The organism is Pseudomonas kielensis (assembly GCF_030505375.1).
In the GTDB taxonomy this organism is placed as follows: domain Bacteria; phylum Pseudomonadota; class Gammaproteobacteria; order Pseudomonadales; family Pseudomonadaceae; genus Aquipseudomonas; species Aquipseudomonas kielensis.
The window spans coordinates 3100883-3158127 of the sequence record NZ_CP130043.1 but is presented as its reverse complement, the minus strand read 5'-3'; the positions used below and the strand labels follow the sequence as shown (position 1 = coordinate 3158127).

The following is a 57245-nucleotide window of genomic DNA, read 5'->3' as shown; positions in this document are numbered from 1 at the left end:
AGTCGAATTGCCTGCCGCGCGCTGAAATGAGTTCATGGGAACCCTGAGGCCAGTAGGTAACGTCTGTCGAAGTTGCGATAAATTGCGAAGATTCGGACATGGCGATCCTGGCCATGGGTGACCTGGGGCTCTACAGAGCATGCCCCGTAACTCCTGGCAGCTATGCCGACAATTTGGTGCTGCAGATTTTGGAGACGCGTTAAATGGCGCATAACGAAGCAGTCGACGTAGTACTGGTTGGGGCCGGCATCATGAGTGCCACCCTCGCTGTACTGCTCAAAGAGCTCGACCCCGCGATCAAGCTGGAAGTCGTCGAGCTGATGGATTCCGGGGCCGCGGAGAGTTCCAACCCGTGGAACAACGCCGGTACCGGTCACGCCGGCCTGTGTGAGCTGAACTACACGCCACAGGCCGCGGACGGCAGCGTCGACATCAAGAAAGCCGTGCACATCAACACCCAGTTCGAGGTGTCGAAGCAGTTCTGGTCCTACCTGACCCGCAAAGGCACCTTCGGCTCGTCGAAATCCTTTATCAGCCCGGTCCCGCACCTGAGCTTCGTACAGGGTGACGCTGGCGTGTCGTTCCTCAAGGAACGCTTCAACGTGCTGAAAAAGCACCACGCCTTCGCCGACATGGAATACACCGAAGACAAGGCCAAGATGGCCGAGTGGATGCCCTTGATGATGCCCGGGCGTGACGCTGGCGAAACGCTCGCCGCGACCCGCGTGCTCAACGGCACCGACGTCAACTTCGGCAACCTGACCAATCAACTGCTCAAGCACCTGACCAGCGCCGGCGATGCCCAGGTCAAGTACTGCAAGCGCGTGACCGGTCTCAAGCGCAGTGCCAACGGCTGGACCGTCAGCATCAAGGACGTCAACAGCGGCAGCAGCCGTGAAGTCGACGCCAAGTTCGTGTTCCTCGGCGCCGGTGGCGCGGCCCTGCCGTTGCTGCAGGCCTCGGGTATCGAGGAAAGTAAAGGCTTCGGCGGTTTCCCGATCAGTGGCCAGTGGCTGCGTTGCGACAACCCGGAAGTGGTCAAGCATCACCAGGCCAAGGTCTACAGCCAGGCCGCGGTCGGTTCGCCGCCAATGTCGGTTCCGCACCTGGACACCCGTGTGGTCGATGGCAAGACGTCCCTGCTGTTCGGGCCATACGCCGGCTTCACCACCAAGTTCCTCAAGCACGGCTCCTTCATGGACCTGCCGCTGTCGGTACGTGCCGGTAACATCGGGCCGATGCTGGCCGTGGCCAAGAACAACATGGACCTGACCAAGTACCTGGTCAGCGAAGTGATGCAATCGATGGAGCAACGCCTGGAGTCGCTGCGTCGTTTCTACCCTGAAGCGAAAGCCGAAGACTGGCGCCTGGAAGTGGCCGGCCAACGGGTGCAGATCATCAAGAAAGACCCGAAGAAAGGCGGCGTGCTGCAGTTCGGCACCGAACTGGTCGCCGCCAAGGACGGTTCGCTGGCCGCCCTGCTCGGCGCTTCGCCAGGTGCTTCGGTGACTGTTTCGATCATGCTGGAGCTGATCGAGAAATGCTTCCCGGGCAAAGCCAAGGGCGAGTGGGCTGGCAAACTGGCGGAAATTTTCCCCGCGCGTGAAAAAGTCCTGGAAACCGACGCTGCGCTGTATCGCAAGATCAACGCGCAGAACAACGTCGCCCTGGAGCTGGTGGAAGCCAGCAGCGAGACGCCAAGCTTCGCTTGATCCTCGCCCATAAAAAACGCCCCGTTCTCATCGAGAGCGGGGCGTTTTTTATGGCGCTGACAATCTCAGCCGCGGGCTTTTTCGATCAGCTCGATGTACTCGGCGCTGTTGCGCTGATCCTTGATCACATCGACGAAAGTCTGGCCATGCTCATCCTTGCCGTCCAGGTCGTAGCCGGCTTCGACAAAGAACGTCAGGAAACGCTCGAAATCATCGATGCGCAGGCCGCGATAAGCCTTGATCAACTTGTGCTGGGACGGTGAAGTGGCGTCAACCGGTTCGAAATCGAGGAACAACTTGATCTGCTCATCGCCGATCTCGTCACCAATCACTTGCTTCTTATCTTTACGCATTGCCGACTCCAGCTCGCAGACATTTCACGGGGCAGGCAGTTTACCCCCGCCCCGCCCGATGCCTCAACGACCACGCTTCACTGCACCTGTGTGCAGGTCAGCCCAGATGTGCCCGTTGGCGTAGCTGAGGAACTGGCAATAGACCGTGTCATTGCGCAACAGGTCCAGCACCACCCGGTATTGGGCCATGGGATAAAACAGGGTGAGGGTGCGGGTAGTGGCGTCGTAGATCGGCTTTTTCAGGCTTTTGCTTTCGCCGTCGAAATTCACCAGCACCTGGCTGATGGTGGCCCCCTTGTTCAAGGGTTTGCCCTTGAGGCGAATCAGCACCGGTGAAGTCACCGGGATCGGCTGCTGATTGGACTGGCGCTGGCTACCCACCACGACCGAATACTCGGTGACCTGTAACAGTTGCTGCTGCTCGGGCGAGGTGTCACGCAGGGTCAGGTCATCGGGCGGCAGAAATTGCCCGTGCATCACCGCAGGCGCGGCCGCCAGGGGCAGGCTGAAGCTCAGCAACAGAACGGCGCAACTGCGGATCAAAAGGCTCATGACGGGCTCCGGAATGGGGCCCAGCACTGTAGCAGCTGGCGTCCGGCGACGCAGCCAGACGCAGCCTTCTCGACCCATTGAGCAACGAGTGCCTGATCAAGAAAGCTGGAGGCGCTCTGGCTTACATACCTTTAACGGCAAAAATCCCGTTGGCGTTGCGCCAGTAGCCTTTGTAGTCCATGCCGTAGCCGAAGATGTAACGGTCTACGCAAGGCAGCCCGACGAAATCGGCCTTCAGGTCCGGACGGGCCTTGCGGTCGTGATCCTTGTCGATCAGCACGGCGGTGTGCACTTTGCGGGCACCGGCGTGTTTGCAGAAGTCGATGATCGCGCCCAGGGTGTGCCCTTCATCGAGGATGTCGTCGATGATCAGCACGTCACGGTCGATGAACGAGACTTCGGGCTTGGCTTTCCAGAACAGGTCGCCGCCGCTGGTTTCGTTGCGATAGCGCGTGGCGTGCAGGTAAGAAGCTTCCAGCGGGAAGTGCAGATGGGTGAGCAACTTGCCAGAGAAGATCAGACCGCCGTTCATCACGCAGAACACCACCGGATTGCTGTCAGCCAGTTGTTCGTTGATGAGCGCACCGACACGGGCGATGGCCGCCTCGACTTCAGCTTCGGTGTACAGGCAGTCAGCCTCTCGCATGATTTGACGGATATGCTCGAGATCAGCGGACATGGTGCTCTCCAAGGGGTGGCGGATTCGGAAAAGCGAGCAAAGGTACGCATCCCGACCGGTCGAATCAAGCGTTTCTGGACTAACGTACTGAATGTCTATAGGACAACAACCCCGGATAGATTAATCTAGGCCGGTTTTTTTGCCCGCCGCCGGAGCCTTTCCCTATGCCCATCCGTGAGATCCGCCATCCGCTGATCCGACACAAACTTGGCCTTATGCGCCGCGCCGACATTAGCACGAAGAATTTCCGTGAGCTCGCTCAGGAAGTGGGTGCCCTGTTGACCTACGAGGCCACCAAGGACCTGCCCTTGGAAACCTATGACATCGAGGGCTGGTGCGGTACCGTTTCGGTCGAGAAAATCGCCGGTAAGAAAATTACCGTGGTTCCTATCCTGCGCGCCGGCATCGGCATGCTCGAAGGTGTCCTGAGCCTGATCCCAGGCGCCAAGGTCAGCGCCGTGGGCGTGGCCCGCAACGAGGAAACCCTCGAAGCGCACACCTACCTGGAGAAACTGGTTCCAGAAATCGACGAACGGCTGGCCATGATCATCGACCCGATGCTCGCCACCGGTAGCTCCATGGTTGCCACCATCGACCTGCTGAAAAAAGCCGGCTGCAAGGACATCTGCGCCATGGTCCTGGTCGCGGCCCCCGAAGGGATCGCGGCTGTCGAGAAGGCTCACCCGGACGTGACCATCTACACCGCCTCGATCGACGAAAAACTCAACGAGCACGGCTACATCATTCCTGGCCTGGGCGATGCTGGCGACAAGATCTTCGGCACCAAGCAGAAGGACGCGTGAGCATGCAGGACGAGTTCAACGACCCGCTCTGGCGCCAGATCCTGTCGGGTGCCCAGATGCTGTTCGTGGCGTTTGGCGCGCTGGTGTTGATGCCGCTGATTACCGGCCTCGACCCCAACGTCGCGCTGTTCACGGCGGGCCTGGGGACTCTGCTGTTCCAGCTCGTGACCGGGCGGCAAGTGCCGGTGTTCCTGGCGTCGAGCTTTGCCTTCATCACCCCGATCATTCTTGCCAAGGGCCAGTTCGGCCTCGCGGCAACCATGGGCGGCGTGATGGCGGCAGGTTTTGTCTACACCTTCCTGGGCCTGGCCGTGAAGATCAAGGGCACCGGTTTCATCGACCGTCTGCTGCCGCCGGTGGTGATTGGCCCGGTGATCATTTCGATCGGCCTGGCCATGGCGCCGATTGCCGCGAACATGGCCATGGGCAAGGCCGGTGACGGCAGTGAGCTGATTCCCTACCAGACGGCGATGATGATCTCGATGCCGGCGTTGCTGACCACCCTGATCGTGGCCGTGTTCGGCAAAGGCATCTTCCGCCTGGTGCCGATCATTTCCGGGGTGCTGGTGGGCTTTGGCATGGCGTTCTACTTTGGCGTCGTCGACACCGCGAAGATCGCTGCAGCGCCTTGGTTTGCCTTGCCGCACTTCACGGCACCGGAGTTCAACTGGCAGGCGATCCTGTTCATTGTCCCGGTGGCGCTGGCCCCGGCCATCGAACACATCGGCGGGGTCATCGCTGTCGGCAGCGTGACCGGTCGCGACTACCTGAAAAAACCGGGCCTGCATCGCACCCTGTTTGGCGACGGTATCGCTACCACGGCAGCCGGCATGCTCGGCGGCCCACCCAACACCACCTACGCCGAAGTGACCGGCGCGGTGATGCTGACCAAGAACTACAATCCGAAAATCATGACCTGGGCGGCGATCTTCGCCATCAGCCTGGCCTTTATCGGCAAGTTCGGTGCGCTGCTGCAAAGCATTCCAGTACCGGTGATGGGCGGGATCCTGTGCCTGTTGTTCGGCTCGATTGCCGCGGTGGGCATGAACACCATGATCCGCCACAAGATCGACCTGGGCGAAGCACGCAACCTGGTGATTGTCTCGGTCACCCTGGTGTTTGGTATCGGCGGTGTGCTGATCGGCACCGGCACCGGCCCGGATGACTTCGGCCTCAAGGGCATCGCCCTGTGCGCCATTGTCGCGATCGGGTTGAACCTGCTGTTGCCGGGCAATGACGGCTGGAAGAACAAGCAGCCGGACGAGCCGCTGCTCTAAGGGTCTTGCTGCCTGAAAGAAAGTTATTGCGGGCACCCCTTGCGCCAACAGGAACAAGGCGTGCCCGCGATGCTTTCCGGCCCTCTACAAAACCACCGGCGCCCTTTCACACAGGGTGTTCAACGCCTGCGCCCACTGCGGCTCATCGTTGAGGCACGGCACTAGCACCAACTCCTCGCCCCCCGCTTCGCGGAACTGTTCCAGGCCACGGTCACCGATCTCTTCCAGGGTTTCGATGCAGTCGGCGACAAACGCCGGGCACATCACCAAGAGTTTCTTCGCGCCACTTTTGGCCAGCTCATCGAGGCGGGCTTCGGTGTAGGGTTCGATCCACTTGGCACGCCCCAGGCGCGACTGGAATGACACCGACCACTTGCCATCCGGCAAGCCCAGGCGCTTGGCAAAGTCTGCCGCCGTGCGCAGGCATTGGGCGCGATAACAGGTGGCAATCACCTCTGCCGGCGCTGCGGCGCAGCAATCGCCACTGTTACTGCATTCAAAGCAATGACCCGGATTGAGCTTCTTCAGGTGCCGCTCCGGCAAACCGTGAAAACTCAGCAGCAGGTGGTCGTAATCCTGCTCCAGATAAGGCCGGGCGCTGGCCACCAGGGCGTCGAGGTATTCCGGCTGGTCGTAGAACGGCTGGAGAATCGCGAACTGCACCTCGAGTTTTTTCTCGCGCACCACTCGCTTGGCTTCCTCGATCACCGTGGTCACGGTGCTGTCGGCAAACTGTGGATACAACGGCGCCAGGGTGATTTTCTTGATGCCTTGGGCGGCCAGTCGAGTCAGCACCGTCTCGATCGACGGCTCGCCGTAACGCATCGCCAATTCGACCGGACCCCGGGTCCACTGCGCCGTCATGGCCTGCTGCAAACGCCGGCTGAGGACCACCAGCGGCGAGCCTTCGTCCCACCAGATCGAGGCGTAGGCATGGGCCGACTGCTCAGGGCGCTTGATCAGGATCAACGACACCAGCAGGCGCCGCACCGGCCACGGCAGGTCAATGACGTAAGGGTCCATCAGGAATTGATTGAGGTAGCTGCGCACATCCGCCACCTGAGTGGAAGCGGGCGAACCCAGGTTGACCAGGAGCAACGCGTGATCGGTCATGCAACGTCCTATTTCAAAGGCGGCTGGACAGGTCGTCCAGAGCCGCACGCAAATCAGTGAAGCGAAAGGTGAAACCTGCCGCCAGTAAACGCATCGGGGTCACCCGCTGGCCGCCCAACAGCAGCAGCGACAACTCACCAAGCCCCACCTTCAGCACGAACGATGGCAGGGGCATGAATGCTGGCCGGTGCAGGACATCGGCCAGGGTCTTGGCAAACTCGCGATTGCGCACCGGTTTTGGCGCGCAGGCATTATAAGGACCGCTGGCCATATTCTGATGCAGAAGAAAATCAATCAGCGCGATTTGATCGTCGATATGAATCCATGACATCCACTGCCGGCCATTGCCGATAGGCCCGCCCAGCCCCGCTTTGAAGGGCAGGCGCAGGCGCGACAAAAAGCCGCCCTCAGCCGACAGCACCAGCCCGGTCCGCACCAGCACTACACGCATGCCCAAGGCCTCGGCGCGTTGTGCGGTTTCTTCCCAGGCGATGCACAGCTGGCTGGCGAAGTCCTCGCTGACAGGGGGAGAATCTTCGGTCAGTTCACGCTCGCCACCATCGCCGTACCAGCCCACCGCGGACCCGGAAATCATCAACCGGGGTTTTTGCTCAAGGCTCTCCAGCCAGGCCAACAGGGTTTCGGTCAGGCTGATCCGGCTGCTCCACAGCAGCGCCTTGCGCCGATGGGTCCAGAGCCGATCGGCAATCGGCGCCCCCGCAAGGTTGATCAAAACATCCACCGGCGCCTGGCCGATCTCCTCCAGACGCGCGATGCCTCGCACCTGAGCGCCGCACAGAGTCGGCACTTTTTCCGGCTTGCGACTCCATACCGTCAGGCTGTGGCCCTGGCTCAACCAGAGTCGGCAAAGCTGGCGTCCTATCAATCCAGTACCGCCGGTCAGCAATATGTGCATGACATGTTCCTCGCGTGGCGTTTTACCTCGATCACTAGTCTATTTTTATAAGCAGGGATGTTTCGGATCGGGCAGGCTCTGTGATTAACCATAGGCCAAGCTATCAGAACGAGAACGCTGAAAGTTATACCAAAAAATATAATTGTACAGGTTTAACCCTAAGCGTAGCCTGTAGAGAAAGGTAAACGAGGCCCCTATGACTCTACCCATCGCAATTATCGGCACCGGCATCGCCGGACTTTCCGCCGCCCAGGCTCTGCAAGAGACCGGCTACGTCGTGCAACTGTTCGATAAAAGCCGTGGCAGCGGTGGGCGCATGTCGAGCAAACGCAGCGACGCCGGCGCACTCGACTTGGGGGCGCAGTATTTCACCGCCCGTGATCGGCGCTTTGTCACTGAAGTGCAGCGCTGGCAGGCCAATGGCTGGGTCGCCGAGTGGACGCCACAGCTCTACAACTTCCAGGGCGGCCAGCTCAGCCCCTCGCCGGACGAGCAGACCCGCTGGGTCGGCACGCCGCGCATGAGCGCCATTACCCGCGCCCTGATTGGCGACCTGGAGGTGCACTTCGCCTGCCGCATCACCGAGGTCTATCGAGGTGAACAGCACTGGCACCTGCAGGATGCCGAAGGCTTCACCCACGGCCCCTTCAGCCATGTGGTAATCGCCACGCCCGCGCCGCAGGCAACCGCCCTGCTGGCCTCCGCACCGAAACTCGCCGGGGTCGCCGCCGGGGTGAAAATGGACCCGACCTGGGCCGTCGCCCTGGCATTCGATATACCGCTGGATACCGCGATGGAAGGCTGCTTCGTGCAGGACAGCCCGCTCGACTGGCTGGCCCGCAACCGCAGCAAACCGGGACGCGATAACAACCTGGACACCTGGGTGCTGCACGCCACCAGCAGTTGGAGCCGGCAACACATCGACCTGTCCAAGGAGGCGGTGATCGAACAACTGCACGGCGCCTTTGCCGAACTGCTGCACAGCGCCATGCCTGCCCCGACCTTCAGCCTGGCGCATCGCTGGCTGTATGCGCGCCCTGCCAGCAGTCACGAATGGGGGGTGCTGGCGGATGCCGACCTGGGCTTGTATGTGTGCGGCGACTGGTGCCTGTCGGGCCGGGTCGAAGGCGCCTGGTTGAGTGGCCAGGAAGCCGCCCGCCGCTTGCACGAACACCTGCAGTAGCCGCCTCCTTGTAGCCGCTGGCGAAGCCTGCGTTAGGTTGCGCAGCGCCCCCGGCATTGCCAAGTCCAATGAACGTCCTGCGGCCGTTAACGCAGCCTCGTGGGCTCGACAGCTGCTACCGGAACAATCGACGTGAAAACCTATACAAAATAATTGACTTGTACACCTTACGACCTATGATCAAAACATGTTGTACAGCGAGTGACGCTTGTACAGGTTTTAATCCGAGGTCTGCCGATGTCCAGCGAATCCCCGCACAAACCGAAAATCGCCATCAGTGCCTGCCTGCTGGGCGACGAAGTGCGCTACAACGGTGGGCATAAACAATCCCAGCTCTGCAGTCGCACCCTCAGCCAATATTTCGAGTTTGTCCCGGTGTGCCCCGAAGTCGCCATCGGCCTGGGCATCCCACGCGAGCCCATTCGCCTGGTCGGCGACCTGCGACACCCTCGCGCCGTCGGCACCGTCAACCCGCAACTTGACGCAACCCAACCGCTGGCCGACTACGGCCAGCGCATGGCCGCTGAACTGACGGACCTGTGCGGTTACATCTTCATGCAAAAATCCCCCTCCTGCGGCCTGGAGCGGGTCAAGGTCTATCACGCCAACGGCAGCCCACAGGACGGTGGCGGCCGGGGTATCTATGCCGAGGCGTTTTGTGCCCGCCACCCGGACCTGCCAGTGGAAGAAGATGGTCGGCTCAACGATCCGGTGCTGCGCGAGAACTTCCTGACCCGCGTTTTCGCCTATGCCGCCTGGCAGGATTTGCTGCAACAGGGCCTCAGTCGCCGCGGCCTGACCGACTTCCACGCACGCTACAAGTACCTGCTGATGGCCCACAACCCACTGCAATACAAGGCCCTGGGCAAGCTGCTGGGCAACATGGGCCAAAGCGACCCCGCAGAACTCGGCCCGCGTTATTTCAGCCAATTGATGGCGGCCCTCAAGCAATGCGCCACCCGCGGGACCCACAGCAATGTACTGCAACACCTGAGCGGCTATTTCAAGCAGACCCTGAGCGTCGAGGACAAACAGGAAGTCCAGCACGTGATCGGCCAATACCGCCTCGGCGTCGTGCCGCTGGTGGTCCCGCTGACCTTGCTCAAGCATCACCTGCGTCACCATCCCGATCCGTACATCGCGCAACAGGTCTACCTGCAGCCGCACCCGGAAAACCTCAGCCTCAGAAATGCGATTTGAATGAACATGCCCAGTGCCAATCACGCCCATGAACCAGACACCGACTACCAGCAGGCGCTGGAGGAAGGCTGGCTGCCGATCCGTGAAGTCGCCCGCGTGACCGGCGTCAACGCCGTCACCCTGCGCGCCTGGGAGCGTCGTTACGGGCTGATCGTGCCGCAGCGCACCCCCAAGGGCCATCGGCTGTTCTCGGCCGAGCATGTGCAGCGCATCCACGACATCCTGACCTGGCTCAATCGCGGTGTGGCGGTGAGTCAGGTCAAGCAACTGCTGGACACGCCCCAGGCCTTCAGCTCGCCGGTGGAAAATGACTGGCAGGTCCTGCGGCAGAACCTGACCCAGGCCATCTGCAGCCTGGCCGAGCGCCAGGTTGATGACCTGTTCAACCAGGCCATGGCCCTGTATCCGCCACGGACCTTGTGTGAGCAACTGCTGATGCCGTTGCTGGCAGAGCTCGAACAACGCTGGCAAGGACAATTCGGCGCCCAGATGGAGCGCTCGTTTTTCTACAGCTGGCTGCGCAGCAAATTCGGTGCGCGGATCTACCACAACAACCGCCAGCTGCGTGGCGCCCCGTTGCTCCTGGTCAATCACTCCGACCTGCCGCTCGAACCCCACCTGTGGCTCTGTGCCTGGCTGATCAGCAGCGTCGATTGCCCGGTGGAAGTGTTCGACTGGCCTCTGCCGGTCGGTGAACTGGCCCTGGCGGTCGAACACCTGCAAGCGCGTGCGGTGCTGCTGTATTCGAGCAAAACCAGCAATCTGAAACAGTTGATGAAGCTGCTGAACAATGTCAGTTGCCCAACACTCATTGCCGGTCCAACGGTATCTATCCACCACGCCGAGTTGTCCGAAATCACCACCGAGATCGCTGACCTATTGCTGGCCGATGACCCCCTGTCGGCTCACCAGGTGTTGATTCAGCGAGGACTGATCTGATGCCCAGCGTGCAAGCGAACCTGCAATTGATCTGGCTGCGCAGCGACCTGCGTGTGCATGACAACACGGCCCTGAGCGCCGCCGCCAACCGCGGCCCGAGCGTCGCGGTGTATCTCTTGAGCCCCGGGCAATGGCTGGCCCATGACGACGCCCCCTGCAAAGTGGATTTCTGGCTGCGCAACCTGCGCGAACTGAGCCAGGCACTGGCCGCGCTGAACATCCCACTGCTGATCCGCAGCGCCCCGGATTGGGACGATGCACCCCGAGTGCTGGCACACCTGTGCAACGAACTGAACATCGAAGCGGTTCACGCCAACGAAGAATACGGCGTTCATGAAACCCGCCGGGATGCCGCCGTCCAACAGGCCCTCGACACCCACGGCATCCCCCTGCATCGCTATCTGGATCAGTTGCTGTTCCAGCCTGGCAGCGTACTGACCAAGACCGGTGGCTACTTCCAGGTCTTCAGCCAGTTTCGCAAAGTTTGCTACGCCCGCCTGCACGGTGCTCTGCCCCGATTGATCGTGGCACCCGGGATGCAGGCGCCGACGGGCATCGACAGCGACCCGGTCCCCGAGCAGGTGGAGGGTTTCACGCCCCCAGGCGAACCGCTTCGAGCACTCTGGCCGGCCGGTGAGGACGAGGCGCAGCGACGCCTGGAGCACTTCACCGACGCCCAGATCAACTACTACAAGGACGAACGCGACCTGCCGGCCAAACCCGGCACCAGTCAGCTGTCGGCCTATCTGGCAGCCGGGGTGCTTTCGCCCCGCCAGTGCCTGCATGCGGCGCTGCAAGCCAATCAGGGCGAGTTCGAAAGCGGCAGTGTCGGCGCGGTGACCTGGATCAACGAGCTGCTGTGGCGCGAGTTCTACAAACACATTCTGGTCGGCTATCCCCGTGTCTCCCGGCATCGCGCCTTCCGCCCGGAAACCGAGGCCCTGGCCTGGCGTGATGCGCCCGACGAGTTGGCCGCCTGGAAGGAGGCGCGCACGGGCCTGCCGATCATCGACGCCGCCATGCGCCAGTTGCTGGAAACCGGCTGGATGCACAACCGCCTGCGGATGGTGGTGGCCATGTTCCTGACCAAAAACCTGTTGATCGACTGGCGCGAAGGCGAACGCTTTTTCATGCGCCACCTGATCGACGGCGACCTGGCCGCCAACAACGGCGGCTGGCAATGGAGCGCCTCCACCGGCACCGATTCGGCGCCTTACTTCCGGATCTTCAACCCGTTGAGCCAGTCGGAAAAGTTCGACAGCGAAGGCGTATTCCTCCGGCACTGGCTGCCGGAACTGGCCGGGCTGAACAAAAAAGAGATCCACAACCCGGCCGCCATGGGCGGGTTATTTGGCGTGGCGGATTATCCGCGGCCGATCGTCAACCTCGGCCAATCGCGCGAGCGTGCGCTGGCAGCGTTCAAGAACCTGCCCCCACGCCAGGAAGCCGGAGCCCAGCATGAGTGACTTCCTGCAGCGCTTTGCCCGTGAGTTCGCGGCACTGGACAAAGACAACCTGCATCGCCTCGACGAGCTGTACAGCGAAGACGTGCACTTCACCGACCCGCTGCACGATGTGCAGGGGCTCGGCCCACTGCACCACTACTTCGCCCAGCTCTACGCCAACGTCAGCCACTTGCACTTCGACTTTCATGGTTTCGATCAAGTGGCTGAAGGCCGGGGCTATCTGCGCTGGACCATGAGCTATCGCCACCCGCGCCTGGCGGGCGGGCAATTGATCGAAGTCGAGGGCTGCTCGTTCCTGCTTTGGCGCGACCGGGTCTACCGCCACCGGGATTATTTCGATGCCGGGGCCTTGCTGTATGAACACCTACCCGTAATGGGCCGAGCCATCGGTTGGCTGAAAGGGAGAATGGGATGAGTCATGTGACCCCGCGACGATACTGGTTGACCGGCGCCAGCAGTGGCATTGGTGCGGCGTTGGCCGAACAACTGCTCAAGGCCGGCATGCACCTGGCGGTCAGTGCCCGCACGGTGGCGCCGCTCAAAGCCTTGGCCCAGCGTTATCCGGGGCAAGTGCTGGTGGTCCCCGGAGACTTGACCAACAGCCAGACTGTGCGCGAGATCGGCGAGAAGATCCAACACGACTGGGGCTCGCTGGACACCGTCATCCTCAATGCCGGCACCTGTGAGTACGTTGACGCCAAGCAGTTCGATGCCTCGATCATCGAGCATGTGGTGCGCACCAACCTGCTCGCCAGCAGCTATTGCATCGAGGCCGCCTTGCCGCTGTTGCGTGCCGGCACCGAACCTCACCTGGTGGGCATCGCCAGCTCGGTGACGTACTTGCCGCTGCCACGCGCCGAAGCCTACGGCGCATCCAAAGCCGGCCTGCGCTACCTGTTCGAATCCTTGCGCATCGACCTGGCCCCCGAGGGCATCGAGGTCACCGTGATCAGCCCTGGCTTTATTGAAACCCCGCTGACGGAAAAAAACGATTTCCCCATGCCTCTGAGTTGGCCTGCCGACAAGGCGGCCCGCTACATCGTTGAAAAACTCAAAAAGCGCCCCCTGGAGATCGCCTTCCCGGCCTTGTTCATGGCCGTGCTGTGGCCGCTGTCGAAGCTGCCTGGGCGGGTACAACTGGCGATCGGCAAACGCATGGTCAGAAGCTCCCCACCGATCAAGGATCAGCCGTGAAAATAGCCATCATCGGCAGTGGCATCTCGGGGCTGACCAGCGCTTACCTGCTGAACCGCTCGCACGAGATCACGCTATTCGAGGCCAGCGACTGGATCGGCGGCCATACCCACACGGTGCAAGTCACCGTCAACGGCCAGCGTCATGCGGTGGACACCGGTTTCATCGTGTTCAATGACTGGACCTACCCCCATTTCATCCGCTTGCTGGGAGAGCTCGGCGTGCGCTTCAAGCCCACCGAAATGAGCTTCTCGGTGCGCGACCCCGACAGTGGGCTGGAGTACAACGGCAACACCCTCAACAGCCTTTTCAGCCAGCGCAGCAACCTGCTGTCGCCGGGGTTCTGGGGCATGCTGCGCGACATTCTGCGCTTCAACCGCGAAGCCCAGCGCGACCTGGCCGAACAACGGATCGCAGAACACACCACCCTCGGTGACTACTTGCGCAGCAACGGCTATGGCAAGCGCTTCACTGAGCATTACATCGTGCCGATGGGCGCAGCGATCTGGTCAATGTCGCTGGACGACATGCTGAATTTCCCGCTGCAATTGTTCGTACGCTTTTTCAAGAACCACGGCTTGCTGTCCGTCAGCAATCGTCCGCAATGGCAGGTGATCGAAGGCGGCTCCAGTGCCTACATCGCCCCTCTGACGGCCTCCATTTCCGAGCGGATCCGCCTCAATTGCCCTGTGCACCGGGTCGAGCGCGATGAACACGGCGTGACCGTCCACAGCAAGGCCGGCATCGAGCGTTACGACAAGGTGATATTCGCCTGCCACAGCGACCAGGCGCTGCAACTGCTGGCCAAGCCGAGTAGCGTGGAGCAGTCGATTCTTGGCGCCCTGCCCTATGCAGAAAACGACGTCGTGCTGCACACGGACACCCGCTTGCTGCCCGATCGAAAACTGACCTGGGCCAGCTGGAATTTTCGCTTGGGCGCGCGCGGCCAACAGGCCGCCGTCACCTACAACATGAACATCCTGCAAGGCCTGCAAAGCGACGCGACGCTGTGTGTCAGCCTCAATCAGCGCGCGCAGATCGACCCGCTCAAAGTGCTGGCCCAATACACCTACGCCCACCCTCAATACAGCCTCGCGGCAGTGGCCGCGCAAGCACGCTGGGAAGAACTCGACGGTGCGCAGCACACCTGGTATTGCGGCGCCTACTGGGCCAACGGCTTTCATGAGGACGGGGTGGTCAGCGCCTTGCGCGTCGCCCGCTCGCTGGGCGAACGGCTATGAACAGCGCCCTTTACAGCGGCTGGATCAGCCACCGGCGATTTGCCCCTAAACATCATGCGTTCCGCTACCGGATCGGCCTGCTGTACCTGGACCTCGATGAACAGGACGCCGTGCTTGGCCTGTCTCCATTGGCCGGCAGCAGTCGTTTCGCGCCTTTCTCTTTTCGTCAAAGCGATTACCTGAAGGCCTATACCGGCAAGGGCATGCCACTGATCGACGCGGTACGACAGCAGGTCGCCCTCGTCATCGGCCACGCCCCCCAGGGCTCGATCTGCCTGCTGACCCAGGCACGCAGTTGGGGGCTGTCGTTCAACCCGGTGAGCTTCTTCTACTGCCATGAGACCGACGGCCAACTGGCGGCGATTCTGTGTGAGGTCACCAATACGCCCTGGGGCGAGCACTATCACTACGTGTTACCGGCCAGGGCCACGATTGATTCGAACGACAGGCACCAGCACTTTGCCGTGGCCAAGGCCTTTCATGTCTCACCGTTTCTGCCGCGCGATCTGGAATACCGCATGAGTTTCAGCCCCGCCGCACACAGGCTCGGCGTGCACATGGCCGACTGGCAGGGCGAACTGAAACTGTTCGACGCCACGCTCAATCTGCAACGCGAAACCCTCGATCGCCACAGCCTGCACCGCTACCTGCGGCGCTTCCCGTGGATGACGGCGAAAACCTGCCTGGCGATTTACTGGCAAGCCTTTCGCCTGTTGCTCAAACGCACACCGATTTTTGCTCATCAGGCTGCCGACGGCAGCTTTCAAAGCGCAATTGTTCCCCCCAAGGATCGCCGTCATGAAATCTCCTAGTATTTCGGCCAAGGCCAACCTGCTCAGTACGCACGGGTTGAGCGGCTCACTGTTGCGCCGTGGCGTATTGCGGCAATTGGCGCACCTGAAAAACGGCCAACTGCTGGTCATCGAAGAGGGCGAGCGGCATCTGTTTGGCAGTGCGGGCAGCCCGCTGCTGGGAGAGATCCACATCCTTGATGCGGCAGCCTGGGGCCTGGTGGCCAGCAATGGTTCGATTGGTGCGGGCGAAGCGTTTATCCATGGCTACTGGAGCTCCCCGGACCTGACCGCCGTGGTGCGCGTCTTCGTCAGTAACCTTGAGGTGCTCGACGCACTGGAGGGTGGGCTGGCGAGACTCGGTCGGCCTCTGGTTCGCGCACTGCACTGGCTCAATCGCAACACGCGCAAGGGTTCGCAAAAAAACATTGCTGCCCACTACGACCTGGGCAACGAGTTGTTCGAACAGTTTCTCGACCCGACCATGATGTACTCGGCCGCCCAGTTTCGCAGCGCCGACGACAGCCTCGAGCAGGCGCAGCTCAACAAACTCGAACGCATTTGCCAGAAGCTCGACCTCAAGGCCAGCGATCACCTGCTGGAGATCGGCACCGGCTGGGGCAGCATGGCGCTGTACGCGGCGCAGCATTATGGCTGTCAGGTAACGACCACCACCCTGTCCAAAGAGCAGTACGATTTCACCGCGCAACGCATTGAGGCGCTTGGGCTGCACGCTCAGGTCACGCTGTTGCTCAAGGACTATCGCGACCTCACAGGGCAGTACGACAAACTGGTGTCGATCGAGATGATTGAAGCGGTAGGCCATCGCTTCCTGCCGACCTATTTCAAACAATGCGCCCATCTACTCAAAAGCAACGGCCTGATGCTGTTGCAAGCCATCACCATTCGCGAGCAACGTTACGAGCAGGCCAGGAATGGGGTGGACTTCATCCAGCGCTATATCTTCCCCGGCGGTGCCCTGCCCTGTGTACAAAAGATGCTGGAAATCGTCAGCCGCGATACCGACATGAACCTGTTGCACATGGAAGACTTCGGCCTGCACTACGCGCGAACCCTGCGTTTGTGGCATGAGAATTTTCGCCGCGCCCATGGCCGCTTGAGCGAATTGGGCTACGACGAATACTTCCTGCGCCTCTGGGAGTTCTACCTGTGCTACTGCGAAGGTGGCTTTCTGGAACGCACCATCGGCACCGCGCAACTGCTTCTGGCCAAACCCGCGGCCATGCCACAACCGCTGCTCGGACGCTTCGATGCTTGAGCGCCTGGCCAATGCCGTGCTGTTTCAGCTCGGCTGGTTCGCGTGTGTACTCGGAGGGGATAGCCTCTGGCTACTAATCCCGGTGGCTGTGTTGTTGATTCACCACCTGTGGATAAGTCGCCCAGGCCAGGACAGCCGACTGATACTCTGGGTGGTGCTGCTGGGTATTGCGGTGGACAGTTCGTTGCGGGGCCTGGGCGTAATGGAGTTCCAGCACGCCGCGGCGTTGATTCCGCTGTGGCTGATCATGCTGTGGGCTTTGCTGGCCACGACCCTGCGTCATTGCCTGCGCTGGAGCGCCCGCCCCTGGTGGCTGGCCAGTGTCACCGGCGCTGTGGGTGGACCGCTGTCGTACTACGCAGGCGGGCAGTTGGCCGGCGTACAGTTTCCGATGGGAGTGTGGCCAACGCTGATCGGGTTCGCGGTGCTATGGGCGTTGTTGTTTCCCTTGCTCCACCTGATGGCCCGGCGCCTGCCCCACTGAGCGTCCGTCAGCACTTTCACACAGCCGCAGTCAGCTGCCTTACACTGGCGCCCATGAACACCATTCCCCTCACCGAAATCATCGACCCGGCGGCCACCTGCTCGACCTGCGCGGCCTGCTGCTGCCAGCTCGAAGTGATGCTGATCACCGACACCGGCGTGCCTGATCGCTTTATCGACACCGACGATTGGGGTGGGGAGGTCATGCTGCGCCTGGATGACGGCTGGTGCGCGGCGCTGGATCGCGACACGATGATGTGCACCATCTACGAAAAACGCCCGTTGATATGCCGGGAGTTCGAGATGGGGGCGCCAGAGTGCATTGAAGAGCGCCGGGGGATTGCGACGGCGTATCGGTGAGTCCGACTTCGCTGGCAAACCAGCCCCCACAGGGCGCTCTGTGACGTCGCAGGCACTGGCCTGCCAGCGATGCGCTTGATCCTACAACGCCATGGTGTAATGCAACGCGTAACTCTCGACACCGTCATTCGGGCTGCTGATCCCGGCGTTGGAGTAATGGATGGCGCGTATCCCCACTTCATGTCCACCCGCAAAACGCAGGCCGGCGCCGAAGCGGTCCTCGAACTGGAAGGCCGAGCCGAGTTTGTTGTCCTCCACTTCGGTGTGGGCAAAAACCGCCACCCCAACCCCCACTTCCAGATAAGGCCTGACCGATTCCCCGGCGAATTCATACACCAGCACCGGCGAGAACGACAGGCTGTGGTTGCTTGCCGTCTTGTCACCGTCCCAGAAGGTGTAGGCCCCGTCCCAGTAGCCCGTCAAACGCCCCACTTCGCTCTGCCACCAGCTTTTGTCCCATTCAGACTGCAGCCCCAGGCGGTAAGTCATGGTCGAGTCACTGGTTTGCCCGACTGAAAACTCGATACCCGCCGCTTGTGCGCTGTAACCATGCCCCAACAATACGGCCGCAAGCGCAGCCAGACAGAACACTCGCTTCATAGGAAACATCCTTTTTATGCGAACGATTGTTTTAGGTTTGTTTGCTCAAAAGACGCAGTAATAGAAGCTTGCCCCCACGCAGAAGTTCAGCTGAATTTCAGCCTGTCTACTGATTGAAGCTTTGCACAACGCCACCGTTATGCCAGAGCAGCGGCAGGATATTTCTTAGGTGTTCGGGGCTGGCGCTGGTCCAGAACTGCGCGGGTCGGGCGGGACCGTCCGCGAGCAATTGACGCTCAGCGAGCAGGCGCTGGGTCTGCCGGGCAACGGCAGCGCCGGTGTCGATCAGGCTGATGTCGGCAGGGAGCATTTGCGCCAGGATCGGCTTGAGGAAGGGGTAATGGGTGCAGCCGAGAATAATCGTGTCGCAGCCTGCGTCCAGCAGGGGCTGCAGGTAGCTGCCCAGTAACTGGCGCAGCGTCGGGCTCTGCAAGTCACCGGCTTCGATCAACTCCACCAGGCCCGGGCACGGCTGGGTGACAACCCGCACGTCGGTGGCGAAGCGGTCGAGCAAGGCGGCGAACTTGGCGCTCTGCAAGGTTCCGGTGGTCGCCAGCACGCCGACCACACCGCTGCGGGTCGCGGCCGCTGCCGGCTTCACCGCAGGCTCCATGCCGACGATGGGCCACGACGGGTAGTCGCGACGCAAGTCCGCCACACCGGCCACGGTAGCCGTGTTGCACGCCACGACCATGGCCTTGGCGCCCTGGGCCTGGAGAAAATCGGCCATCACCGCGCAGCGTTGGCGGATAAACGCCGGGGACTTCTCGCCGTAGGGAATATTGCCGCAATCGGCCACGTACAACAGCGACTCATTGGGCAGCAGCCGGTGGATCTCCGCCAGCACCGACAACCCGCCGACGCCGGAATCGAACACGCCGATGGGCGCCTCACGCATGTTTGGCACCACAGACGCTGCAACCCGGATCACGCTTGACCCGCAGCTCCCGGAACCGCGTGCCGAGGGCATCGATCAACAACAACCGCCCCACCAGCGGCTCACCAAAGCCCACCAGCAGTTTCAACGCTTCAAGGGCTTGCAGGCTGCCGACCAGGCCCACCAGGGGACCGACCACGCCGGCTTCGCTGCAGGTCAGTTCGGCTTCGCTGCCGTGCCCGTACAGGCAGTGGTAGCAGGGGCTTTCGGCGCGACGCGGGTCGAACACCGACAACTGCCCTTCCAGGCGAATCGCCGCGCCGCTGACCAGGGGTTTGCCCGCTGCCACGCAGGCGGCGTTCACCGCTTCGCGGGTGGCAAAGTTGTCGCAACAGTCGAGTACCAGGTCGACCACCGCCACTGCCGCCGCCAACGAGTCGACATCCAGTGCGGTGCGATGGGCAACCAGCTGGATCTCGGGATTGATCGCACTCAGGCGACGGATCGCCGAATCAACCTTGCTCATGCCAACGCTGTCGGTGTCGTGGATGATCTGGCGCTGCAGGTTGGTCAAGTCGACGGTGTCGAAATCCGCCAGGTGCAATTCCCCCACGCCCGCCGCCGCCAGGTACAACGCCACCGGCGCGCCCAAGCCACCGAGGCCGACAATCAGCGCGCGGCTTTGCTTGAGTCGCAACTGGCCGTCGATGTCGACGTGTTGCAACAGAATCTGCCGGCTATAGCGCAACAGCTCCTGATCGTTCAGCACGGCAGGCGCCCCAGGCTGATGCGTTGGTGGCCGCCAAGGTCCATGCGGCTGTGGACCTCTACGAACCCCTGGGCCAGCAGCAGATCGCGTACGGCCTGCGCTTGATCGTAGCCGTGTTCGAGCATCAACCAGCCACCGGCTTCCAGGTGCTGCGGCGCCTGGGTAATGATCACCCGCAAATCATCCAGGCCGTCGGTCCCGGCCACCAGCGCACTGGCCGGTTCGAAGCGCACGTCGCCGGCAACCAGGTGCGGGTCGGCGGCGGCAATGTAGGGTGGGTTGCTGATGATCAGCGTGTAGCGATGGTCCTTGAGGGCATCGAACCAGTGACTGCTGAGCACCGTGACGTTTTGCAAATGCAGGCGCTGGCGATTGCGCTCGGCCAGGGCCACGGCTTCAAGCACGCGGTCCACCGCCGTCACCTGCCAGGCCGGACGCTCGCTGGCCAGGGCCAGGGCGATCGCTCCGCTGCCGGTGCCCAGGTCGAGCACCTTGGCCGGTGTCGACGGCAACAGTTCGAGGGCGGTTTCCACCAGCAACTCGGTGTCCGGACGTGGGATCAGCGTATGCGGTGCGACCTCCAGGTCCAGCTTCCAGAAGCCCTGTTGCCCGAGGATGTAAGCCACCGGCTCACCGCCGCGACGACGCTGCAAGTAGTCGGCGAAGGTCAGCGCGGCATCACTGGGCACGATGCGCTCGGGCCAGGTGTGCAGGAAGCTGCGGGATTTGCCTAGGGCCGCGGCCAGCAGCAACTCGGCATCCAGGCGCGCGGTAGGCGAGTCAGGCAGGTCGGCGGCGCGCAACAAACTGGCAATGATGGTCATTTATTCACCTATCGCCGCCAGTTGGTCCGCCTGATATTCGGCCAGCAGGGGCTCGATCACGGCATCAACGCCACCGGCGAGGATTTCATCGAGGGAGTACAGGGTCAGGTTGACCCGGTGGTCGGTGACCCGGCCCTGGGCGAAGTTGTAGGTGCGGATCCGCTCGGAGCGATCACCCGAGCCCACCAGCAGTTTGCGTTCGCTGGCGATGGCATTGGCCGCCGCACTGGTCTGCTGGTCGTTCAACTTGGCCGACAGCCAGGACATCGCCCGCGCTCGGTTTTTGTGCTGCGAACGTTCTTCCTGGCATTCGACCACGATGCCGGATGGCAAGTGGGTGATACGAATGGCCGAGTCGGTCTTGTTCACGTGCTGGCCGCCCGCACCGGAAGAGCGGTAGGTGTCGACCCGCAAATCCGCCGGGTTGATCTCGATCGCTTCCTGCTCGTCCGGCTCCGGCAGTACCGCCACGGTGCAGGCCGAGGTGTGGATCCGGCCCTGGGATTCGGTGGCCGGGACCCGTTGCACGCGATGCGCGCCGGATTCGAACTTCAGCTTGCCGTAGACATTGTCGCCTTCGACCCGGGCGATGACTTCTTTATAACCACCGTGTTCGCCGATGTTCTCCGACAGGATCTCGACCCGCCAGCCACGCCGCTCGGCGTAACGCGAGTACATGCGGAACAGGTCGCCGGAAAAAATCGCCGCCTCGTCGCCGCCGGTGCCGGCGCGAATCTCGAGGAACACGTTGCGCCCGTCATTCGGGTCCTTGGGCAGCAGCATGCGCTGCAGGCTGGCTTCCAGCTCGAGCAGTTGTTCCTTGGCCTCGCGGACTTCTTCCACGGCCATTTCGCGCATGTCCGGGTCGCTGTCCTTGAGCAGGGCCTGGGCCCCTTCGAGGTCGCCCTGGACCTTGAGCAACTGTTTATAGGTGGCGACAATCGGCTCGACTTCCGCGTACTCCTTGGAATAGGTGCGGAACTTGTTCTGATCGGAAATGACTTCGCCATCGCCAAGCAAGGCGGTCAGTTCCTCGAAACGGTCCTGGAGGATGTCCAGCTTATTGAGCAGTGACGCTTTCATTGCGGTTTTTTATCCGAAGAGCTATCCGACGCGCCCTCACCGAGGGCAAAGAGTTCCTGGGCCATGGCCAGCGCATCGAGGCGGCCTTCGGCAGTCAGCTTTTTCAACTGCACGCTGGGCGCGTGCAGCAGTTTGTTGGTCAGGCCACGGGCCAGTTGCACCAGCACGTCCTCGGCGCTGCTGCCATTGGCCAGCAGGCGCTGGGCCTTTTGCAATTCTTCATCACGCAGGCGTTCGCTCTGTTGACGATAGGCCTTGAGCACATCGACTGCGGCCAGTTCACGCAGGCGCACCATGAAGTCGTCGGCGCCGATTGCCACCAGTTCTTCCGCCGCCTGGGCTGCACCCTGGCGACTCTTGAGGTTCTCGGCGACCACTTCATGCAGATCGTCGACGCTGTACAGGTACACGTCGTCCAGCTCACCCACTTCCGGCTCGATATCCCGCGGTACGGCAATATCGACCATGAATATCGGTTTGTGCTTGCGCAGTTTCAAGGCGCTTTCCACGGCGCCCTTGCCCAGGATCGGCAACTGGCTGGCGGTGGAACTGATCACGATATCGCTGCGCACCAGCTCCGCCGGGATGTCCGAGAGTAGCACCGCGTGGGCGCCGAACTGTTCGGCCAACAGGCTGGCGCGCTCCAGGGTGCGGTTGGCGACCACGATGCGCTTGACCCCCAGCTCGTGCAAATGGCGGGCGACCAGGGTGATGGTCTCGCCGGCACCGATCAACAACGCCTGGCTGCGTTGCAGATCGCTGAAAATCTGTTTGGCCAGGCTGACGGCGGCAAACGCCACCGACACCGGGTTCTCGCCGATGGCCGTGTCGGTGCGCACCTGCTTGGCGGCGTTGAACGTGGCCTGGAACAGCCGCCCGAGCAATGGGCCGACGGTACCGGCCTCACGCGCCACGGCGTAGGCCGATTTCATCTGTCCGAGGATCTGCGGCTCCCCCAGGACCAGGGAATCGAGCCCGGAGGCGACCCGCATCATGTGACGAACTGCCGCATCATCTTCATGCACATAAGCACTCGCGCGCAGCTCTTCGAGGCTCAAATGGTGATAATCGGCCAGCCAGCGCAGCACGGTATCGGCACTCAGCTGATCCTGTTCTATATAGAGCTCGCTGCGATTGCAGGTGGAGAGGATCGCAGCTTCGCGGCTGTCGGTGAGTCGGCAGAGCTGCTGCAAGGCCTCAACCAGCTGCTCCGGCGTAAAGGCCACGCGCTCGCGGACGTCTACGGAAGCAGTCTTATGGTTAATACCGAGTGCAAGGAAGGCCATTCAAGATCGCTGATGATGTCGAGAAGCCGACAATTGTCCTACTTCGACAGAGCGAGAACAACCACCGTTAACTATTGTCCTACTACCCTGTGCCATTAAAGGCGCCCTGCAGGGGCGAGCTTGCTCGCGAAAAGCTCAAGGGCATCGCGCTTATCCGGGGTGTCCGCTTCATCGTTGACAGCCATCGCGAGCCAGCCGCAAGCGGGCGCCCGCCCCTGCATAAACAGATAAAGAGCGCCCCGGTTATGTTTGGCCGAAGGCTTGTGTCATGATGATCCGACCGCAGGTTAGTCGTCCTCTTCCTATATGAATAGATCTTCCGCGTTGCTCCTCGCTTTTGTCTTCCTCAGCGGCTGCCAGGCCTTGGCGCCCGTTTCGACGGACGGCACGCCGCCGGTCGCAGACAGCACAGCAGCCCCTGAAAAGCCCAAGGTTTACAGCTCCTTCAGCGAAGAGACGATCTTCAGCCTGTTGAGCGCCGAACTGGCTGGCCAGCGCAATCGTTACGACATTGCCCTGGACAACTACGTGACCCAGGCCATCAACACCCAGGACCCGGGCATTTCCGAGCGGGCCTTTCGCATTGCCGAATACCTGGGGGCTGACCAGGCTGCACTCGATAGCGCACTGATCTGGGCCAGAAATGCCCCAGAAGACCTCGAGGCACAACGCGCCGCCGCCATCCAACTGGCGCGCAGCGGCCGTTACGACGACTCGATGGTCTACATGGAGAAAGTCCTGCAGGGCCAGGGCGACACCCATTTCGACTTTCTCGCCCTGTCGGCCGCTGACACCGACCAGGACACCCGCGACGGCCTGATGAACAGTTTCGACCGTTTATTGCAGCGCCACCCGAACAACGGCCAGCTGATTTTCGGCAAGGCCCTGCTGCTGCAACAGAATGGCGACTCCCAGGGGGCGTTGAGCCTGCTGGAGAAAAACCCGCCGGAAGCCGGCGAAGTGGCGCCGATCCTGCTGCGTGCGCGCTTGCTGCAGAGCCTCAACCGGGGCGATGAAGCACTGCCGCTGCTGGAAAAAAGCATCCGCCAGTACCCGGACGACAAGCGCCTGCGCCTGACCTATGCCCGCCTGCTGGTGGAACAGGACCGCATGGATGACGCCAAGACCGAGTTTTCCAGCCTGGTCCAGCAGTACCCGGATGACGATGAACTGCGCTATTCCCTGGCTCTGGTATGCCTGGAAGCCAAGGCCTGGGAAGAGGCCAAGGGTTACCTGGAAGACCTGATTGCCCGGGACAGCCACGTCGACTCCGCGCACCTGAACCTGGGGCGCATTGCCGAAGAACGCAGCGACCCACAAGGCGCCCTGATCGAGTATGCCCAGGTCACGCCGGGCAGCGAGTACTTGCCGGCCCAACTTCGCCAGGCCGATATCCTCATGGAGAACGGCCGTAGCGTCGAAGCCCAGAACCGCCTGGCCAAGGAGCGTGACGAGCAGCCGGACTACGCGATCCAAGCTGTACCTGATCGAAGTCGAGACCCTGGCTGCCAACAAGCACGAAGACCGCGCCTGGAGCGTGCTCGATAAAGCCTTGAAGCAGTACCCGGACGACCTCAACCTGCTCTACACCCGTGCCATGCAGGCGGAAAAACGCAACGACCTGGCGCAGATGGAGCGTGACCTGCGACAAATCATCAAGCGCGATCCGGACAACGCCATGGCATTGAACGCCCTGGGTTATACCTTGTCGGACCGTACGACCCGCTACGACGAAGCCAAGACGCTGATCGAGCAGGCACACCAGTTGAGCCCGGAAGACCCGGCCGTCCTCGACAGCCTCGGCTGGGTTAATTTCCGCCTGGGCAACCTCGACGAAGCCGAGCGTTATCTGCGCCAGGCCCTGGAGCGCTTCCCCGACCAGGAAGTCGCCGCGCACCTGGGTGAAGTCCTGTGGGCCAAGGGCAAACAGCGCGAGGCCAAACAAATCTGGGCCAAGTTCCTCAAGGAACAGCCTGACAGCCCTATCCTGCGCAGCACCATCAAGCGCCTGACCGGATCCGAGACTCTTTAAAATCATGTTTTTGCGCCACATCATCGTTTTCAGCTTCATTGCCCTGCTCGCCGGCTGCGCCGGTTTTGGTGCCCGCGAATCGGTCGAGGGTCACGGCGACCCCGCGTCATGGCGCGAGCACAAACAGCAAATGACCGCCCTCGATGGCTGGCAGATCGACGGCAAGATCGGCATTCGCGCCCCGAAAGACTCGGGCAGCGGCACCCTGTTCTGGCTGCAACGCCAGGACTACTACGATATCCGCCTGTCCGGACCGCTGGGTCGTGGGGCCGCACGCCTGACCGGGCGCCCCGGCGACGTCAGCCTGGAAGTGGCCAATCAGGGCCGCTACAGCGCCGCGAGCCCGGAAACCCTGCTCGAAGAACAGATGGGCTGGAAACTGCCGGTCTCCAACCTGGCCTGGTGGGTTCGTGGACTGCCAGCCCCCAGCAGCAAGAGCCGCCTGACCCTGGATGCCGACAGTCGCCTGGCCAGCCTCGAGCAGGACGGCTGGCAGGTCCAATACAGTGCTTATACCCAGCAAAACGGGTATTGGCTGCCCGAGCGCATCAAGCTGCACGGCGCCAACCTTGATGTCACGCTGGTGATCAAGGCCTGGCAACCGCGCAAATTGGGGCAATGACATGCCTGCCGCTCGCCTGACATTGCCTTCGCCGGCAAAACTCAATTTGATGCTGCACATTCTTGGTCGCCGCGAAGACGGTTACCACGAACTGCAAACCCTGTTTCAATTTCTCGACTACGGCGATGAAATCACCTTTGCCGTACGCGATGACGGCATCATCCGGTTGCACACCGAGTTCGAAGGCGTGCCCCATGACAGCAACCTGATCGTCAAGGCCGCCAAAAAACTCCAGGCGCAATCCGGATCGACGCTGGGCATTGATATCTGGATCGACAAAGTCCTGCCCATGGGTGGCGGAATCGGTGGCGGCAGTTCGAATGCGGCCACCACCCTGCTGGGCCTCAACCACCTCTGGCAACTGGGCTGGGATGAAGATCGCCTGGCCGCACTGGGCCTGACACTCGGCGCGGACGTCCCGGTTTTTGTCCGCGGTCATGCCGCTTTTGCCGAGGGCGTGGGGGAGAAACTGACCCCCGTGGACCCCGAAGAACCCTGGTATCTCGTGCTGGTACCGCAAGTATCTGTAAGTACAGCAGAAATTTTTTCCGATCCTTTGTTGACACGTAACTCGTCTGCCATTAAAGTGCGCCCCGTTCCCAAGGGAAACAGTCGAAATGACTGCTTACCGGTAGTAGCAAGGCGTTATCCAGAGGTACGTAACGCTTTGAATTTGTTAGGTAAATTTACCGAAGCAAAACTTACCGGCACTGGAAGTTGTGTGTTTGGGGGCTTCCCAAGCAAAGCTGAAGCTGATAAAGTCTCGGCCCTTCTTACAGAGACCCTTACAGGGTTTGTAGCAAAGGGAAGCAACGTTTCGATGTTGCATCGCAAGCTGCAAAGTCTGCTTTAAAGGAACCGATTACTGGGTAATCGTTGCAACAGATACAGGGGCGTCGCCAAGCGGTAAGGCAGCAGGTTTTGATCCTGCCATGCGTTGGTTCGAATCCAGCCGCCCCTGCCATTTTCCTATACTCATCCAGGTTACCCTCAGCCTTCAGGTACTGCGCGTGTCCAAGATGATGGTCTTTACGGGGAACGCTAACCCCGATCTGGCTCGGCGTGTCGTACGTCAGCTGCATATCCCTCTCGGTGACATCTCTGTCGGTAAGTTTTCCGACGGCGAAATTACAGCCGAGATCAATGAAAATGTCCGCGGTAAAGACGTTTTCATTATTCAGCCGACTTGCGCTCCGACCAACGATAACCTGATGGAACTGGTAGTGATGGCTGATGCCTTCCGCCGCTCCTCAGCCACTCGAATCACTGCGGTGATCCCCTACTTTGGTTATGCCCGTCAGGATCGCCGTCCGCGTTCCGCACGTGTAGCTATCAGCGCGAAAGTTGTTGCTGACATGCTTACCGTAGTCGGCATCGATCGTGTTCTCACGGTTGATTTGCATGCTGACCAGATCCAGGGCTTCTTCGATATTCCGGTAGATAACATCTACGGCTCCCCTGTATTGGTGGATGACATCGAAGACCAACGCTTCGAAAACCTGATGATCGTGTCCCCGGACATTGGCGGCGTCGTGCGTGCACGTGCTGTTGCCAAATCCCTGGGCGTTGATCTCGGGATCATCGACAAGCGCCGTGAGAAAGCCAATCACTCTGAAGTGATGCATATCATCGGTGATGTCGAAGGGCGTACCTGTATCCTGGTTGACGACATGGTCGATACCGCCGGCACCCTGTGCCACGCGGCTAAAGCCTTGAAAGAGCATGGCGCTGCCAAAGTCTTTGCCTACTGCACACACCCTGTGCTGTCGGGTCGGGCCATCGAGAACATTGAAAATTCCGTGCTGGACGAGCTGGTGGTGACCAACACCATCCCGCTGTCCGCTGCAGCACAAGCCTGTGCACGTATCCGTCAACTGGATATCGCACCGGTTGTTGCCGAAGCGGTTCGCCGCATCAGCAATGAAGAATCGATCAGCGCGATGTTCCGTTAAGGGCCCTGCCCTTCGGACTTCTCGATGACGAAAAGCGCCCCGCCCCGGCATTCCTGTCGGGGCGGGGCTTTTTTGCCCATATCGCCTTTAGCGCTGGTCGCAAACGCTGGGGCGAATGTGGTTATTTTGGAGATACAACATGAACGATTTTACTCTGAATGCTGAAGCGCGTTCCGACCTGGGGAAAGGTGCGAGCCGCCGCCTGCGTCGTCTCGCAAGCCTGGTTCCAGCTGTAGTTTACGGTGGCGACAAAGCCCCTGAATCCATCAGCATGCTGGCCAAAGAAGTTGCCAAACTGCTCGAAAACGAAGCGGCTTACAGCCACATCATCGAGCTGAACGTTGGTGGCACCAAGCAAAACGTAATCATCAAAGCTCTGCAACGTCACCCGGCTAAAGGCCACGTGATGCACGCTGACTTCGTACGCGTTGTTGCTGGTCAGAAACTGACCGCTATCGTTCCTGTGCACTTCATCAACGAAGCTGCTCCAGTGAAGAAAGGCGGCGAGATCTCGCACGTTGTTGCAGAAATCGAAGTTTCCTGCCTGCCAAAAGACCTGCCTGAATTCATCGAAGTTGACCTGGCTAACGCCGAAGTCGGCTCGATCATTCACCTGTCCGACATCAGCGCTCCTAAAGGCGTTGAATTTGTTGCTCTGGCTCACGGTAACGACCTGGCTGTTGCCAACGTTCACGCTCCACGTGTTGCTCCAGAAGCTGCAGAAGACGCTGCAGAGTAAATTACTCTGTACGTCGGAGTGACCGAGTAACATCGCGGGCTGGAACGTAGCGAGAAAGCGGGCGGAACGCGGAGTTTACATCATGGTAAATGAGCACTTTTCGTCCACTTTCGCCGCACATCTCCATGGCGGCGATGTTATTAACCACTCCAAGGAAGGGCCCCTGACGTGACTGCCATCAAACTGATCGTTGGCCTGGGAAATCCAGGCGCCGAATACGAACAGACCCGGCATAACGCAGGGGCCCTTTTTGTTGAGCGCATCGCGCACGCGCAAGGCGTCAATCTTGTCGCCGATCGCAAATATTTCGGCCTGACCGGGCGCTACTCGCATCAAGGTCAGGATGTTCGTCTGCTGATTCCCACCACGTACATGAACCGCAGCGGCCAGGCCGTAGCGGCCCTTGCAGGTTTCTTCCGCATCAAGCCTGAAGAAATTCTCGTGGCGCATGACGAACTCGACCTGCCACCCGGCGTTGCCAAGCTCAAGCAGGGCGGCGGCCATGGCGGTCACAACGGGTTGCGCGACATCATCGCGCAACTGGGCAATCAGAACACGTTCTACCGCCTGCGGCTTGGCATTGGCCACCCGGGCGTTGCCAGTATGGTTTCAAATTTCGTCCTGGGTCGTGCGCCACGCGCCGAACAGGAAAAACTCGATGCCAGCATCGACTTTGCCCTCGGCGTGCTGCCGGATATCCTCGCCGGAGAATGGAACCGCGCGATGAAAAACCTGCACAGCCAGAAGGCCTGACTTTTACCCGAGGGGAAACACCATGGGATTCAATTGCGGCATCGTCGGCCTGCCTAACGTCGGCAAGTCCACCCTGTTCAACGCCCTGACCAAGTCCGGTATCGCGGCCGAGAACTTCCCCTTCTGCACCATCGAGCCGAACAGCGGTATCGTGCCGATGCCGGATCCACGCCTGGACGCCCTGGCGGCCATCGTCAATCCAAAGCGCATCCTGCCGACCACCATGGAATTCGTCGACATCGCTGGCCTGGTCGCCGGCGCCTCGAAAGGTGAAGGCCTGGGCAATAAATTCCTGGCCAACATCCGCGAAACCGATGCCATCGCCCACGTGGTCCGCTGCTTTGAAGACGACAACGTGATTCACGTCTCCAACAGCGTCGACCCGAAACGCGACATCGAGATCATCGACCTGGAACTGATCTTCGCCGACCTCGACAGCTGCGAGAAGCAACTGCAGAAAGTCGCGCGCAACGCCAAGGGTGGTGACAAGGACGCCGTGGTCCAGAAGGCTCTGCTGGAGCAACTGATCGCCCACTTCACCGAAGGCAAGCCGGCACGCAGCCTGATGAAGAACATGAGCACCGACGAAAAAGCGGTGATCAAGGGCTTCCACCTGCTGACCACCAAGCCGGTGATGTACATCGCCAACGTGGCCGAAGACGGCTTCGAGAACAACCCGCTGCTCGACGTGGTGATGGCCATCGCCGAAGAAGAAGGCGCCATGGTTGTCCCGGTGTGCAACAAGATCGAAGCGGAAATCGCCGAGCTCGATGACGGCGAAGAGAAAGACATGTTCCTCGAGGCCCTGGGCCTGGAAGAGCCGGGCTTGAACCGCGTGATCCGTGCGGGCTACGAAATGCTGCACCTGCAGACCTACTTCACCGCCGGTGTTGAAGAAGTCCGCGCCTGGACCGTACGCGTCGGCGCCACCGCCCCGCAAGCGGCCGGCGTGATCCACACCGACTTCGAAAAAGGCTTTATCCGCGCCGAAGTGATCGCCTACAACGACTTCATCCAGTTCAAGGGTGAGGCCGGTGCCAAGGAAGCCGGTAAATGGCGCCTGGAAGGCAAGGACTACATCGTCAAAGACGGCGACGTGATGCACTTCCGCTTCAACGTGTAAGCCACACGCCGAAAAAAAGCCGCGTTTGATACGCGGCTTTTTTGTGCCTGCGATCTTTAAGGCGTCAGGTCTTTTTGGTGCGCGGCAGGAAGATCGCCAGCACACCAAGCAACGGCAGGAACGAGCACAGGAAATACACGTACTCGATGCCGTGGATGTCCGCCAGGAAACCCAGCAGCGCCGCCCCCACTCCGCCAAATCCGAACATCAGGCCGAAGAACACCCCAGCGATCATCCCGACATTGCCCGGCACCAGTTCCTGCGCATAGACCACGATGGCGGAGAAGGCCGAGGCCAGGATGAAGCCGATCACCACGCTCAGGACGCTGGTCCAGAACAGGTCGACATGAGGCAGCAGCAAGGTGAACGGCGCCACCCCCAGGATCGAGAACCAGATCACTGCCTTACGGCCGATCTTGTCGCCGATCGGCCCGCCGAAAAAGGTCCCCGCCGCCACCGCCCCCAGGAACAGGAACAGGTGCAACTGGGAGCTGGCCACCGACAGGTCGAACTTCTCGATCAGGTAGAACGTGAAGTAGCTGGTCAGGCTGGACATGTAGAAGTACTTGGAGAACACCAGCAGGCCAAGCACCACCAACGCACTCAGCACCCTGCCCTTCGACAGCCCGTGAGTCGCCGCCTGGCCCTGCTTGAGCTTGAACAGGCTCAAGTGGTTGGCGTACCAGCGGCTGATGCGGTACAGCACCAGCAGGGCGAACACAGCGAACAGGCCGAACCAGGCCACATTGCCCTGGCCGAACGGAATGATGATCGCCGCCGCCAGCAAGGGGCCGAATGCCGAGCCGGCGTTACCACCCACCTGGAAGGTCGACTGCGCCAGGCCAAAACGTCCACCGGATGCCAGACGTGCCACCCGCGAGGCTTCCGGGTGAAAGGTCGAGGAGCCGATGCCGATCAACCCTGCCGCCAGCAGGATCAAGGGAAAGCTGCCGACCTGGGACATCATCAGAATGCCGATCAGGGTGCAGATCATGCCCATCGGCAGCAGATAAGGCTTGGGGTGACGGTCGGTGTAGTAGCCGACCCAAGGCTGGAGCAGCGAGGCCGTGAGCTGGAAGGTCAAGGTGATCAGGCCGACTTGAGTGAACGTCAGGCCGTAGCTGTCCTTGAGCATCGGATAGATCGACGGCAGCACCGCCTGGATCAGGTCGTTGATCAAATGCGCCAGCGCCACCGCGCCGATGATGCGCATGACCAAGGGGCTACTTTGCGAGCTCGCGGGTGTCGCGCAAGCGGACACTTGAGGGGTACTGGTTGCCATGAAAGTTTCCAAACAGCAGAGGGGTGCGCACGTGCAGGTGCGCCAATGTGCCATTTTTCACTGCGGCAACGCCATCCCCTTAGCCTGCTAACGACTTTAAATAATCCATCGGTGGGATGATTTGCCCGGGAGCAAAGCAGAAAAACCGGGGTTTTTCCGCAGTCTGAGGATAAGCAGTTGAAAGCGTAGAGAAATATTTTAGATTTATGCTTGACACATCGTCGTTTCAAGCCAATAATGCGCGCCACTTGGCTACATAGCTCAGTTGGTTAGAGCATAGCATTCATAATGCTGGGGTCCGGGGTTCAAGTCCCTGTGTAGCCACCAAGTACTAAAAACGGCTTACCGCAAGGTAGGCCGTTTTTTTATGCCTGGAGAAAAGTGCCGCCCGCTCACACCCGCCCCAACGTTGCAGCCGGTCTCTGCCGCCGATACAGTCGCCCCCTCTATTTCCCCATGGACGGAGTGCCCTCGTGTTCCCAGCCTTCCCTACACGCCGCTTGCGCCTCGGCGCCCTGTCGCTGCTCGCCACCGCGCTGACCCTCGCCGCCTGTAGCGCGCCACCCGCCTCGACCGCCGTCAGCGCCCTGCCCGCAGCGCCGGAAATGGCCTCGGGCTTTCGCACCGACCTGAGCACCCAGTACGCCAGCAAGCACATGGCGGCAGCGGCCAATCCGCTGGCCGCTGCCGCCGGGCGGGAGATGCTGCGCCAAGGTGGCTCAGCCATCGACGCCGCCATCGCCATGCAGGCGGTGTTGACCCTGGTAGAACCCCAGTCTTCGGGAATTGGCGGTGGCGCCATGATCGTGCTGTGGGACGGCAAGGCCGTGCGCACCTACGATGGCCGCGAAACCGCACCGGCGGGCGCCACCGAACGGCTGTTCCTGCAGGCCGATGGCAAGCCGATGCTGTTCCCGCAGGCACAGATCGGTGGCCGTTCGGTCGGCACGCCGGGGGTCTTGCGCGCACTGGAGATGGCGCATCGCGAACACGGGCGCCTGCCGTGGGCCAGGCTGTTTCAGCCGGCCATCGAATTGGCACAGAACGGCTTTGCGATCTCGCCACGCCTGCACACGATGATTGCCTCTGACCCTTTCCTGCCGCGCTCTCCCGACATGGCGGCGTATTTCCTCAACCGCGATGGCAGCCCGAAAGCCGTCGGCACCCTGCTGCAAAACCCGGCCCTGGCCAAGGTCCTGGAACGCATTGCCAAGGAAGGTCCGGACGCCCTGTATCAGGGGCCGATTGCCCAGGAGATCGTGGCCAAGGTCCAGGGCCACGCCAACCCCGGCAGCCTGTCGCTCAACGACCTCAAGGGCTACCGGGCCAAGGAACGTGCTGCACTGTGCAGCGACTACAAGCGCTGGCAAGTCTGCGGCATGCCGCCACCCTCGTCCGGCGGGGTTGCCGTGGCACAGATCCTCGGCACCTTGCAGGCCCTGGAAGGCCGCGACAGCCGTTTTGCCCTGGCACCCCTCGCACCTCGCAAGAGCGACCGTCCGGCCGGCCTTGAGCCGGCTCCTGAGGCCGTGCACCTGATTGCCGAAGCCGAGCGCCTGGCCTACGCCGACCGCGCACTGTACGTCGCCGACCCGGACTTCGTGCCGGTGCCCGTGGCGGGCCTGCTCTCCCCTGCTTACCTGAGCACTCGCGCCGCCTTGATCGGTGAGCGCAGCATGGGCACTGCCAAGCCCGGCACACCGGCGGGCATCCAAGTGGCCTACGCGGCGGATCGCTCGCCCCTGCGCATCTCGACCTCCCAGGTGGTGGCCGTCGACGACGTGGGGGGGCGGTGTCGATGACCACTACCGTGGAAGCCGCGTTCGGTTCGCACCTTATGGTGCAGGGCTTCATGCTCAACAATCAGATGACCGACTTCTCGTTCATCGCCGAAGAACATGGCCAGCCGGTGGCCAACCGCGTCGAGCCCGGCAAACGCCCGCGTTCATCCATGGCGCCGACGCTGATCTTCGACCGCCAGAGCGGCGAACTGCTGGCCACGGTCGGCTCCCCCGGCGGCTCGCAAATCATCGAATACGTCACCAAGTCGGTGGTCGGCATGCTCGACTGGCAACTCGACCCTCAAGCCGCCATCAGCCTGCCCAACTTCGGCAGCCGCAACGGCCCCACCGAACTGGAGCGCGGTCAGTTCAGCCCGGCGCTGATCCAGGCGCTCAAGGACAAAGGGCATACGGTGAACGAGATCGACATGACCAGCGGCACCCAGGCCATCGTTCGCGTACGCGACGCGCAGGGCCAGGCGGCCTGGGCCGGTGGCGCCGATCCACGGCGTGAAGGTGCAGCGCTGGGGGATTGATCGGGAAACCGGACAGGAACCGCACTGTGCGGCAGTGGCGAGCAGGGTTGATCGCCACTGCCCGCCGTCTACGCCGCGATTCGCAAATGCACCAGGGCCAGCCGGCGGCCCTGTGGGTCCTGGCGCTCTTCAATGGCAAACGGGGTAAACCCCAGCTTGGGGTAGAGCAACAGCCCGGCCACGTTGGTATTGAAGCACGACAACGTCACCTCCCGGGCCTGGTGCCGGGTGCGGGCAATCGTGATCATCTGCTCGATCAGTTGCGCGCCGATGCCCTTGCCCCGCACTTCAGGATCGACGATCACGTTACCGATGGTGCAGGTGCCCGCCTCTGCCCATTGATAGAAGTTGGCAAAGCCTGCAACCACACCGTCCAGTCTCGATCACGGTGGAGTCCGAACGTTTGTCGATCGAGCCCTGCAATTGGTCGTCGGTCAGCGGCCAGGTCGCGGCCGGAAAAAAGAAAAACTGTTCTTCCTGGTTGCGGGCAAAACCACAGATCCGCGGAACATCCCGGGCTTCTACCGCTCTGAAAGTGATGGTCATGGGTGGGTCTCCTTGTCCCTTTTTTAACGATTGGCAACCCGATGGGCGCCAAACAATAGCGAGCAACTGCCAGCCACCGGTGTGATCGCTGGAACAGCGTTTTTACTCGACCTTGAGCCCATCAGGCAAACGGTTATCCGGCTGACAGCCCACCCGCCGCTGAGATACCGTGGGAACCCGTGCCAATCCCATGATGAAGACTGCCCATGAACACGCCAAGACGCCTCACCGACTGGTTCCATCGCGCCCCCCAAAGCGGCGGGCTGGAGCGTATCGAGGCGTATTTTTCCGGGCACGGGTATGACCTTCACCGGCACGACACCTACGCCATCGGCCATACCCTGGCCGGGGTCCAGAGTTTTCAGTATCGCGGTGGTTGGCGCCACAGCCTGCCCGGCAGCACCATGGTGCTGCACCCGGATGAAGCCCACGATGGCGAGGCCGGCACCGAGGAAGGCTTCAAGTACCGGATGCTCTACGTCGAACCGGCGTTGATCCAGCAGATGCTCGGCGGCCAGCCACTGCCATTCATCAAGACCGGGATCAGCAACGATCCGCGCCTGTTCGCCGCCACCGGGGCGCTGCTGCAAAGCCTTGATCGCCCGCTCGATGCGCTGGAGCAGCAGGACGCCCTGTATGACCTGGCCCAAGCCCTGCACGTCGTCTCCGGCGCCCCTGCGCGGCGTCAGCGCTTCGATTATGTGGCGGCGGAGCGCGCGCGCGCGTTCATGCACAGCGCCCTCGATCAGCCGGTCACCCTCGAGCAACTCGCCGAACACAGCGGGCGCGACCGCTGGAGCCTGTCACGGGACTTTCGCTTGCTGTTTGGCACCAGCCCCTACCGTTACCTGACCATGCGTCGCCTGGACCTGGTGCGGGCGTTGCTGATGCAAGGCGAGTCGCTGAGCAACGCCGCGCTGATCGCCGGCTTCAGCGACCAAAGCCACATGACTCGACAATTCGGCAAGACCTACGGCCTGTCACCCGCACGCTGGATGAACATGCACCGCGCCTGAGGGCCGCACAATCGTGCAAGAGTCTGACGCCCGTCCTGGCTAACCTGGGTCGGCCATCAACTTTCAGGAGCCGCGCCATGCCGTCCTATCAAAGCCTCAACCTCGCCAACAAACTGCAACTGATCAACGAGCACTGGTCGCCGCGGGTGATTGCCGAGATGAACGACTACCAGTTCAAAGTGGTGAAACTGCTGGGGGACTTCATCTGGCATGATCACCAGGACACCGACGAAACCTTCATCGTCCTCGACGGCCAGTTGCGCATCGACTTTCGCGATGGCCAGGTACTGGTGCGCCAAGGCGAAATGTACGTGGTGCCCAAGGGCGTCGAGCACAAGCCGTATGCCGAGCAGGAAGTCAGCCTGATGCTGATCGAACCTCGCGGCGTGCTCAATACCGGCGACGCCGGGGGTTCACGCACCGCGCAGAATGATCAGTGGATCTGAAGCGCGACGCCCAGGCGGCTGAATAAGGAGATTCAATGCACGCCTTCCCCCTCCTCGACACCCAGCGCTTGCACCTGCGTGAGATCCAGATGGACGACGCGCCGCAATTGCTGGCGATTCATGGCGACGCCCAGGCCATGAAATGGTCCGGCAGGCACTGCGATTGGCTGATGCTGTCACACTTGCGCAGCGATCGCGCAAGCCCTCAAGTGGCGAGCTGATTGGCGAACTGCCCGACCGCGCTGACCACTTTCTGCGCGCCGTCCTGGATCTCGACAATCACCGTTCCCGCCTCGGCCGCCAACGCCAGACCTTGCTCGGCCTGGAGTTTGCCGTCGGTCATCAGCACCACCGCATCGCGCACCATGTCCTGGTTCTGACGCACCACCCCGACGATTTCATCGGTGGCTTTACTGGTCCGCGAAGCCAACTGCCGGACTTCGTCCGCGACGACGGCAAACCCCCGGCCCTGCTCGCCGGCGCGGGCCGCTTCAATGGCCGCGTTAAGCGCCAGCAGGTTGGTCTGCTCGGCAATGCCGCTGATGGTCTTGACGATGCTGCCGATCACCAGTGACTGCTCGTTCAGGGCCTCGATCCCTTCACCGGCCTGTTGCATATGGCGGGCCAGTTCGCGCATCACATCGACCGCCTGGGTCACCACCGCCGTGCCGCGCTGTGCGCTGCTGTCGGTCTGCAATGAGGTGGTGTACGCAATGTTTGCCGCCTCGGCGACCGCCTGCTCCTGATTGACCTGGTCGGTGATGATCGTCGCGAACTTGACGATTTTGTACAGATTTTCGTTGGCATCGCGCACCGGGTTGTAGGACGCCTCCAGCCAGACGACCCGACCGTGACCGTCGATCCGCTTGAAGCGGTCGGCGACGAACTCACCGGCGTTCAAGCGCTGCCAGAACGCGTGGTAGCCAGCACTCTGGTATTCCTGCGGTTCACAAAACAGGCGATGGTGCTGCCCCTTGATTTGCGCCAGGGTGTAGCCCATGCCGCTGAGGAACCGCTCGTTGGCCATCAACACATGGCCCCCCAGGTCGAACTCGATCACTGCGGTGGAGCGCACCAGCGCGCCGATCAGATTCTCGTGCTCGCGGGAGTTTTCGATGGTGCGGGTCAGGTCGCTGGCGTAAATCGAGACGTGCTTGACCCGCCCGTCCGGTCCACGCACCGGCTGGGAGATCGAGCGCAACCAGGCTTCTTCCCCGTTGCCGCGCAGCAAGCGCAGCGCACCGGCGAAGTGCTCGCCACGGGTCAAGGCATGGCGAAAGCGCAGGTGGAACTCGTCAGTCTTGACGTGCGGCGGGACGATGTCGTCGATCGGCCGGCCAATCAGTTCGTTGCCCTTGTAGCCCATTTGCTCGGCAAAATTGTGGTTGATCGCTTGCACGCGCCCATCCGGGTGCAGCGTGAGCACCAGCATCTCGCTGTCCAGACTTTCCTTCACTTGTTGAAGGCTGGAGAGTTCCTCGCGAAGAGCCGACAGCTCCTGCTTCAAGCGTTTGTTGAACATGGGGGGACACCAATGGGCCGGGGTGAGTGCATCGTTGTGCCTAGCCATCGGCCTTGTGCGAGGTTTCTGAAGAGCCCGGCCGGCTTGTTCGACAAAAATACTCGACGATTGCGCCACGCCTCTGTTTGGGGCTGCCAGCAACCCGCTATAGTCGGCGCACCCCACACACAGGAGACGCCCGACATGGATCAATCACGCAAAGCGCTGTTCGAGGGTATCGCCCAGGCGCTGGGTCATCGTTTCGACGGTGAAATGCGCATTGGCGGCAACTACGTGCCGACGGTGCAACATGGCGATGAGGTGTACATCAGCGGGCAGATTCCGCGCATCGACAATACGGTGATGGTGGTGGGCCGCGTGGGCGCCGAGGTGTCGCTGGAGCAAGGCCGGTTGGCCGCGAAGATTTGCACGATGCGCGCCCTGGCCATCCTCACGCAGCAACTGGGCGACCTGGAGCGGATCCACAAGGTCTTGCGCATCAATGTCTACGTGCGCAGCGCCGAAGACTTCACCCAGCAAAGTGAAGTGGCGGACGGCGCCTCGGAGGTGCTGTACGGGATTTTCGCCGAGGCCGGCGTGCATACACGCACCTCGGTGGGGGTGTACCAGCTCCCCAAGGGCGCCGCGGTCGAAGTCGACATGATCGTCGCGCTCAAACCGCTGGTGGCGCCGCTGGATGAAGACTCGATCAGCGATTGACCACCCTCAGGGGCAGCAGGTCGCGCCAGCCGGCTGGGCGACCTGGGGCAGGCGCGAGCCGAAATACAGTGCCGCACCGATACCCACGGCGCCCATCACGGCACAGAAGATCACGCAGATCCATGGGCTCCACGGCATCAGACCGATCAGCAACAGCGGTGTGATGCTGGCCCAGATCGCGTAGGCAATGTTGTAGGTGAAGGAGATCCCCGAGACGCGAATCCGTGCCGGGAACAGGTTGACCATCACCGACGGCACCGCGCCCACCACCCCACAACCGAGACCGGCAATCGCATAGGCCAGGCCGATCCACTGCGCTCCGCCAATCAGGCTGCTGTAGAGCACGCCGATGCCCAGGGGCAACAGCAGGCTATAGAGCATCACCGTACGCCAGGCACCGATCCGATCGACGATCAGGCCGGCGATCACGCAGCCGATGTTCAGGAATACGATGCCCAGGCTGCTCAGCGCAAAGGTGTGGCTGGCGGTCATGCCGAAGGTTTTCTGCATCATGGTCGGGGTGATGACCACGAAGGTGACCACCGCCGAGGTCAGTACGCAGGTGAGGATCACCGCCGGCAACATCGCCAGACGGTGCTCACGCAGCACCGTGCGCAACGGCAGCTCGACGTGCAGTTCACGGCTGGCCTGCATCGCCATGAACACCGGGGTCTCGTTGAGCCAGCGGCGCAACCACACGCCAAGCACGCCGAACACCCCGCCCAGCAGGAACGGATAACGCCAGGCGTAATCGAGGATTTCCGCTGGGGTGAAGGCCTGTGCCAGCAAGGTCGCCGTCAAGGCGCCGATCAGGTAACCAAACGTCAGCCCGGCCTGCAGGAATCCAAGGGCATACCCGCGGTGGCCGGCGGGCGCATGTTCGGCGACAAACACCCAGGCACTCGGCACTTCCCCGCCGACGGCGGCGCCCTGGAACACCCGCAGCACCAGCAGCAGCAACGGCGCGAAATAGCCGATCTGGGCGTAGGTCGGCATGATCCCGATCAGCAGGCACGGCAGCGCCATCATCAGGATGCTCAAGCTGAAGACCTTCTTGCGCCCCAGCCGGTCGGCAAAGTGCGCCATCAGGATGCCACCCAGCGGCCGCGCCAGGTACCCGGTGACAAAGATCCCGAAGCTCTGCAGCAGACGCAGCCATTCGGGCATTTCCGGCGGAAAAAACAGTTGGCTGAGGGTCAGGGCGAAAAACACGAAAATGATGAAGTCGTAGATTTCCAGCGCCCCGCCCAGTGCCGCCAGGCCCAGGGTCTTGTAATCAGACCGGGAGAACGGGACGGGACGAGGGTCGGCAATGGCAGTCATAAACGGGCTCGAAAAATAGGCAAAAAATCACGGCGCCCATGGTCTACGCAAAAACGCTCCCGGACAACCCGTTACACCATAGTCCCAAGCTCATAAAACACCACTGGCGAAATGATTTCGGCGCCACTGTAAGTCATGGCTTACAGCATAAATGGCCACCCTCCCCTGTCAGGGCTGACAGTAGACGGTCTGTGTCATTTGCGAGACGCTTGAACACTACTCAAGCGCTGCAGGGCTGACAGGATGCCCCGTCTGCGGCTGTCGCAGGCTTGAACCAGGCAGGGATGTCTATGAAACCCCAGGTCAATGCCCAGTCTTTATTGAACGGATGCCTCTACCCCTTTGAGGGGCTCAGCCCCGAGCAGGGCTACCCCTCCATGGCCGACTTCATTGTGGAGTCCGGCCACAGCGCGAAAGGCCGGGGAGTCATGGCCCTGCGTCACTTTCAGCGGATTACCCGGATGTGCCGGGTATCCGGACAGTTGGTCCACGCCCCCCAGTTGCACAGCGTCCAGTTGGCAGCGGGCATTCACGTCTACGACCCTTACTTCTGCGGACGACTGCGCCACTCCTGCGACCCCAACGTCTTCCTCGACATGAGCGAGCTCTGGCTATGGGCGCTACAGGACATTACGCCGGGCAGCCCACTGTGCATGGACTATGTCAGCACCGAAGCCAGCTTGTTGCGCCAGTTTGCCTGTGAATGCGGCTCGCCCCGATGCCGTGGCTGGATCACCGGTTACGATGAACAGCCCAGCACCGAGGGGTGGCTTTTCCTGCAGCGATGGCATCGCCATGGCCTCTGCTGAACGCCCGCCTGGGGTGTGCTAGAGGGCACCCACCGGGCGCAAGCGATACTGCGGCGGCAGTTGCTCGAAACCACTGATGGTGGCGTTCAGGCTCTTCCAGCGGCCATCCTTGATGCCATAGATGCAGCCGTGGATCGACAGGCTCTGCCCGCGATGCCAGGCATTTTGCACGATGCTGGTATGGCCGACGTTGGCCACTTGCTGGATCACGTTCAGCTCGCAGAGACGGTCGACCCGCTCTTCTTCAGTCGGCAATTGGGCCAACGCTTCGCGGTGCTCGTAGTAGAGGTCGCGGATCGAGCGCAGCCAACCGTCGATCAGCCCCAACTGACGGTCCTGCATCGACGCCCGCACCCCGCCACAGCCGTAATGGCCGGTGACCAGGATGTGTTTGACCTTGAGCACATCGACTGCGTACTGGATCACCGACAGGCAGTTGAGGTCGGTGTGCAGCACGACGTTGGCCACATTACGGTGCACGAACAGGTCGCCGGGCAGCATGCCGACGATCTCGTTGGCCGGCACGCGCGCATCGGAGCAGCCGATCCACAGGTATTCAGGCGTCTGCTGGCGGGCCAGTTTGGCGAAGAAGTCAGGATCTTCCTGCTTGATCGCATCAGCCCAGCGCTCGTTGTTATCAATCAGATCTTGTAATTCGTTCATGTTCTGAAGCCTCAAGAATGATGCGCTGGTTTGACACCCCAGCGTGCGTCGGGGTCACGCCGTTATTAGGGCAAATGGCTTGGAATCTTCAAGGGTAGCGCCTGTCCACCCTATAAGCCCCCACATTATGAGGATTTGCCATGACTGATTCACGACGTCCGTATGGCGCGGTACAACCCGAGCCTATCGACGACAACGAAGACCGCATGGGCTCGATGCGTGAACTGGACTTCGATGAGGAGCCCTCCAACGCCATCCTGCGCGATGAATTGCCCGAACACCTGCGCAGGCCGACCGCCCCGCGCCAGCCTGCAGCTGAAGCAGGTCTGCACGAGACCACGACCGATGACGACGAATCCACCGATGATGACCTGACCCCAGGCAACCTGATTCGTGAAGACGGCGCACGGGACGCCCAGGACGTCGGCGAAGGCAATCAGGCCGATTGGGACTTGAGCATCGTAGATGAGGACGAGATTGGCGGCGGCAATGGCCTGGATGAAGCGGGAGCTGGCGCGGCGCGATCCGGTCGACGGCAATCGCTAGTACGCCTTCGCGGGCAAGCGTCAGGCTTGCCCGCACAGTTCAAAGGGCTCAGTCGACCAGGGTACAGGCCATGACCACGGCGTCTTCACGCCCACCGACCGCTGGGTAGTAATCGCGGCGCCGTCCCACTTCGTTGAAGCCGTAACGTTCATACAGGCGGAAAGCCGCGCGGTTGCTGTCGCGCACTTCGAGGAAGCATTCACGTGCTTGTGCCTTGTAGGCAATCGACATCAGGTGCTCGAGCAAGGTCAGGCCCAGGCCGCGTCCCTGGTTTTCCGGCTTGACCGTGATATTGAGCAGGTGCGCTTCATCGAGGATGATCTGCACCACCCCGTGGCCCACCTGCTGCTGCCCCTCGAACATCAGCCAGATCTGGTACTTGCCCAGGCCATCGAGAAAGATCCCACGGGTCCAGGGATGGCTGAACGCCGCGTATTCGATTTTCAGTACGGCGTCCAGGTCGGCTTCGGTCATCGGGCGGAACGATACAGCGTCACTCATTTGATTCTTTCCAGCGCGCCATCAGCCGACGCATGGCTTGCCAGACATCAGCCTTACGCTGTGGCTCTTCCATTAATAATTCCAGGCCAGGCAGCGCCCAGACCGACCCCAGGCCTTCGACCTGAAGTTCGCGATTGTACGCCTGTGCATCCGCCTCGCCGGCGAAACGCACGGCCGGCAGGCCGATCAGCCACAGGCAGACGCAAGGTTCGTCTTCCAGGCGCGCCGAAACAAAGCCCTGGACGAAGTCCCGCGCCGCTTCCGGCCCCTGGTCCATGGTGCCCCGTGTCAACAGCGGCCAACGCACCGGCTCACCGACGATCTGTGGACTGTCCGGCAGGCCGGCGGCGCGCAACATGTCCTTGAGCAGCAGGTAGGCCGGGTCACGCGTCTGGAACGTATCGCCTGTGGGTAACTCCACCAGCAGCAGGCAACGGCCGGCGCGCAACAATTGCAGGGCAAACCGCGGTGGCGGCACGACCGGGGCCTTGGCCACGGTGGGGGCGGCCTCTTCCTCGACCTTGGCGTGGGTCCGGGTACTGGCCAGCGACGGGCGCGGCACTTCGATCCTCGGGCGCGCCGCGGGGGCGGTGATCGGCTCGACCGCGACGGCGGCCTTGGCCACCGGCACAGGCGCAGCGCCCGGCTCTGGGGGCTCGACGAGCAACGGCTCGACCCACTCCAGCAACTCGGGCCGCGAAGGGGCGGCAAAGGGCAATTCTGTACGCGGCAGCCAGTTGACCACCTGCATGGCAGTCAAATAAGCGCGGCGACGGGACTCGATTAGCAAAGGTCGGCCACTTGTGGATAACTTAAAGTGCAGGGATTCTACCGCCCTTCGCCGAAGATCGCCCGCAGTAGAGCAGAGAAAAACGACAGTCCGTCCCGTCGATCTGCCGAGGGGGATTCCCATTGCCTGCGATGCAGTACAATCGCTGCTTTTAATCGCCAACCAGCCGGCCAATCCAATGATCGAACCCAAGCGCGTCTTGCGCGCCCTCGCCGAACACTGGGCACTTCTGGAGCCACTGTGTGAGCATTTCGACCAAGGCACTCTGAGCCTCAACGAACTGCGCACGCAATTGGCCGCCCAGCAACTGGACAGCACGCCACAGGACATCACCAGCCTGCTGGATGTGTGGATCCGCCTCGACATTCTGGTTCCGGTGGCAAAAAGCCCGAACCGCTTTGAACTGAACGCGCAGATCCACGATTTCCTGGCCTACCTGCGCCGCGAGCACCGCTTGGGCCTGTGCCTGGAAATCGAAGCCTACTTGCGGCACCTGGAGCGGCTGGCCGGCTACATCCAAGACGCGTTCGACATTCGCGATGGCAACGACCTGGCGCGCCAGTTGCGCTTGCTCGACATGCGCGTACGCGATGTGTTGAAAAAACTCGCCAACGACGAACAGGCCCTGGTGGCCGTCGCCGAGCGGGCCAAGACCAGCGACCGGCAGATTCCCTTGCGCCAGCGTTATGCCGAAGTACTGGCGACCTGGGACGAGTATGTCGAGCCGATGATCCAGTTGGTCAACGCCGACGGCGCCTTCGAACAAGGCGTGCGCAAGGTCGAGAACGTCCTGCTCAAGATGCTCACCGAGCAGCAGCGCCTGGGCCATCTGGTCGACGACGACATGCTCCTGCGCACCCACGCGCGCATCCTTGAAATGCAGACCAGCGCCCAACTGACCCTGCGCCACGCCCGCGAGTTGTTGCTGCCGCTGCGCGAAGAAGCCCGCCGGCACAACGCCGTGACCCGTGGCGCGGCACTGGCCCTGTCGATGATCCGGCGCAAGGGCATCGACGCGGTGCCACAAGCGGCGATGCCGATGTTCACTCGCCCGCAAAGCACCTTCCTTGGCAGTGCCAGCCAGGTGGAAGCCTATGTCTACGCCCTGGCGCGTTTCGAGCCAAAGCCTGCGCGTTTCCCCAAGGCCCACAAAGTCCAGACCGGCGAAGCCCCGCGTGCACCACGTACGGTCCGGGAAATGCTCGAGCGCTGCGAAGACGCCCTGCCGATGCCAGACTTGATGACCTGGCTGTTGGAGCAGGAACCCGATGGCGCAACCGACGAGCTGCTGTATTGGTTCTCGCGCCTGTCGCGGGATAAACGCTTCAAGCGCGAGCGCCTGGAACGCCGCGATTACCACACTCACGAGCATCAGGTCAGCCTGCGCTCCTTCGCCCTGCTCTCGGCAGGCTCTGACGCCAGCGAGAATTCTGCGAGCACTTCCCATGCATCTTGATCTATCCGAACTGTCTCAGCTGGCGCCGATCTTTCGCGAGCTGTTCAAGGGTTATCACGTCAGCCGTCGCGATCCTGAGCTGTACGCGCAGCTGTCGAACTTTCAGGACCAGTACCGCACCTTGTTCCGCGCCCTGGGTTTTGAACTGGTGTGCGATACCCGGGGCTTCTACTACTTTGTGCCGGACCTCGCCGCCGCTGCCGTGAACAAGACGGCCCAGCGCCTGGCGTTGTTCACCTTCATCCTGGTCGAACACCTGGCCGACCAGGGCCGCGATCCGATCGCCGTGCTCGACGGCGGTAGCCTGGGCCGCGATGAACTGCCGTCGTTGCTGGAAAAATACCGCGACCTGTTCATCCAGGCCGAAGTGCAGACCGTGGAAGAACTCGAAGAAAAGATCATGCGGCGCATGACCCAGCTCGGTTTTGCCGGGGAAGAGAACGGCATCTACCGTTTCCTGCCACCGATGCACCGCTTCCTCGACGTGTGCCTGTCGGTGCAGCAGGACCGCGACCTGGCCGCCAGCCTGCACAGCGTGCTGCCATTGCCGGCGCCGGTGCTGATTGACGACGACAGCGACGAAAAATTGCTGCAGACCGATGATCCGCTGGACCTCAGCGACTTCGCCGAAGACAGTGAAGAAGATGCCTTGGCCCGTGCCATTGCCGAAGAACAGGAGCTCGACGCATGAGCAAGGAACGCTACGGCATTCGCCGCTTTGCCCTTCTGAATACCGCAGGTTACAGCCTCGGCCTGTTCCCGCTGGAAGAGCCGCTGTCGGTCTATGGGGCGAACAACCTGGGCAAGTCCGCCTCGATCAACGCCCTGCAGTTCCCGATCCTGGCGCGCATGTCGGACATGAGTTTCGGCAAGTACAGCCTGGAACAATCGCGGCGTTTCTACTTCGCCTCCGACACCAGCTACATCCTGGTGGAGGTCTCGCTGCCCCACGGTCCGCATGTGATCGGCGTGGTCGGTCGTGGGCCGGGCGGCGGTTTTGGCCACCAGTTCTTCGCTTACGCCGGCAAGCTGGACCTGGCCCACTACCAGAAAAACGACACGTGCCTGCGCCAGAAAGAATTGTTCAGCAACCTGGAGCGCGAAGGCCTCAAGGCCTACGAGCTGAAACCGGATGAACTGCGGCGCCTGCTGGTAGGCGGTCACACGTCGATCCCGCTGGACCTGACCCTGATTCCGCTGCGCTCCACCAGTGAGCAGAGCCTGAAGACTTTCCGGGCGCTGTTCATCAACCTGCTGCACATGCGGGAAATCACCGCGGCCAAGCTCAAGCAACTGTTCCTCGATGCCTTCGAGCACAGCCTGCGCTCCGGCAGCGTCGATTACATCGCGGCGTGTGAAGAAGCCTTCCGCGATGTACGCCGCATGGAGCAGGACTACAACTCACTGGTTACCGCCGGCCCCTTGGTCGAAGCCCTGTCGGCAGGCGTAACCCAGCGCAATATTTTGCGCGGCAAGTTGCACCGCATCTCGCCGCTGCTCGATTCCCTGCTGGGCACCTGGTCGGACTACGCCAGTGCGCGCAAGGAAGAACTGACGATCCAGGCCGAGCACTACCGCAACGAGCAGGACGCCCTGCAAAACGATCAGCGTGGCGGCACGCAGGAGCTGATGCGCCTGGAACGCGAGATCACCGGCATCCAGCGCTGGCTCGGCGAGTTGTCGGTGCTCAAGCATCGTTTCGCGTTGGTTGAAGACGTCAAAGTCCTGGAGCAGCAACTGCTGGCAGCCAAGGATGCCCACGATGAACTGGCCGGCGCCCTGGCCCAGTCCCGGCAGTTCAGCGCCGAAGACCTGGAAGAGCGCCTGCGGGACCTGGAAAAGCGCCTGAAGTCGGTCAAGCAGCAACTCGATCACGCCGACAACAACAGCTATGCGCGCCTGCGCGAAGAGTTTTCGCAACAGGACGTCGAACGCCTGATGCGCCTGTTCAACAGCGCGCTGTTCAGCCTGCCGTTGGGTGAGCACGGTATTACGCTGGACGAGGACGGTCAGTGGGTCAAATCCCTGGAGCTGATTCTCGACGGCTTCAAGGGTGAGCGTTTCGACGTGCCGGGGCTGTCCATCGACATTTCCCACATCGAACCGCCCGCCCTGCAAGCCTTGGCTGACCGCGCCGCATTGCGCGACCAGAAAGAGCGCCTGGACAAAGAACTCAAGCAACTGAAAACCCAGCAGGCCGTCGCCGCGGACCGCGCTGCCAGCAAGACCCAGACTGAAGCGTTGTACCAGCAGGTGCTGGACGCGCAAAAAGCCCTGGAGGACTTCCGTCGCGCGCAGACCCTGAGCGCCGAAGAAGGCGACAAGCTTGAGCAACTGGCACAGATGGAAGCGGCCCAGGACGAGTTGAAGCGCTCCAGCGATGCCTTCACCGAACGCGTCCAGCAACTGTCGGCCAAGCTGCAACTGGTCGGCCGGCAGATCGGCGACATGGAAGCCAAGCAACGCACCCTCGACGACGCCCTGCGCCGCCGCCAGTTGTTGCCGGCCGACCTGCCGTTCGGCACGCCGTTCATGGACCCGATCGACGATTCCATGGACAACCTGTTGCCGCTGCTCAATGACTACCAGGACAGTTGGCAGGGCTTGCTGCGTGTCGACGGCCAGATCGACGCCTTGTACGCCCAGGTTCGCCTCAAGGGCGTGGCCAAGTTCGACAGCGAAGACGACATGGAGCGGCGCCTGCAATTGCTGATCAACGCTTACGCCCACCGTACCGATGAAGCCCTGACCCTGGGCAAGGCCCGGCGTGCGGCCGTCACCGACATCGCCCGGACACTGCGCAATATCCGCAGCGACTACGACAGCCTCGAACACCAGTTGGCGCTGTTCAACCGCGAGATCAACAAGCGCCAGGTGTCCAACCTGCAGAGCTTTCGCATCGTCCTGGCGCCGAACAAGGAAGCCCTCAAGCACATTGACCAGATCATCCACAGTGCCGGTCAGTACGAGGAAGGCGAAACCCTGTCGGTGTTCGACCTGAGCCAGAGTGCCGAGCAGGACAACAAGAACGAGGAGGCCAAGGAGTACCTGGCGCGCCTGGTGGCGGCGAACCACAACCAGCTCGGCCTCAAGGACCTGTTCGAGCTGGCGTTCGAGATTACCAAGGTCAATGGCCAGCCGGTGATCCACACCGACATCGATGGCGCCGCGTCCAACGGCACTACGATGACCATCAAGGCGCTGACCAACATGTATTTGTTGCTGCACTTGATGGACCGGGACCAGGCCGGGCGGGTGCGCTTGCCGTACTACCTCGACGAAGCCGCGGATATCGATGAGAAGAACCAGGCCGCCCTGCTGGAAACCAGCCTGCAACTGGGCTTTGTGCCGATCTTGGCCAGCGTCAAGCCACAGGTCTGCGCCAGTGTGGCGATTGACCTGGAAGGTGGCAGCGGGCCGAACGGGATCTACATCGACGAGGCGGACTGGAAGTACATTCGCCGGCATGACGAGGTGAAACCGGCAGTCAGCGTCGAGTCGACCGAAGCCGAGCTGGACGCCGTCTAAGCGCTCAACTGGTGCCTCAACAAAAAGGCCGCGATCCATTGGATCGCGGCCTTTTTTTGTTCAGCGGGTTTTGGCTTACTTGCCGAGGGAGATCTTCGGCGCCCACTCCAGCCATTCGTCTTCGAACTTGTCGAACAACGGGAAGGTCTGCTGCGGCCGCGCCGGGTTACCCATGCGTTCGCCATCTGGCGTGGCGAAGGCAACGCCGCCCTGGATCAGGGTTTCCAGGGATTCGGTGCGCACGGTCGCGCCCTTGAACAGGCTGTAATCCAGGCCAAAACCGCTGGTGTTCCAGAAGCGCGTACCGCTGCGTACCAGTGGCGCGTACTTCGGCTCGATGAGGATGTGGATCAACACCCGGTCCGCAGTCTGCCCCAGCTCGTAACCGGTGACCTTGCCCACCGTGATTTCCCGGTAGGTCACCGGCACCCCGATTTTCAGCGAGCCACGGCGCGCGGCGCTCAGCACCAGGCTCAGGCCGGCCTCTTGCGCGGTGGCTTCAGGTGGCTGTGGCAGGGCAACGAAGTTCTTTTGCGGGCCGAGGTTTTTCACCGCCGGCTGCACTTCGATGTACTGCCCGGTCACCAGGGTTTCCAGATTGGAGGTCTTGATCAGGCCCAATTGCGGCTTGACCACCCAGAACTGGCTGCCCACCCGGGCAATGCGTTCCGGCACTACGGTGATGCGCGCGGTGAGCAGCACCGATTGCAGGTCGTCGCTGAGGTCAACGTCTTCCACCTTGCCGACGTCCAGGCCTTTGTAGCGAATCGGCGTGCCATTGCGCAGACCGTCGCCGCGGTCGAGCTTGAGGGTGACCACGGTGCCTTTCTCCATCGCCTCGTCATGGCTGGTGAACAGACGGAAGCGCGGAATGCGTTTTTGCAGCGGCGCCTTGGCCTCCGGAGTCTCGAACGCAATCCCGCCGGCCATCAGGCTTTGCAGGGATTCGCTCTTGACCTGGATCCCGCCGGTGAGACCACCGGTGAGGGTGATGCCGCTGGCATTCCAGAAACGCGTGGAGGCATTGACCAGGCCTTCGTATTCCTTCTCGATGTGCACGCCGATGACCAATTGCTTCTTGGTCCGCGAGAACTGATAGCTCTGCACCGAGCCGACCTTGACCTGTTTGTAGAGAATCGGGCTGCCAACCTCCAGCGAACCGAGGTTCTCGGTGAACAGCACCAGGTGCAGGCCCGGAGAGCGCAGGTCCAGTGGCGGCGCCTTAGGCCGTGCCTCGAACTCGCGCTTGGGCGGGCTACCCTTGTCGCCCGGACGCACGGCGATGTAGTTACCCTTGACCAGGGCTTCCAGGCCAGTAATACCGGCCAGAGAAATCGACGGCTTGACCACCCAGAACTGCGTGCCATCGACCAGGTAATCTTCAGCCAGTGGGTCGAGGGTCAGTTCGGCGGTGGCGCTGGACAGGTCGGAGTCGACCTTCAGGGCCTTGAGGTTGCCGACCTGAATGCCTTTGTACATGACCGGCGTACGGCCGGCTTGCAGGCCTTCGAAATCGCTGAGCTTGACCTTGACCCGGATACCCGCCTGGGCGGCGTCGAAGTCTTCATACAGACGGAACGGCAGGCTCGGGTCGGTGGGCGGGCTGTCCTTGCGGTTTTCCGGCGTGGCAAAGGCGATACCGCCGGCCACGATGCTGGCCAGCGACTCGCTACGCACCTTCACACCCGACAGGTTGGCGTCGATGCTGATCCCGCTGGCATTCCAGAAACGCGTGTGTTTGCGCACCAGATTGGCGTAGGTGGGCTCAATGAAGACCTTGATCTCGACGGTACTCTGGTCCTCGGACAGCAGGTAGCTCTTCACCTGACCGACCTGGATCTGCTTGTAGAACACCGGGCTGCCGCGGTTCAGCGAGCCCAGGCGATCGGCCTTGATGGTCAGGTGCAGGCCTGGCTTGGAGTCCGACAGGGGCGGCTCTTGGGCGAGGGCCTTGAACTTGCGGGTCGGTTCGCCCTCACCCGGGCTGATCGCCACATAGTTACCCGAGACCAGGGTTTCCAGACCGGTAATACCGGCCAGGGTTACGCTGGGCTTGACCAGCCAGAAGCGCGTGCTGGTCTTCAGGTACTGCTCGACGTCCTTGTTCATTTCGACCGTGGCGATTACCCCACGGCTCTTGCCTTCATCATCGAGGGTCAGGCTTTTGACCTTGCCCACCGACATGCCTTTGTAGACCACTTCGGTCTTGTTGGCCTGAATGCCTTCACCGCTTTCGAAGCGGATTTGGACCTGGATCCCGGTCTCGTTATAGGCACGCCAGCCCAGCCACCCACCAATCACCAAGGCGATCAGGGGCAACACCCAGATGGCCGACCAGTTGGAAGCCGGTCGGGTTTTAGCTTTAGGCAAATCAGTCATGGTCGTCGTCCGACTCCGTGTTATCCCAAATCAGTCGGGGATCGAAAGTTACTGCAGCAAGCATTGTCAAAATCACCACACTGGCGAAGGCCACTGCACCGAGATTGGCCTCGATGGTGGCGAGCCGACCAAAGTTGACCACTGCCACCAGAATCGCGATGACAAAGATGTCGAGCATTGACCAGCGGCCAATGAACTCAATGAAGCGGTACATCAGGATGCGTTGCCGCGCGGATAAAGGCTGGCGGCGCTGCACCGAAAACAGCAGCAGGGCGATGCCGACAAGCTTGAAGGTCGGCACCAGGATACTGGCGACAAACACCACCGCGGCGATGGGAATCATCCCGTGCTGCACCAGGGTGATCACGCCGGACATGATCGTATCGCCTTGGCCCTGCCCCAGGGCGCTGACTGTCATGATGGGCAACAGATTGGCGGGTATATACAGAATCGCGGCGGTGATCAACAGCGCCCAGGTGCGCACCAGGCTATTGGGTCGGCGGGCATGGACCATCGCGCCACAGCGCGTGCAGGTCTGCTCGTCGGTGTCGGGTTCCTGTTTGTTCAACTGATGGCACTCAGCACAAATCAGAATGCCTGCATCAATCGCCCGCATGAGCATCCTCCCCGGATAACGCTTCCCAGATCTGGTGCGGTGACATCACCACCTCAAGCCAGACCTGAACCAACAGCAAGCTGATAAAACACCCCAGGCCCAAGCCAATGGTGATGGACGCCAGGTCAGCGAGTTTGACGATGGCCACCAGCACCCCCATCAAATAAACCTCGAGCATCCCCCAATCCCGCAGATGGTGATAAATGCGGTAGAGCAGCAGGCCATAGCTGCGTCCGATATCAAATCGAATGCTCAACAATACCAATAACTGACAGAGCAACTTGAGCAGGGGGATCCCCATGCTGCACAGGAACACCACGACCGCCACGCCTTGCATGCCGGTATCAAACAGGCCGACAACACCACTCCAGACCGTGTCGTGTGACGTCTGCCCGAGTAGATTGAGTTCCATGATCGGTAAAAAGTTCGCAGGGACGAACAACAACAGCGCAGCGATCACCAGTGCGAGGCTACGCTCCACGACATTGTGCCGATGGGCGTAGAGCTCATAACCGCAACGCGGGCATAAGGCTTTCTCGTCATGAGCGAGGTGTGGCTTGCGCATCAGCAAGTCGCATTCATGACATGCCACCAAGTTGTCCAGCGGTAAATCTGACAGCCCGCAGGCGTCAACCGGATCCGGCATAGAGGGCTCTGATTGTGAAAATAAGGGCTCTATTCTAGTGTTCTGACTGAGAAATAACTGCGCAATTTTGTGTCGATCCTGCAATGAAACTTTCTCGCGCGCAAAAACAAAACCCCAACTGCTTTCGCAATTGGGGTTTTGGAATTTAATCTTGACGATGACCTACTCTCACATGGGGAAACCCCACACTACCATCGGCGATGCATCGTTTCACTGCTGAGTTCGGGATGGGATCAGGTGGTTCCAATGCTCTATGGTCGTCAAGAAATTCGGGTACTGAGTCGTGGCCAGTTGGCCTCGCTTCAGCAAATTGGGTATGTGATAGCTTTCGGTGTTTTGTGAGTTCTCGAACTTTCGGTTCGTTTCGTCTTCACACACCGCAATCAGATGCCTCTTTCGAAGTCACAAGATTGCTTGGGTGTTATATGGTCAAGCCTCACGGGCAATTAGTATTGGTTAGCTCAACGCCTCACAGCGCTTACACACCCAACCTATCAACGTCGTAGTCTTCGACGGCCCTTCAGGGAACTCAAGGTTCCAGTGAGATCTCATCTTGAGGCTAGTTTCCCGCTTAGATGCTTTCAGCGGTTATCTATTCCGAACATAGCTACCCGGCAATGCCACTGGCGTGACAACCGGAACACCAGAGGTTCGTCCACTCCGGTCCTCTCGTACTAGGAGCAGCCCCTCTCAAATCTCAAACGTCCACGGCAGATAGGGACCGAACTGTCTCACGACGTTCTAAACCCAGCTCGCGTACCACTTTAAATGGCGAACAGCCATACCCTTGGGACCGGCTTCAGCCCCAGGATGTGATGAGCCGACATCGAGGTGCCAAACACCGCCGTCGATATGAACTCTTGGGCGGTATCAGCCTGTTATCCCCGGAGTACCTTTTATCCGTTGAGCGATGGCCCTTCCATACAGAACCACCGGATCACTAAGACCTACTTTCGTACCTGCTCGACGTGTCTGTCTCGCAGTCAAGCGCGCTTTTGCCTTTATACTCTACGACCGATTTCCGACCGGTCTGAGCGCACCTTCGTACTCCTCCGTTACTCTTTAGGAGGAGACCGCCCCAGTCAAACTACCCACCATACACTGTCCTCGATCCGGATAACGGACCTGAGTTAGAACCTCAAAGTTGCCAGGGTGGTATTTCAAGGTTGGCTCCACGCAGACTGGCGTCCACGCTTCAAAGCCTCCCACCTATCCTACACAAGCAAATTCAAAGTCCAGTGCAAAGCTATAGTAAAGGTTCACGGGGTCTTTCCGTCTAGCCGCGGATACACTGCATCTTCACAGCGATTTCAATTTCACTGAGTCTCGGGTGGAGACAGCGCCGCCATCGTTACGCCATTCGTGCAGGTCGGAACTTACCCGACAAGGAATTTCGCTACCTTAGGACCGTTATAGTTACGGCCGCCGTTTACCGGGGCTTCGATCAAGAGCTTCGCGTTAGCTAACCCCATCAATTAACCTTCCGGCACCGGGCAGGCGTCACACCCTATACGTCCACTTTCGTGTTTGCAGAGTGCTGTGTTTTTAATAAACAGTCGCAGCGGCCTGGTATCTTCGACCGGCGTGGGCTTACGGAGCAAGTCCTTCACCCTCACCGGCGCACCTTCTCCCGAAGTTACGGTGCCATTTTGCCTAGTTCCTTCACCCGAGTTCTCTCAAGCGCCTTGGTATTCTCTACCCAACCACCTGTGTCGGTTTGGGGTACGGTTCCTGGTTACCTGAAGCTTAGAAGCTTTTCTTGGAAGCATGGCATCAACCACTTCGTGTTCTAAAAGAACACTCGTCATCAGCTCTCGGCCTTAAGATCCCGGATTTACCTAAGATCTCAGCCTACCACCTTAAACTTGGACAACCAACGCCAAGCTGGCCTAGCCTTCTCCGTCCCTCCATCGCAATAACCAGAAGTACAGGAATATTAACCTGTTTTCCATCGACTACGCTTTTCAGCCTCGCCTTAGGGACCGACTAACCCTGCGTCGATTAACGTTGCGCAGGAAACCTTGGTCTTTCGGCGTGGGTGTTTTTCACACCCATTGTCGTTACTCATGTCAGCATTCGCACTTCTGATACCTCCAGCAAGCTTCTCAACTCACCTTCACAGGCTTACAGAACGCTCCTCTACCGCATCACCTAAGTGATACCCGTAGCTTCGGTGTATGGTTTGAGCCCCGTTACATCTTCCGCGCAGGCCGACTCGACTAGTGAGCTATTACGCTTTCTTTAAAGGGTGGCTGCTTCTAAGCCAACCTCCTAGCTGTCTAAGCCTTCCCACATCGTTTCCCACTTAACCATAACTTTGGGACCTTAGCTGACGGTCTGGGTTGTTTCCCTTTTCACGACGGACGTTAGCACCCGCCGTGTGTCTCCCATGCTCGGCACTTGTAGGTATTCGGAGTTTGCATCGGTTTGGTAAGTCGGGATGACCCCCTAGCCGAAACAGTGCTCTACCCCCTACAGTGATACATGAGGCGCTACCTAAATAGCTTTCGAGGAGAACCAGCTATCTCCGAGCTTGATTAGCCTTTCACTCCGATCCACAGGTCATCCGCTAACTTTTCAACGGTAGTCGGTTCGGTCCTCCAGTTAGTGTTACCCAACCTTCAACCTGCCCATGGATAGATCGCCCGGTTTCGGGTCTATTCCCAGCGACTAGACGCCCTATTAAGACTCGCTTTCGCTACGCCTCCCCTATTCGGTTAAGCTCGCCACTGAAAATAAGTCGCTGACCCATTATACAAAAGGTACGCAGTCACCCAACAAAGTGGGCTCCCACTGCTTGTACGCATACGGTTTCAGGATCTATTTCACTCCCCTCTCCGGGGTTCTTTTCGCCTTTCCCTCACGGTACTAGTTCACTATCGGTCAGTCAGTAGTATTTAGCCTTGGAGGATGGTCCCCCCATATTCAGACAAAGTTTCTCGTGCTCCGTCCTACTCGATTTCATGACTAAGAGATTTTCGCGTACAGGGCTATCACCCACTATGGCCGTACTTTCCAGAACGTTCCGCTAATCTCAAAGCCACTTAAGGGCTAGTCCCCGTTCGCTCGCCACTACTAAGGGAATCTCGGTTGATTTCTTTTCCTCAGGGTACTTAGATGTTTCAGTTCCCCTGGTTCGCCTCTTAAGCCTATGTATTCAGCTTAAGATAACCATCTTATGATGGCTGGGTTCCCCCATTCAGACATCTCCGGATCAAAGTCTGTTTGCCGACTCCCCGAAGCTTTTCGCAGGCTACCACGTCTTTCATCGCCTCTGACTGCCAAGGCATCCACCGTATGCGCTTCTTCACTTGACCATATAACCCCAAGCAATCTGGTTATACTATGAAGACGACATTCGCCGAAAATTCGCAATTACTCACAAATTTTACCTTAGCCTGATCCGTTACCAGTGAAAGTAACGTTCAGTCTATCTTTCTATCACATACCCAAATTTTTAAAGAACGATCTAATCAAAGACTAGAAATCAACATTCACCATCGCAGTGATGGAATGCTCATTTCTAAGCTTTCAACAAACAGAAGCAGTAGTGGTGGAGCCAAACGGGATCGAACCGTTGACCTCCTGCGTGCAAGGCAGGCGCTCTCCCAGCTGAGCTATGGCCCCGTATTTCTACAGGTTCTTCCCACACAAAATTGGTGGGTCTGGGCAGATTCGAACTGCCGACCTCACCCTTATCAGGGGTGCGCTCTAACCAACTGAGCTACAGACCCAATTTCGGGCTGCTTCTTATCGTCTTCTTCAATGAATCAAGCAATTCGTGTGGGAGCTTATGCAGCAGCCTGATGTCGTCGATTAAGGAGGTGATCCAGCCGCAGGTTCCCCTACGGCTACCTTGTTACGACTTCACCCCAGTCATGAATCACACCGTGGTAACCGTCCTCCCGAAGGTTAGACTAGCTACTTCTGGTGCAACCCACTCCCATGGTGTGACGGGCGGTGTGTACAAGGCCCGGGAACGTATTCACCGCGACATTCTGATTCGCGATTACTAGCGATTCCGACTTCACGCAGTCGAGTTGCAGACTGCGATCCGGACTACGATCGGTTTTATGGGATTAGCTCCACCTCGCGGCTTGGCAACCCTCTGTACCGACCATTGTAGCACGTGTGTAGCCCAGGCCGTAAGGGCCATGATGACTTGACGTCATCCCCACCTTCCTCCGGTTTGTCACCGGCAGTCTCCTTAGAGTGCCCACCATTACGTGCTGGTAACTAAGGACAAGGGTTGCGCTCGTTACGGGACTTAACCCAACATCTCACGACACGAGCTGACGACAGCCATGCAGCACCTGTCTCAATGTTCCCGAAGGCACCAATCCATCTCTGGAAAGTTCATTGGATGTCAAGGCCTGGTAAGGTTCTTCGCGTTGCTTCGAATTAAACCACATGCTCCACCGCTTGTGCGGGCCCCCGTCAATTCATTTGAGTTTTAACCTTGCGGCCGTACTCCCCAGGCGGTCAACTTAATGCGTTAGCTGCGCCACTAAGAGCTCAAGGCTCCCAACGGCTAGTTGACATCGTTTACGGCGTGGACTACCAGGGTATCTAATCCTGTTTGCTCCCCACGCTTTCGCACCTCAGTGTCAGTATCAGTCCAGGTGGTCGCCTTCGCCACTGGTGTTCCTTCCTATATCTACGCATTTCACCGCTACACAGGAAATTCCACCACCCTCTACCATACTCTAGCTTGTCAGTTTTGAATGCAGTTCCCAGGTTGAGCCCGGGGATTTCACATCCAACTTAACAAACCACCTACGCGCGCTTTACGCCCAGTAATTCCGATTAACGCTTGCACCCTCTGTATTACCGCGGCTGCTGGCACAGAGTTAGCCGGTGCTTATTCTGTCGGTAACGTCAAGACAGCAACGTATTAGGTTACTGCCCTTCCTCCCAACTTAAAGTGCTTTACAATCCGAAGACCTTCTTCACACACGCGGCATGGCTGGATCAGGCTTTCGCCCATTGTCCAATATTCCCCACTGCTGCCTCCCGTAGGAGTCTGGACCGTGTCTCAGTTCCAGTGTGACTGATCATCCTCTCAGACCAGTTACGGATCGTCGCCTTGGTGAGCCATTACCCCACCAACTAGCTAATCCGACCTAGGCTCATCTGATAGCGCAAGGCCCGAAGGTCCCCTGCTTTCTCCCGTAGGACGTATGCGGTATTAGCGTCCGTTTCCGAGCGTTATCCCCCACTACCAGGCAGATTCCTAGGCATTACTCACCCGTCCGCCGCTCTCAAGAGAAGCAAGCTTCTCTCTACCGCTCGACTTGCATGTGTTAGGCCTGCCGCCAGCGTTCAATCTGAGCCATGATCAAACTCTTCAGTTCAAACATCTTTGGGTTTTTAAGAAACCCTAAACTTGGCTCAGCAATCGTTGGTTACATCTTTGATTTCTCGCGGAGTAACTTGTGATGCTGATAATCTTTTTGACTATCAGTCTGACAGCACAAGCACCCACACGAATTGCTTGATTCAGTTGTTAAAGAGCGGTTGGTTAAGATCTTTCGTCTCAACCGAGGCGCGCATTCTACAGCAGCCTCATTTGCTGTCAAGTGGTATTTTTCAGAAGCTTTCGAAGATTTCTTCAACAACTTCAACCACTTGCGCTTCCGATCACTCGGTAGCGGGAGGCGAATTCTACAGCGTTACACGCTGCTGTCAACACCTCTTTTTCAACTCCTTTCGCGCTTCGATGAACTGAAGCAACCTGCTGCCGAAAACTGCGTAACTCGTTGTTTACCAAGGAGTTTTCCGTTTCGACTGCGCCGGAAGTGGGGCGAATTATAGACACCTGGAATCTGCCGTCAACCTTTAATTAAGCTTTTGTTGCAGAAGGTGCCTTTTTGCCCTTTAAACGCGGAATTCGCCGAGCAATGGCAGGTACACGCAAGACTAATAACAGCGCACCTATAGAGGCATAGATCGCCCACTC

At 60.4% G+C, this 57245-nt stretch carries 48 protein-coding genes, 4 tRNA genes, 3 rRNA genes and 5 pseudogenes (1 of these 60 cut by a window edge); 33 read left to right on the top strand and 27 right to left on the bottom strand.

Going from position 1 to position 57245, the window contains the following annotated elements:
* The first annotated feature begins 203 nt into the window (after positions 1-203).
* Positions 204-1712 carry a malate dehydrogenase (quinone) gene (gene mqo, locus Q1W70_RS14755; RefSeq protein ID WP_166589755.1) on the top strand — a complete coding sequence of 503 codons (1509 nt, stop codon included), beginning with the start codon at positions 204-206 and terminating at the stop codon, positions 1710-1712.
* 65 nt (positions 1713-1777) lie between these two features.
* Here the strand turns inward: mqo and Q1W70_RS14750 are convergent, their stop codons facing one another.
* The 3 genes from Q1W70_RS14750 to Q1W70_RS14740 all read right to left on the bottom strand — a co-directional run bounded on the left by Q1W70_RS14750 (position 1778) and on the right by Q1W70_RS14740 (position 3296).
* Positions 1778-2065 carry a PA4642 family protein gene (locus Q1W70_RS14750; RefSeq protein ID WP_166589756.1) on the bottom strand — a complete coding sequence of 96 codons (288 nt, stop codon included), beginning with the start codon at positions 2063-2065 and terminating at the stop codon, positions 1778-1780.
* Between the two features lie 63 nt (positions 2066-2128).
* Positions 2129-2617: a hypothetical protein gene (locus Q1W70_RS14745; RefSeq protein ID WP_182342278.1), complete on the bottom strand. Its 489-nt coding sequence runs from the start codon at positions 2615-2617 to the stop codon at positions 2129-2131.
* A gap of 121 nt (positions 2618-2738) precedes the next feature.
* Positions 2739-3296: a hypoxanthine-guanine phosphoribosyltransferase gene (locus tag Q1W70_RS14740; RefSeq protein WP_166589758.1), complete on the bottom strand. Its 558-nt coding sequence runs from the start codon at positions 3294-3296 to the stop codon at positions 2739-2741.
* Positions 3297-3460: 164 nt separating this feature from the next.
* On the opposite strand from Q1W70_RS14740, the gene upp reads away from it, so the two are divergent.
* Both upp and Q1W70_RS14730 read left to right on the top strand, forming a co-directional pair.
* Positions 3461-4099 carry a uracil phosphoribosyltransferase gene (gene upp, locus Q1W70_RS14735; RefSeq protein ID WP_095168992.1) on the top strand — a complete coding sequence of 213 codons (639 nt, stop codon included), beginning with the start codon at positions 3461-3463 and terminating at the stop codon, positions 4097-4099.
* A 2-nt stretch (positions 4100-4101) separates the two neighbouring features.
* Positions 4102-5376 carry a uracil-xanthine permease family protein gene (locus Q1W70_RS14730; RefSeq protein ID WP_166589759.1) on the top strand — a complete coding sequence of 425 codons (1275 nt, stop codon included), beginning with the start codon at positions 4102-4104 and terminating at the stop codon, positions 5374-5376.
* An 84-nt stretch (positions 5377-5460) separates the two neighbouring features.
* Here Q1W70_RS14730 and hemH read toward each other — a convergent pair whose 3' ends face one another.
* Positions 5461-6489 (bottom strand): ferrochelatase, encoded by a 1029-nt coding sequence (gene hemH / locus Q1W70_RS14725; RefSeq protein ID WP_166589760.1) that lies wholly within the window; start codon positions 6487-6489, stop codon positions 5461-5463.
* Between the two features lie 13 nt (positions 6490-6502).
* Complete coding sequence (locus Q1W70_RS14720; protein ID WP_166589761.1) at positions 6503-7405, bottom strand: TIGR01777 family oxidoreductase; 903 nt, start codon at positions 7403-7405, stop codon at positions 6503-6505.
* A gap of 196 nt (positions 7406-7601) precedes the next feature.
* Between Q1W70_RS14720 and Q1W70_RS14715 the strand changes: the two genes are divergently transcribed.
* The 11 genes from Q1W70_RS14715 to Q1W70_RS14665 all read left to right on the top strand — a co-directional run bounded on the left by Q1W70_RS14715 (position 7602) and on the right by Q1W70_RS14665 (position 17541).
* Entirely contained in the window at positions 7602-8588 is a 987-nt protein-coding gene (locus Q1W70_RS14715; RefSeq protein WP_166589762.1) for an NAD(P)/FAD-dependent oxidoreductase, read from the top strand.
* A gap of 237 nt (positions 8589-8825) precedes the next feature.
* Positions 8826-9788: a YbgA family protein gene (locus Q1W70_RS14710; protein ID WP_166589763.1), complete on the top strand. Its 963-nt coding sequence runs from the start codon at positions 8826-8828 to the stop codon at positions 9786-9788.
* Positions 9789-10727, top strand: a complete 939-nt coding sequence (locus Q1W70_RS14705) for a MerR family transcriptional regulator (RefSeq protein ID WP_166589764.1) — start codon at positions 9789-9791, stop codon at positions 10725-10727.
* A 20-nt stretch (positions 10728-10747) separates the two neighbouring features.
* The gene (phrB, locus tag Q1W70_RS14700; protein WP_302098892.1) at positions 10748-12193 is read left to right on the top strand and encodes a deoxyribodipyrimidine photo-lyase; all 1446 of its coding nucleotides are present in this window, start codon (positions 10748-10750) and stop codon (positions 12191-12193) included.
* Positions 12186-12608 (top strand): nuclear transport factor 2 family protein, encoded by a 423-nt coding sequence (locus Q1W70_RS14695; protein ID WP_302097481.1) that lies wholly within the window; start codon positions 12186-12188, stop codon positions 12606-12608. The genes phrB and Q1W70_RS14695 overlap by 8 nt, the downstream gene beginning before the upstream one ends.
* Positions 12605-13387: an SDR family NAD(P)-dependent oxidoreductase gene (locus Q1W70_RS14690; protein WP_182342293.1), complete on the top strand. Its 783-nt coding sequence runs from the start codon at positions 12605-12607 to the stop codon at positions 13385-13387. The genes Q1W70_RS14695 and Q1W70_RS14690 overlap by 4 nt, the downstream gene beginning before the upstream one ends.
* Complete coding sequence (locus tag Q1W70_RS14685; RefSeq protein WP_265536792.1) at positions 13384-14628, top strand: NAD(P)/FAD-dependent oxidoreductase; 1245 nt, start codon at positions 13384-13386, stop codon at positions 14626-14628. Before Q1W70_RS14690 ends, Q1W70_RS14685 begins: the two co-directional genes overlap by 4 nt.
* Positions 14625-15440: a DUF1365 domain-containing protein gene (locus Q1W70_RS14680; protein ID WP_265536793.1), complete on the top strand. Its 816-nt coding sequence runs from the start codon at positions 14625-14627 to the stop codon at positions 15438-15440. Before Q1W70_RS14685 ends, Q1W70_RS14680 begins: the two co-directional genes overlap by 4 nt.
* Positions 15427-16698 (top strand): SAM-dependent methyltransferase, encoded by a 1272-nt coding sequence (locus Q1W70_RS14675; protein WP_166589770.1) that lies wholly within the window; start codon positions 15427-15429, stop codon positions 16696-16698. The genes Q1W70_RS14680 and Q1W70_RS14675 overlap by 14 nt, the downstream gene beginning before the upstream one ends.
* Positions 16691-17182 (top strand): DUF2878 domain-containing protein, encoded by a 492-nt coding sequence (locus tag Q1W70_RS14670; protein ID WP_302097479.1) that lies wholly within the window; start codon positions 16691-16693, stop codon positions 17180-17182. Before Q1W70_RS14675 ends, Q1W70_RS14670 begins: the two co-directional genes overlap by 8 nt.
* Before the next feature lie 53 nt (positions 17183-17235).
* A complete protein-coding gene (locus Q1W70_RS14665; protein ID WP_166589772.1) occupies positions 17236-17541 on the top strand; it encodes a YkgJ family cysteine cluster protein in 306 nt (101 codons plus the stop codon).
* An 81-nt stretch (positions 17542-17622) separates the two neighbouring features.
* On the opposite strand, the gene Q1W70_RS14660 is transcribed toward Q1W70_RS14665, so the two are convergent.
* The 6 genes from Q1W70_RS14660 to hemA form a co-directional block, all read right to left on the bottom strand.
* Positions 17623-18141 carry an acyloxyacyl hydrolase gene (locus Q1W70_RS14660; protein ID WP_166589773.1) on the bottom strand — a complete coding sequence of 173 codons (519 nt, stop codon included), beginning with the start codon at positions 18139-18141 and terminating at the stop codon, positions 17623-17625.
* A gap of 106 nt (positions 18142-18247) precedes the next feature.
* Positions 18248-19039 carry a glutamate racemase gene (gene murI, locus Q1W70_RS14655; RefSeq protein WP_166589774.1) on the bottom strand — a complete coding sequence of 264 codons (792 nt, stop codon included), beginning with the start codon at positions 19037-19039 and terminating at the stop codon, positions 18248-18250.
* Entirely contained in the window at positions 19032-19787 is a 756-nt protein-coding gene (locus Q1W70_RS14650) for a molybdopterin-synthase adenylyltransferase MoeB (RefSeq protein WP_302097477.1), read from the bottom strand. Before Q1W70_RS14650 ends, murI begins: the two co-directional genes overlap by 8 nt.
* Positions 19781-20611: a peptide chain release factor N(5)-glutamine methyltransferase gene (gene prmC / locus Q1W70_RS14645; protein WP_166589776.1), complete on the bottom strand. Its 831-nt coding sequence runs from the start codon at positions 20609-20611 to the stop codon at positions 19781-19783. The genes Q1W70_RS14650 and prmC overlap by 7 nt, the downstream gene beginning before the upstream one ends.
* Positions 20612-21694 carry a peptide chain release factor 1 gene (gene prfA / locus Q1W70_RS14640; protein WP_166589777.1) on the bottom strand — a complete coding sequence of 361 codons (1083 nt, stop codon included), beginning with the start codon at positions 21692-21694 and terminating at the stop codon, positions 20612-20614.
* Positions 21691-22980, bottom strand: coding sequence for a glutamyl-tRNA reductase (gene hemA / locus Q1W70_RS14635; protein WP_166589778.1), 1290 nt, complete (start codon positions 22978-22980; stop codon positions 21691-21693). The genes prfA and hemA overlap by 4 nt, the downstream gene beginning before the upstream one ends.
* A gap of 306 nt (positions 22981-23286) precedes the next feature.
* On the opposite strand from hemA, the pseudogene Q1W70_RS14630 reads away from it, so the two are divergent.
* From Q1W70_RS14630 to ychF, 8 genes and pseudogenes are all read left to right on the top strand, one after another.
* Positions 23287-25012, top strand: a pseudogene (locus tag Q1W70_RS14630) (tetratricopeptide repeat protein).
* 4 nt (positions 25013-25016) lie between these two features.
* The gene (gene lolB, locus Q1W70_RS14625; RefSeq protein WP_166589780.1) at positions 25017-25634 is read left to right on the top strand and encodes a lipoprotein insertase outer membrane protein LolB; all 618 of its coding nucleotides are present in this window, start codon (positions 25017-25019) and stop codon (positions 25632-25634) included.
* 1 nt (position 25635) lies between these two features.
* Positions 25636-26487 carry a 4-(cytidine 5'-diphospho)-2-C-methyl-D-erythritol kinase gene (gene ispE / locus Q1W70_RS14620; RefSeq protein WP_166589781.1) on the top strand — a complete coding sequence of 284 codons (852 nt, stop codon included), beginning with the start codon at positions 25636-25638 and terminating at the stop codon, positions 26485-26487.
* A gap of 36 nt (positions 26488-26523) precedes the next feature.
* A tRNA-Gln gene (locus tag Q1W70_RS14615) sits at positions 26524-26598 on the top strand.
* Between the two features lie 46 nt (positions 26599-26644).
* Entirely contained in the window at positions 26645-27586 is a 942-nt protein-coding gene (locus tag Q1W70_RS14610) for a ribose-phosphate pyrophosphokinase (RefSeq protein ID WP_003171603.1), read from the top strand.
* A 139-nt stretch (positions 27587-27725) separates the two neighbouring features.
* Positions 27726-28325, top strand: coding sequence for a 50S ribosomal protein L25/general stress protein Ctc (locus Q1W70_RS14605; RefSeq protein WP_166589782.1), 600 nt, complete (start codon positions 27726-27728; stop codon positions 28323-28325).
* A 168-nt stretch (positions 28326-28493) separates the two neighbouring features.
* Entirely contained in the window at positions 28494-29078 is a 585-nt protein-coding gene (pth, locus tag Q1W70_RS14600; RefSeq protein ID WP_095169011.1) for an aminoacyl-tRNA hydrolase, read from the top strand.
* Between the two features lie 22 nt (positions 29079-29100).
* On the top strand, positions 29101-30201 hold the full coding sequence (gene ychF, locus Q1W70_RS14595; RefSeq protein WP_166589783.1) for a redox-regulated ATPase YchF: 1101 nt from the start codon (positions 29101-29103) through the stop codon (positions 30199-30201).
* 64 nt (positions 30202-30265) lie between these two features.
* On the opposite strand, the gene Q1W70_RS14590 is transcribed toward ychF, so the two are convergent.
* On the bottom strand, positions 30266-31483 hold the full coding sequence (locus tag Q1W70_RS14590; protein WP_166589784.1) for an MFS transporter: 1218 nt from the start codon (positions 31481-31483) through the stop codon (positions 30266-30268).
* Positions 31484-31733: 250 nt separating this feature from the next.
* On the opposite strand from Q1W70_RS14590, the gene Q1W70_RS14585 reads away from it, so the two are divergent.
* Both Q1W70_RS14585 and ggt read left to right on the top strand, forming a co-directional pair.
* A tRNA-Met gene (locus Q1W70_RS14585) sits at positions 31734-31810 on the top strand.
* 146 nt (positions 31811-31956) lie between these two features.
* Positions 31957-33800, top strand: a pseudogene (gene ggt / locus Q1W70_RS14580) (gamma-glutamyltransferase).
* A 68-nt stretch (positions 33801-33868) separates the two neighbouring features.
* On the opposite strand, the pseudogene Q1W70_RS14575 reads toward ggt, so the two are convergent.
* Positions 33869-34346: pseudogene (locus Q1W70_RS14575) on the bottom strand (GNAT family N-acetyltransferase).
* Positions 34347-34552: 206 nt separating this feature from the next.
* Between Q1W70_RS14575 and Q1W70_RS14570 the strand changes: the two are divergent.
* From Q1W70_RS14570 to Q1W70_RS14560, 3 genes are all read left to right on the top strand, one after another.
* Positions 34553-35362 carry an AraC family transcriptional regulator gene (locus Q1W70_RS14570; protein WP_166589787.1) on the top strand — a complete coding sequence of 270 codons (810 nt, stop codon included), beginning with the start codon at positions 34553-34555 and terminating at the stop codon, positions 35360-35362.
* 77 nt (positions 35363-35439) lie between these two features.
* Positions 35440-35808 carry a cupin domain-containing protein gene (locus Q1W70_RS14565; protein WP_166589788.1) on the top strand — a complete coding sequence of 123 codons (369 nt, stop codon included), beginning with the start codon at positions 35440-35442 and terminating at the stop codon, positions 35806-35808.
* Between the two features lie 35 nt (positions 35809-35843).
* Entirely contained in the window at positions 35844-36029 is a 186-nt protein-coding gene (locus tag Q1W70_RS14560) for a GNAT family N-acetyltransferase (RefSeq protein WP_178117368.1), read from the top strand.
* Here the strand turns inward: Q1W70_RS14560 and Q1W70_RS14555 are convergent.
* Positions 36014-37330, bottom strand: a complete 1317-nt coding sequence (locus Q1W70_RS14555) for a methyl-accepting chemotaxis protein (RefSeq protein WP_166589789.1) — start codon at positions 37328-37330, stop codon at positions 36014-36016. The genes Q1W70_RS14560 and Q1W70_RS14555 overlap by 16 nt on opposite strands.
* 183 nt (positions 37331-37513) lie before the next feature.
* On the opposite strand from Q1W70_RS14555, the gene Q1W70_RS14550 reads away from it, so the two are divergent.
* Positions 37514-38029 (top strand): RidA family protein, encoded by a 516-nt coding sequence (locus Q1W70_RS14550; RefSeq protein WP_166589790.1) that lies wholly within the window; start codon positions 37514-37516, stop codon positions 38027-38029.
* A 6-nt stretch (positions 38030-38035) separates the two neighbouring features.
* On the opposite strand, the gene Q1W70_RS14545 is transcribed toward Q1W70_RS14550, so the two are convergent.
* On the bottom strand, positions 38036-39352 hold the full coding sequence (locus tag Q1W70_RS14545) for an MFS transporter (protein WP_166589791.1): 1317 nt from the start codon (positions 39350-39352) through the stop codon (positions 38036-38038).
* A gap of 290 nt (positions 39353-39642) precedes the next feature.
* On the opposite strand from Q1W70_RS14545, the gene Q1W70_RS14540 reads away from it, so the two are divergent.
* Positions 39643-40161, top strand: a complete 519-nt coding sequence (locus tag Q1W70_RS14540; protein ID WP_166589799.1) for an SET domain-containing protein-lysine N-methyltransferase — start codon at positions 39643-39645, stop codon at positions 40159-40161.
* Positions 40162-40179: 18 nt separating this feature from the next.
* Here Q1W70_RS14540 and can read toward each other — a convergent pair whose 3' ends face one another.
* Complete coding sequence (gene can, locus Q1W70_RS14535; protein ID WP_166589792.1) at positions 40180-40824, bottom strand: carbonate dehydratase; 645 nt, start codon at positions 40822-40824, stop codon at positions 40180-40182.
* A gap of 140 nt (positions 40825-40964) precedes the next feature.
* On the opposite strand from can, the pseudogene Q1W70_RS14530 reads away from it, so the two are divergent.
* A pseudogene (locus tag Q1W70_RS14530) lies at positions 40965-41370 on the top strand (serine kinase/phosphatase).
* Positions 41371-41418: 48 nt separating this feature from the next.
* Here the strand turns inward: Q1W70_RS14530 and rimI are convergent.
* Positions 41419-41871 carry a ribosomal protein S18-alanine N-acetyltransferase gene (gene rimI, locus Q1W70_RS14525; RefSeq protein WP_095169027.1) on the bottom strand — a complete coding sequence of 151 codons (453 nt, stop codon included), beginning with the start codon at positions 41869-41871 and terminating at the stop codon, positions 41419-41421.
* Positions 41864-42622 carry an energy transducer TonB gene (locus Q1W70_RS14520; protein ID WP_178117374.1) on the bottom strand — a complete coding sequence of 253 codons (759 nt, stop codon included), beginning with the start codon at positions 42620-42622 and terminating at the stop codon, positions 41864-41866. Before Q1W70_RS14520 ends, rimI begins: the two co-directional genes overlap by 8 nt.
* Positions 42623-42839: 217 nt before the next feature.
* Here Q1W70_RS14520 and mksB point away from each other — a divergent pair, with 217 nt between their 5' ends.
* From mksB to mksF, 3 genes are read left to right on the top strand one after another with little or no spacing between them, the layout of a single operon-like run.
* Entirely contained in the window at positions 42840-44117 is a 1278-nt protein-coding gene (mksB, locus tag Q1W70_RS14515; protein WP_166589795.1) for an Mks condensin complex protein MksB, read from the top strand.
* Entirely contained in the window at positions 44107-44808 is a 702-nt protein-coding gene (gene mksE, locus Q1W70_RS14510; RefSeq protein WP_095169029.1) for an Mks condensin complex protein MksE, read from the top strand. Before mksB ends, mksE begins: the two co-directional genes overlap by 11 nt.
* The gene (gene mksF, locus Q1W70_RS14505; protein WP_166589796.1) at positions 44805-47645 is read left to right on the top strand and encodes an Mks condensin complex protein MksF; all 2841 of its coding nucleotides are present in this window, start codon (positions 44805-44807) and stop codon (positions 47643-47645) included. The genes mksE and mksF overlap by 4 nt, the downstream gene beginning before the upstream one ends.
* Before the next feature lie 75 nt (positions 47646-47720).
* Here mksF and Q1W70_RS14500 read toward each other — a convergent pair whose 3' ends face one another.
* The 9 genes and pseudogenes from Q1W70_RS14500 to msrQ all read right to left on the bottom strand — a co-directional run.
* Entirely contained in the window at positions 47721-50024 is a 2304-nt protein-coding gene (locus tag Q1W70_RS14500; protein ID WP_166589797.1) for a PqiB family protein, read from the bottom strand.
* Positions 50017-50640: a paraquat-inducible protein A gene (locus Q1W70_RS14495; protein WP_166589798.1), complete on the bottom strand. Its 624-nt coding sequence runs from the start codon at positions 50638-50640 to the stop codon at positions 50017-50019. Before Q1W70_RS14495 ends, Q1W70_RS14500 begins: the two co-directional genes overlap by 8 nt.
* Entirely contained in the window at positions 50627-51286 is a 660-nt protein-coding gene (locus Q1W70_RS14490) for a paraquat-inducible protein A (protein ID WP_166589800.1), read from the bottom strand. Before Q1W70_RS14490 ends, Q1W70_RS14495 begins: the two co-directional genes overlap by 14 nt.
* A 149-nt stretch (positions 51287-51435) precedes the next feature.
* Positions 51436-51551 (bottom strand): 5S ribosomal RNA (gene rrf / locus Q1W70_RS14485).
* A gap of 160 nt (positions 51552-51711) precedes the next feature.
* Positions 51712-54603, bottom strand: a 23S ribosomal RNA gene (locus Q1W70_RS14480).
* Between the two features lie 234 nt (positions 54604-54837).
* Positions 54838-54913, bottom strand: a tRNA-Ala gene (locus tag Q1W70_RS14475).
* 30 nt (positions 54914-54943) lie between these two features.
* Positions 54944-55020: transfer RNA gene (locus tag Q1W70_RS14470), tRNA-Ile, on the bottom strand.
* 83 nt (positions 55021-55103) lie between these two features.
* Positions 55104-56640 (bottom strand): 16S ribosomal RNA (locus Q1W70_RS14465).
* Together the 16S, 23S and 5S rRNA genes with 2 tRNA genes alongside form the textbook arrangement of a ribosomal RNA operon.
* Positions 56641-57128: 488 nt before the next feature.
* A pseudogene (msrQ, locus tag Q1W70_RS14460) lies at positions 57129-57245 on the bottom strand (protein-methionine-sulfoxide reductase heme-binding subunit MsrQ); it runs 505 nt beyond the window's last position.

Coding starts and splice junctions, on each gene's coding strand:
- mqo (WP_166589755.1), top strand. CDS start 204: ATGGCGCATAACGAAGCAGTCGACGTAGTACTGGTTGGGGCCGGCATC.
- Q1W70_RS14750 (WP_166589756.1), bottom strand. CDS start 2,065: ATGCGTAAAGATAAGAAGCAAGTGATTGGTGACGAGATCGGCGATGAG.
- Q1W70_RS14745 (WP_182342278.1), bottom strand. CDS start 2,617: ATGAGCCTTTTGATCCGCAGTTGCGCCGTTCTGTTGCTGAGCTTCAGC.
- Q1W70_RS14740 (WP_166589758.1), bottom strand. CDS start 3,296: ATGTCCGCTGATCTCGAGCATATCCGTCAAATCATGCGAGAGGCTGAC.
- upp (WP_095168992.1), top strand. CDS start 3,461: ATGCCCATCCGTGAGATCCGCCATCCGCTGATCCGACACAAACTTGGC.
- Q1W70_RS14730 (WP_166589759.1), top strand. CDS start 4,102: ATGCAGGACGAGTTCAACGACCCGCTCTGGCGCCAGATCCTGTCGGGT.
- hemH (WP_166589760.1), bottom strand. CDS start 6,489: ATGACCGATCACGCGTTGCTCCTGGTCAACCTGGGTTCGCCCGCTTCC.
- Q1W70_RS14720 (WP_166589761.1), bottom strand. CDS start 7,405: ATGCACATATTGCTGACCGGCGGTACTGGATTGATAGGACGCCAGCTT.
- Q1W70_RS14715 (WP_166589762.1), top strand. CDS start 7,602: ATGACTCTACCCATCGCAATTATCGGCACCGGCATCGCCGGACTTTCC.
- Q1W70_RS14710 (WP_166589763.1), top strand. CDS start 8,826: ATGTCCAGCGAATCCCCGCACAAACCGAAAATCGCCATCAGTGCCTGC.
- Q1W70_RS14705 (WP_166589764.1), top strand. CDS start 9,789: ATGAACATGCCCAGTGCCAATCACGCCCATGAACCAGACACCGACTAC.
- Q1W70_RS14695 (WP_302097481.1), top strand. CDS start 12,186: ATGAGTGACTTCCTGCAGCGCTTTGCCCGTGAGTTCGCGGCACTGGAC.
- Q1W70_RS14690 (WP_182342293.1), top strand. CDS start 12,605: ATGAGTCATGTGACCCCGCGACGATACTGGTTGACCGGCGCCAGCAGT.
- Q1W70_RS14680 (WP_265536793.1), top strand. CDS start 14,625: ATGAACAGCGCCCTTTACAGCGGCTGGATCAGCCACCGGCGATTTGCC.
- Q1W70_RS14675 (WP_166589770.1), top strand. CDS start 15,427: ATGAAATCTCCTAGTATTTCGGCCAAGGCCAACCTGCTCAGTACGCAC.
- Q1W70_RS14670 (WP_302097479.1), top strand. CDS start 16,691: ATGCTTGAGCGCCTGGCCAATGCCGTGCTGTTTCAGCTCGGCTGGTTC.
- Q1W70_RS14665 (WP_166589772.1), top strand. CDS start 17,236: ATGAACACCATTCCCCTCACCGAAATCATCGACCCGGCGGCCACCTGC.
- Q1W70_RS14660 (WP_166589773.1), bottom strand. CDS start 18,141: ATGAAGCGAGTGTTCTGTCTGGCTGCGCTTGCGGCCGTATTGTTGGGG.
- murI (WP_166589774.1), bottom strand. CDS start 19,039: ATGCGTGAGGCGCCCATCGGCGTGTTCGATTCCGGCGTCGGCGGGTTG.
- prmC (WP_166589776.1), bottom strand. CDS start 20,611: ATGACCATCATTGCCAGTTTGTTGCGCGCCGCCGACCTGCCTGACTCG.
- prfA (WP_166589777.1), bottom strand. CDS start 21,694: ATGAAAGCGTCACTGCTCAATAAGCTGGACATCCTCCAGGACCGTTTC.
- hemA (WP_166589778.1), bottom strand. CDS start 22,980: ATGGCCTTCCTTGCACTCGGTATTAACCATAAGACTGCTTCCGTAGAC.
- lolB (WP_166589780.1), top strand. CDS start 25,017: ATGTTTTTGCGCCACATCATCGTTTTCAGCTTCATTGCCCTGCTCGCC.
- ispE (WP_166589781.1), top strand. CDS start 25,636: ATGCCTGCCGCTCGCCTGACATTGCCTTCGCCGGCAAAACTCAATTTG.
- Q1W70_RS14605 (WP_166589782.1), top strand. CDS start 27,726: ATGAACGATTTTACTCTGAATGCTGAAGCGCGTTCCGACCTGGGGAAA.
- ychF (WP_166589783.1), top strand. CDS start 29,101: ATGGGATTCAATTGCGGCATCGTCGGCCTGCCTAACGTCGGCAAGTCC.
- Q1W70_RS14590 (WP_166589784.1), bottom strand. CDS start 31,483: ATGGCAACCAGTACCCCTCAAGTGTCCGCTTGCGCGACACCCGCGAGC.
- Q1W70_RS14570 (WP_166589787.1), top strand. CDS start 34,553: ATGAACACGCCAAGACGCCTCACCGACTGGTTCCATCGCGCCCCCCAA.
- Q1W70_RS14565 (WP_166589788.1), top strand. CDS start 35,440: ATGCCGTCCTATCAAAGCCTCAACCTCGCCAACAAACTGCAACTGATC.
- Q1W70_RS14560 (WP_178117368.1), top strand. CDS start 35,844: ATGCACGCCTTCCCCCTCCTCGACACCCAGCGCTTGCACCTGCGTGAG.
- Q1W70_RS14555 (WP_166589789.1), bottom strand. CDS start 37,330: ATGTTCAACAAACGCTTGAAGCAGGAGCTGTCGGCTCTTCGCGAGGAA.
- Q1W70_RS14550 (WP_166589790.1), top strand. CDS start 37,514: ATGGATCAATCACGCAAAGCGCTGTTCGAGGGTATCGCCCAGGCGCTG.
- Q1W70_RS14545 (WP_166589791.1), bottom strand. CDS start 39,352: ATGACTGCCATTGCCGACCCTCGTCCCGTCCCGTTCTCCCGGTCTGAT.
- Q1W70_RS14540 (WP_166589799.1), top strand. CDS start 39,643: ATGAAACCCCAGGTCAATGCCCAGTCTTTATTGAACGGATGCCTCTAC.
- can (WP_166589792.1), bottom strand. CDS start 40,824: ATGAACGAATTACAAGATCTGATTGATAACAACGAGCGCTGGGCTGAT.
- rimI (WP_095169027.1), bottom strand. CDS start 41,871: ATGAGTGACGCTGTATCGTTCCGCCCGATGACCGAAGCCGACCTGGAC.
- Q1W70_RS14520 (WP_178117374.1), bottom strand. CDS start 42,622: ATGCAGGTGGTCAACTGGCTGCCGCGTACAGAATTGCCCTTTGCCGCC.
- mksB (WP_166589795.1), top strand. CDS start 42,840: ATGATCGAACCCAAGCGCGTCTTGCGCGCCCTCGCCGAACACTGGGCA.
- mksE (WP_095169029.1), top strand. CDS start 44,107: ATGCATCTTGATCTATCCGAACTGTCTCAGCTGGCGCCGATCTTTCGC.
- mksF (WP_166589796.1), top strand. CDS start 44,805: ATGAGCAAGGAACGCTACGGCATTCGCCGCTTTGCCCTTCTGAATACC.
- Q1W70_RS14500 (WP_166589797.1), bottom strand. CDS start 50,024: ATGACTGATTTGCCTAAAGCTAAAACCCGACCGGCTTCCAACTGGTCG.
- Q1W70_RS14495 (WP_166589798.1), bottom strand. CDS start 50,640: ATGCGGGCGATTGATGCAGGCATTCTGATTTGTGCTGAGTGCCATCAG.
- Q1W70_RS14490 (WP_166589800.1), bottom strand. CDS start 51,286: ATGCCGGATCCGGTTGACGCCTGCGGGCTGTCAGATTTACCGCTGGAC.